Source organism: Streptomyces sp. P9-2B-2, from assembly GCF_030406865.1.
Lineage (GTDB): Bacteria > Actinomycetota > Actinomycetes > Streptomycetales > Streptomycetaceae > Streptomyces > Streptomyces platensis.
The window spans coordinates 7776374-7834044 of record NZ_CP129126.1 but is presented as its reverse complement, the minus strand read 5'-3'; the positions used below and the strand labels follow the sequence as shown (position 1 = coordinate 7834044).

Annotated in this window: 40 protein-coding genes (2 of these 40 running past the window's edge); 20 read left to right on the top strand and 20 right to left on the bottom strand. The window is 73.0% G+C overall.

Annotated features, from left to right (window positions below; all coding sequences use genetic code 11):
* Window positions 1-334, bottom strand: the 5' portion of a protein-coding gene (locus QT196_RS34395; RefSeq protein WP_168482572.1) for an oxygenase MpaB family protein. Its footprint begins 560 nt before the window's first position; 334 of the gene's 894 nt are visible here — the first part of the coding sequence; the start codon lies at window positions 332-334; its stop codon lies off the left edge, out of view.
* Window positions 335-435: 101 nt separating this feature from the next.
* Window positions 436-882, bottom strand: coding sequence for a hypothetical protein (locus tag QT196_RS34390; RefSeq protein ID WP_248001441.1), 447 nt, complete (start codon window positions 880-882; stop codon window positions 436-438).
* An 89-nt stretch (window positions 883-971) separates the two neighbouring features.
* Between QT196_RS34390 and QT196_RS34385 the strand changes: the two genes are divergently transcribed.
* Complete coding sequence (locus tag QT196_RS34385; RefSeq protein WP_290356335.1) at window positions 972-1754, top strand: hypothetical protein; 783 nt, start codon at window positions 972-974, stop codon at window positions 1752-1754.
* Between the two features lie 629 nt (window positions 1755-2383).
* Here QT196_RS34385 and QT196_RS34380 read toward each other — a convergent pair.
* Complete coding sequence (locus QT196_RS34380) at window positions 2384-2566, bottom strand: hypothetical protein (RefSeq protein ID WP_042161392.1); 183 nt, start codon at window positions 2564-2566, stop codon at window positions 2384-2386.
* Window positions 2567-2713: 147 nt separating this feature from the next.
* Between QT196_RS34380 and QT196_RS34375 the strand changes: the two genes are divergently transcribed.
* From QT196_RS34375 to QT196_RS34345, 7 genes are all read left to right on the top strand, one after another.
* On the top strand, window positions 2714-5680 hold the full coding sequence (locus QT196_RS34375) for a DEAD/DEAH box helicase (RefSeq protein ID WP_290356333.1): 2967 nt from the start codon (window positions 2714-2716) through the stop codon (window positions 5678-5680).
* Between the two features lie 2 nt (window positions 5681-5682).
* Window positions 5683-6990, top strand: a complete 1308-nt coding sequence (locus tag QT196_RS34370; RefSeq protein ID WP_290356331.1) for an SWF or SNF family helicase — start codon at window positions 5683-5685, stop codon at window positions 6988-6990.
* A gap of 220 nt (window positions 6991-7210) precedes the next feature.
* Entirely contained in the window at window positions 7211-10222 is a 3012-nt protein-coding gene (locus QT196_RS34365; protein WP_290356330.1) for a glycoside hydrolase family 2 TIM barrel-domain containing protein, read from the top strand.
* Window positions 10223-10402: 180 nt separating this feature from the next.
* Entirely contained in the window at window positions 10403-11323 is a 921-nt protein-coding gene (gene mmuM / locus QT196_RS34360) for a homocysteine S-methyltransferase (RefSeq protein WP_266732546.1), read from the top strand.
* A 168-nt stretch (window positions 11324-11491) separates the two neighbouring features.
* Window positions 11492-12289, top strand: a complete 798-nt coding sequence (locus QT196_RS34355; RefSeq protein WP_290356329.1) for a basic amino acid ABC transporter substrate-binding protein — start codon at window positions 11492-11494, stop codon at window positions 12287-12289.
* 11 nt (window positions 12290-12300) lie between these two features.
* Window positions 12301-13086: an amino acid ABC transporter permease gene (locus QT196_RS34350; protein WP_085924966.1), complete on the top strand. Its 786-nt coding sequence runs from the start codon at window positions 12301-12303 to the stop codon at window positions 13084-13086.
* On the top strand, window positions 13083-13922 hold the full coding sequence (locus QT196_RS34345; RefSeq protein WP_290356328.1) for an amino acid ABC transporter ATP-binding protein: 840 nt from the start codon (window positions 13083-13085) through the stop codon (window positions 13920-13922). The genes QT196_RS34350 and QT196_RS34345 overlap by 4 nt, the downstream gene beginning before the upstream one ends.
* Window positions 13923-14066: 144 nt before the next feature.
* Here the strand turns inward: QT196_RS34345 and QT196_RS34340 are convergent, their stop codons facing one another.
* Window positions 14067-14912, bottom strand: coding sequence for a hypothetical protein (locus QT196_RS34340; protein ID WP_168482565.1), 846 nt, complete (start codon window positions 14910-14912; stop codon window positions 14067-14069).
* A gap of 135 nt (window positions 14913-15047) precedes the next feature.
* Here QT196_RS34340 and QT196_RS34335 point away from each other — a divergent pair, with 135 nt between their 5' ends.
* Window positions 15048-16013, top strand: coding sequence for an acetylxylan esterase (locus QT196_RS34335; protein WP_266732542.1), 966 nt, complete (start codon window positions 15048-15050; stop codon window positions 16011-16013).
* Between the two features lie 61 nt (window positions 16014-16074).
* On the opposite strand, the gene xylA is transcribed toward QT196_RS34335, so the two are convergent.
* Window positions 16075-17238: a xylose isomerase gene (xylA, locus tag QT196_RS34330; RefSeq protein WP_290356327.1), complete on the bottom strand. Its 1164-nt coding sequence runs from the start codon at window positions 17236-17238 to the stop codon at window positions 16075-16077.
* Window positions 17239-17368: 130 nt separating this feature from the next.
* Between xylA and xylB the strand changes: the two genes are divergently transcribed.
* The 6 genes from xylB to QT196_RS34300 all read left to right on the top strand — a co-directional run bounded on the left by xylB (window position 17369) and on the right by QT196_RS34300 (window position 25479).
* Complete coding sequence (gene xylB / locus QT196_RS34325; protein ID WP_290356326.1) at window positions 17369-18796, top strand: xylulokinase; 1428 nt, start codon at window positions 17369-17371, stop codon at window positions 18794-18796.
* Window positions 18797-18848: 52 nt separating this feature from the next.
* Window positions 18849-20126 (top strand): ROK family transcriptional regulator, encoded by a 1278-nt coding sequence (locus QT196_RS34320; protein ID WP_290356325.1) that lies wholly within the window; start codon window positions 18849-18851, stop codon window positions 20124-20126.
* Window positions 20127-20293: 167 nt separating this feature from the next.
* Window positions 20294-21703, top strand: coding sequence for a family 2B encapsulin nanocompartment shell protein (locus tag QT196_RS34315; RefSeq protein ID WP_168482561.1), 1410 nt, complete (start codon window positions 20294-20296; stop codon window positions 21701-21703).
* Between the two features lie 125 nt (window positions 21704-21828).
* The gene (locus tag QT196_RS34310) at window positions 21829-23244 is read left to right on the top strand and encodes a family 2B encapsulin nanocompartment shell protein (protein ID WP_168482560.1); all 1416 of its coding nucleotides are present in this window, start codon (window positions 21829-21831) and stop codon (window positions 23242-23244) included.
* A gap of 243 nt (window positions 23245-23487) precedes the next feature.
* On the top strand, window positions 23488-24189 hold the full coding sequence (locus tag QT196_RS34305) for an N-acetylmuramoyl-L-alanine amidase (protein ID WP_168482559.1): 702 nt from the start codon (window positions 23488-23490) through the stop codon (window positions 24187-24189).
* 78 nt (window positions 24190-24267) lie between these two features.
* The gene (locus QT196_RS34300; protein WP_290356788.1) at window positions 24268-25479 is read left to right on the top strand and encodes a phosphodiester glycosidase family protein; all 1212 of its coding nucleotides are present in this window, start codon (window positions 24268-24270) and stop codon (window positions 25477-25479) included.
* 55 nt (window positions 25480-25534) lie between these two features.
* Here QT196_RS34300 and QT196_RS34295 read toward each other — a convergent pair whose 3' ends face one another.
* The gene (locus QT196_RS34295; RefSeq protein WP_018088533.1) at window positions 25535-25729 is read right to left on the bottom strand and encodes a hypothetical protein; all 195 of its coding nucleotides are present in this window, start codon (window positions 25727-25729) and stop codon (window positions 25535-25537) included.
* A 275-nt stretch (window positions 25730-26004) separates the two neighbouring features.
* Between QT196_RS34295 and QT196_RS34290 the strand changes: the two genes are divergently transcribed.
* Window positions 26005-26898, top strand: a complete 894-nt coding sequence (locus QT196_RS34290; RefSeq protein WP_168482558.1) for an Ig-like domain-containing protein — start codon at window positions 26005-26007, stop codon at window positions 26896-26898.
* A gap of 35 nt (window positions 26899-26933) precedes the next feature.
* Window positions 26934-30251, top strand: coding sequence for a bifunctional lysylphosphatidylglycerol synthetase/lysine--tRNA ligase LysX (gene lysX, locus QT196_RS34285; protein WP_266732528.1), 3318 nt, complete (start codon window positions 26934-26936; stop codon window positions 30249-30251).
* 147 nt (window positions 30252-30398) lie between these two features.
* Here the strand turns inward: lysX and QT196_RS34280 are convergent, their stop codons facing one another.
* The 10 genes from QT196_RS34280 to QT196_RS34235 all read right to left on the bottom strand — a co-directional run bounded on the left by QT196_RS34280 (window position 30399) and on the right by QT196_RS34235 (window position 51678).
* Complete coding sequence (locus QT196_RS34280) at window positions 30399-32015, bottom strand: phospholipase D-like domain-containing protein (protein WP_248001439.1); 1617 nt, start codon at window positions 32013-32015, stop codon at window positions 30399-30401.
* Window positions 32016-32226: 211 nt separating this feature from the next.
* A complete protein-coding gene (locus tag QT196_RS34275; protein WP_266732525.1) occupies window positions 32227-33378 on the bottom strand; it encodes an alkaline phosphatase family protein in 1152 nt (383 codons plus the stop codon).
* A gap of 48 nt (window positions 33379-33426) precedes the next feature.
* Window positions 33427-34350 (bottom strand): galactokinase, encoded by a 924-nt coding sequence (locus tag QT196_RS34270; RefSeq protein WP_266732523.1) that lies wholly within the window; start codon window positions 34348-34350, stop codon window positions 33427-33429.
* Entirely contained in the window at window positions 34347-36206 is a 1860-nt protein-coding gene (locus QT196_RS34265; RefSeq protein ID WP_290356324.1) for a class I SAM-dependent methyltransferase, read from the bottom strand. The genes QT196_RS34270 and QT196_RS34265 overlap by 4 nt, the downstream gene beginning before the upstream one ends.
* A gap of 5 nt (window positions 36207-36211) precedes the next feature.
* Window positions 36212-37486 carry a glycosyltransferase gene (locus QT196_RS34260; RefSeq protein WP_290356787.1) on the bottom strand — a complete coding sequence of 425 codons (1275 nt, stop codon included), beginning with the start codon at window positions 37484-37486 and terminating at the stop codon, window positions 36212-36214.
* A gap of 2 nt (window positions 37487-37488) precedes the next feature.
* Window positions 37489-38292, bottom strand: coding sequence for an alpha/beta fold hydrolase (locus QT196_RS34255; RefSeq protein ID WP_168482555.1), 804 nt, complete (start codon window positions 38290-38292; stop codon window positions 37489-37491).
* A 7-nt stretch (window positions 38293-38299) separates the two neighbouring features.
* Window positions 38300-38617, bottom strand: a complete 318-nt coding sequence (locus tag QT196_RS34250; protein WP_168482554.1) for an acyl carrier protein — start codon at window positions 38615-38617, stop codon at window positions 38300-38302.
* A complete protein-coding gene (locus QT196_RS34245; RefSeq protein WP_356948491.1) occupies window positions 38607-43583 on the bottom strand; it encodes a beta-ketoacyl synthase N-terminal-like domain-containing protein in 4977 nt (1658 codons plus the stop codon). The genes QT196_RS34250 and QT196_RS34245 overlap by 11 nt, the downstream gene beginning before the upstream one ends.
* A complete protein-coding gene (locus tag QT196_RS34240; protein ID WP_290356323.1) occupies window positions 43576-50949 on the bottom strand; it encodes a type I polyketide synthase in 7374 nt (2457 codons plus the stop codon). The genes QT196_RS34245 and QT196_RS34240 overlap by 8 nt, the downstream gene beginning before the upstream one ends.
* 291 nt (window positions 50950-51240) lie before the next feature.
* Window positions 51241-51678 carry an ATP-binding protein gene (locus QT196_RS34235; protein ID WP_266732515.1) on the bottom strand — a complete coding sequence of 146 codons (438 nt, stop codon included), beginning with the start codon at window positions 51676-51678 and terminating at the stop codon, window positions 51241-51243.
* A gap of 169 nt (window positions 51679-51847) precedes the next feature.
* Here QT196_RS34235 and QT196_RS34230 point away from each other — a divergent pair, with 169 nt between their 5' ends.
* Window positions 51848-52699: a helix-turn-helix transcriptional regulator gene (locus tag QT196_RS34230; protein WP_266732513.1), complete on the top strand. Its 852-nt coding sequence runs from the start codon at window positions 51848-51850 to the stop codon at window positions 52697-52699.
* Between the two features lie 3 nt (window positions 52700-52702).
* Entirely contained in the window at window positions 52703-52894 is a 192-nt protein-coding gene (locus tag QT196_RS34225) for a DUF397 domain-containing protein (protein ID WP_266732511.1), read from the top strand.
* Window positions 52895-53098: 204 nt separating this feature from the next.
* On the opposite strand, the gene QT196_RS34220 is transcribed toward QT196_RS34225, so the two are convergent.
* Window positions 53099-53947, bottom strand: a complete 849-nt coding sequence (locus QT196_RS34220; protein ID WP_248001436.1) for a helix-turn-helix transcriptional regulator — start codon at window positions 53945-53947, stop codon at window positions 53099-53101.
* 150 nt (window positions 53948-54097) lie between these two features.
* Here QT196_RS34220 and QT196_RS34215 point away from each other — a divergent pair, with 150 nt between their 5' ends.
* On the top strand, window positions 54098-54859 hold the full coding sequence (locus tag QT196_RS34215) for an SDR family oxidoreductase (protein ID WP_266732509.1): 762 nt from the start codon (window positions 54098-54100) through the stop codon (window positions 54857-54859).
* A 76-nt stretch (window positions 54860-54935) separates the two neighbouring features.
* Here QT196_RS34215 and QT196_RS34210 read toward each other — a convergent pair whose 3' ends face one another.
* The 3 genes in view from QT196_RS34210 to QT196_RS34200 are tightly spaced (at most 16 nt apart) and all read right to left on the bottom strand, a layout consistent with a single transcriptional unit that may run on beyond the window.
* Window positions 54936-55670, bottom strand: a complete 735-nt coding sequence (locus tag QT196_RS34210) for a hypothetical protein (protein WP_266732507.1) — start codon at window positions 55668-55670, stop codon at window positions 54936-54938.
* Window positions 55671-55686: 16 nt separating this feature from the next.
* Window positions 55687-56823 (bottom strand): FAD-dependent oxidoreductase, encoded by a 1137-nt coding sequence (locus QT196_RS34205; RefSeq protein WP_290356322.1) that lies wholly within the window; start codon window positions 56821-56823, stop codon window positions 55687-55689.
* Window positions 56820-57671: the end of a LodA/GoxA family CTQ-dependent oxidase gene (locus QT196_RS34200; protein ID WP_168482548.1), read on the bottom strand. It continues 1170 nt past the right edge of the window; 852 of the gene's 2022 nt are visible here — the last part of the coding sequence; its start codon lies beyond the right edge, outside the window; it ends in the stop codon at window positions 56820-56822. Before QT196_RS34200 ends, QT196_RS34205 begins: the two co-directional genes overlap by 4 nt.

The following is a 57671-nucleotide window of genomic DNA, read 5'->3' as shown; positions in this document are numbered from 1 at the left end:
GCATGTCCTCGTTGCTGATGTCATAGCTACGGTGCATCTGGTTGATGCGCCGGATCGCCGTCCGGCCGTCCTCACCGTCGAAGCCGTGCTCGACGACGGCGTCCAGGAGGAGGGCGGTGTCGTCATAGCGCTTCTGGGTACGGTCCGTCAGCTCCGCGGTCTCGGCGAGCAGTCGGCCGATGCTCGGCACGGCATAGGTGCGGTAGAGCGCCAGCTCCAGGGCCCGGGTGACGTCCCAGGGGAATTCATGGGTCGCGATGATGCGGTAGATCCGCAAAAAGTCGCGCTCCGGGTCGAGTCGCCGGATCTCCCTCAACCAGTCGTAGCGCCGCACCTGACAACCGTCCCTTCGTTCGCCGAAGCGCCAATTTTACGGGCCTGGGCGGCACTTGAACGGCGTGGCGGGTGCCAGATCGCGCCTCGCGGTGGCCGGAATCAGCCGCGCCAGGCGGTGTCCCGTGAGCGCTTCGGCACACCGGCCCGCCGCCGGGAGCTGCGGGTGCCGCGTCCCGGGGTACGGGCGTCGGCACCGTAGCGGTCGGTGAGTGTGGCATCCACTACGGCCAGCGCCGTCTTCACCGGCATACCGGTGCGGCCGGCGAGCGCCAGCCGCTCCTGGACCTCGCGTGGTGTGCCCGGGCGGTAGCCCGGTCCCGTACCGCAGCACCCGCCATGGAACGTCAGCCCCGCGCGCAGCACCGCCTCCAGCGCGCGCCACCCGGCCGTGTCGCGGCGCTTGGGCACCGCCAGGTCCGCGCCCGCGTTGATCAGCTCACCACGGCACTGTGGGCATCGGCCCGGCCCCCGCGCGTCCGGCGTCTTCTTCCACGCGGCCCGGCATACCAGGCACACGAAGTGCATCCGGCGGCTGTAAAAACACATCCGCGCAGCGTATGGCTGGTGACAAGCCCATACCAAGCGAATTAGGGTGCGCCGACGTACTCCGCAATGGACCCGATGGGGAGGCCCGCGTGCCCACGACCGAGAGCGCCGACAACGATCAGTTGTTCGTGCTGACGGCGGTGCTGCTGACGCCCGCGCAGTTCCCGAGCGTGCTCGGCGACGACTACCCCGAAGTGTGCGCGGGCCTCGGGCTCGAACCGTACGCGGAGGGCTACGGGCTGGTCCTCGGTCAGGACGGTGACGGCGGGCGCTGGACCGTGGTGACCGAGGATGTGTCACTCGTCGCCTGCGCCATCGCGGCCTGGGACTGCGGCATGGAGTACGACCTCTCGCCCGGCGAGAGCAGCATCGTCGGGGCGCTGCCCGGCTGGCCGCTCGCGCTCGCCGTGGCGGCACCCGGTGTGCCGCAGCCGCACGATCCCGAGCCGCAGGAGGGCGATCCGGCGCCGCTCACCCCTCCGGACGCGGAGGAGTGGGGGCCGGCGCAGCGGCGGCTCGGCGCCGACGAGATCGCCATGCAGTGGGCGGCGTGGCGCGAGCAGGTGGAGGGCGACGTCAGCTTTGCGGAGCCGGGGGATGAGGCGCACGAGGGGGTGCGGCGGGTGCTGAAGGAGGCTCGCGGCTATGTGAACGAGCCGCCGCCGCCCGGGCGGGTGCGGTCGTCGTTCGCGGCGGGGGAGGCGCGGACGCTGCGGGTGGATGGGCCTGGGTGGAGCATGGTTGCCCGTACCGATGACATTGCGTTCGTGCTGCTGGATGACGAACCGGGGGAGGTGCATCCGGTGGGTCGGGGGCCTGAGCTGCCGGGGTTGTTGGCGGCGCTTGAGGAGTTGGCGGAGCGGCCCGTCTGAAAAGTCGGTGCCCTCCGCTTGGGGCGATGTTTGGGTGCGGGTGTGGGTGCGGGTTTCGTTGTGGCTGGGCGCGCAGTTCCTCGCGCCCCTGTGGGGGTGGCCGTGGCGTTTTTGCTGCGGCTGCGTATGGGCTGGCGCCGTTGCGGGATACGTGGTTGCCGCGGGGGCCGGAGGGGACGCACCGGGGCCCTCCCCCAGCCTCCGGCCGGGAGGTGCCCCCACGGCGCGGGCGACGCGGCTACGTGCGATTGAGCACCCCGGTGTTTGCTCCGGTCCTGCGGGCGGGCCCCGGTACATCCCCTCCGACCGTCCCCCGTTGCCGACTGCCGGACGGTGACACCGCGCCTTACGGCCCAGCTCGGCCCGCGCCCAAGCTGCGGGGGCGGACCAGATGCCTGCCAAGAGGTCCCGCTGCCTTGCCGTAGCGGTCATCCGTACGGCGGGACAGCCGCGTACGCACGGTGGTCGGAGGGGATGCCCGGTGCCCCGCCCGCAGGACTGGAGCAAACGCCGGGGTGCCTTACCTCTGGGACCCGCGTCGCCCGCGCCGAGGACGGGGTACCGGGCGTCCCCTCCGACCCGCCACCCACCAGCCGAAGGCGAACCGGCGGCCAGCCACCGGCAACCCGTCAGCGGCCGAGTTGTTTGCGGCTTACGCGGCGTAGGCGGCGGCGTTGGGAGGAGTCGAGGGTCAGATACGCGACGGCCGGGATTCCGACCATGACCAAGAGGGCCGCCCAGAAGGGCAGCAGCCATAGCAGGATCACTCCTACCGCTACGCCGCCGACCGCGACCTTCGCTTGAGTGGACATCTTCACGCCCCTTCCGCGGCGCATGCCGCGCTCTGTGTACTCCATTGAACGCCGATTTCGCGTCGCAGGTTCCTTCCGGGGGCACGTCGTCCTGTACTCTCGGGCGCTCCAGATGTGACTAGTCAAACTTGAGGAGCCCGGAAGCCCGTGACATCCCTCCCCGCGGTCACTCCCGCTCAGCTCTCCGCACTCGCGCAGTGCGCAGCGGTTTTTCTGCCGTCGGATCCGCCGCGGGCCGGGCGGATCGCGTTCTGGCGGCCTGATGGTGAAGCCATGGGGGACGCGTCGCTGGGCGTTGCGCTGCCGGATGACGACGGCGGGGTTTCCTTGTGCGAGGTCCCGGCGCTGGTGCTGACGGTGGCCGAGGCGGTGCCGGTGCTCACCCGTGCGCGGGCCGGCGGGGACGCCCATCCGGCTGCCGCCTTCTGGGGAGCCGCGACCGTATTGGCGCTCCAGCTCGCGGCCCGTGGGCGGATACTGCCGGGGGTCAGTCCGGCCGGGTACGACGCCTGGCGGCTGGGGCCGCTCGATCCGGCGGATCTGGCGCGGCTGCGTGATCTCGCCGCCGCGATGCCGCCGTACGCGCACGCGAGCCCGCTCCCGGACACCGACCCGTTGGAGCTGCCGGATCCCGAACGGCATGTACGGGCCTTCCTCGACGCGGTGGCGGACGGACTGCCGCGCTCCCCCGGCGCCGCGCTGGCCACCGGGGCGCCGGACTTCGCGGTGACCGCGCCGCAGCACATCCCCGAACAGCGCGCCTGGGCCGCGGAGGTCGCTGCGGGGCATGACGCGGGCGTACGGATCTCACTGCGGGTGGAGGTGCGGGGCGGGGAGCAGGGCGGCAAGGTGGGTGCGCGCCCGGACAGGCTGCGTGGCGGTTTGGCTGGGGAGGGCGAGGGGGCTCCAGACGGGGCGCCCTTCACGTTTGCCGCCGTGGTTCAGTTGCACAGTCTCAGTGATCCGGCGCTGGTCGCGGATGCCTCGGAGGTGTGGGCGGGGGCCTCGGCGGCCGGGCAGGCGTTCGGGGCGGGGGCGCGGATGGACACGCTGCTGACGTTGCGGCGGGCGGCGGCCGCCTGGGCGCCGCTCACGCCGTTGCTGTCCGCGGCGGTGCCCGAGGCGCTGGAGCTCGCCGATGAGGAGATCGCGGAGCTGCTCGGGCCGCCCGCCGGTGCGCTGGCCGCCGCGGGGGTGGCGGTGCACTGGCCGAAGGAGCTGGCGCGCACGCTGACCGCCCGTGCCGTGGTGGGGCCGCCCGGTGGGGGCGACGGTGACGGGGACGAGGGACGGGGCTCGGGGCTGCCTTCGTTGTTGTCGGCGGATGCGCTGTTGTCGTTCAGCTGGCGGTTCGCGGTGGGGGACCAGGAGGTCGACAAGGCGGAGCTGGACCGGCTTGCCGAGGCGGGGCGGCCGCTGGTGCGGCTGCACGGTCAGTGGGTGCTGATCGATCCGGCGGCAGTGCGGGCCGCCCGGGACCGGCAGGAACGGAAGGTCACCCCGCTCGACGCGCTCGGCGCCGCGCTCACCGGCAGTGCCGAGGACGGGGACGGGGGACGGGTGGCGGTGGCGGCCTCCGGCTGGCTGGCCCGGCTGCGTGACCGGATCGCCGAACCGGAGGGCGACGCCGCGCCCGTCCGGCAGCCGGCGGAGCTCACCGCGACGCTGCGCGACTACCAGTTGCGCGGGCTCGGCTGGCTGCACCGGATGACCTCGCTGGGGCTGGGCGCCTGTCTCGCCGACGACATGGGGCTGGGAAAAACGGTCACGCTCATCTCCCTGCATCTGCACCGGCAGACCGCTCCCGAGTCGGCCGGCCCCACTCTTGTCGTCTGTCCCACCTCCCTCATGGGCAACTGGCAGCGGGAGATCGAGAAGTTCGCGCCGGGCACACCGGTACGCCGTTTCCATGCCGGGCGGCGCAGTCTTGCGGACCTGGCGGACGGTGAGTTCGTGCTGACCACGTACGGGACGATGCGGCTCGATGCCGGGAAGCTGGCGGAGGTGGGCTGGGGGCTGGTCGTCGCCGATGAGGCCCAGCACATCAAGAACCCGTTCTCCGCGACCGCCAAGGCGCTGCGGACCGTGCCCGCCAAGGCCCGGGTGGCGCTGACCGGTACCCCGGTGGAGAACAATCTGTCGGAGCTGTGGGCGATCCTGGACTGGACGACGCCGGGACTGCTGGGGCCGCTGGGGCGGTTCCGTACGCACTATGCGCGGGCCATCGAGGGCGGTGCGGCGGCGTCCCCGGAGGCGGTGGCGGCGGCCGAGCGGCTGGCCCGGCTGGTGCGGCCGTTCCTGCTGCGCCGCCGTAAGTCCGACCCGGGGATCGCGCCGGAGCTGCCGCCCAAGACGGAGACCGACCGTGCGGTGGCGCTGACCAAGGAGCAGGCCGGGCTGTACGAGGCCGTGGTGCGCGAGGGGCTCGACGAGATCGCCGGGACCGACGGGTTCGCCCGCCGCGGGCTGGTGGTCAAGCTGCTCACCTCGCTCAAGCAGATCTGCAACCACCCCGCGCAGTACTTGAAGGAGAGCGGCCCGGCCGCGGACGGCCGTACGGCGGAAGCGGTGCGGATCGCGGGGCGTTCGGGAAAGGTCGAGCTGCTGGACGAGTTGCTGGACAGCATCCTCGCCGAGGGCGCGAGCGTGCTGGTGTTCACCCAGTACGTGCGGATGGCGCGGCTGCTGGAGGGGCATCTGGCGGCGCGGGGGGTGCCCACGCAGTTGTTGCACGGCGGGACGCCGGTGGCCCGCCGGGAGGAGATGGTGCGGCGCTTCCAGGAGGGGGCGGCGCCGGTGTTCCTGCTGTCGTTGAAGGCGGCGGGTACCGGTCTCAACCTCACCAGGGCGGCGCATGTCGTGCACTTCGACCGCTGGTGGAATCCGGCCGTCGAGGCGCAGGCCACCGACCGCGCGTACCGCATCGGGCAGACCCAGCCGGTGCAGGTCCACCGGATCATCACGGAGGGCACGATCGAGGACCGGATCGCCGACATGCTCGCCCGTAAGCAGCAGTTGGCCGATGCGGTGCTGGGGTCCGGCGAGGCCGCGCTGACCGAACTCACCGACGCCGAGCTGGCGGATCTGGTCGCCCTGCGGGGGAACGAGGGATGAATATGCCGGGAGTTGAGGGACGGATGTATCTGGACGAGGGGGCTTCCGCCGCCGTGGAGCGGACGTTCGAGGCGTTGCCCGCGGCGCCCGGGCGGGCCTTTGCCCGGAGCTGGTGGGGGCAGGCGTGGCTCAAGGCGCTGGAGGACACCGCGCTGGACAGCGCGCAGGTGAAGCTGGGGCGGCGGCATGCGCGGGCCGGTGCGGTCGGTGCGGTGTCGGTGCGTCCCGGCCGGATCACCGCGGTGGTGCAGGACCGGGACCATACGTGGCACCGGTCCGATGTCCTGCTCCAGCAGTTGAGCGCGGCGGACTGGGACCGCTTCCTGGACCTGGTCGCGGACCGGGCCGGGCACATCGCGGCGCTGCTGGACCGGGACATGCCGCCGGTGCTCGTCGAGGACGCCGCCGCGGCCGGTATCGAACTCCTGCCGGGCATCGGCGACCTGGAGTCGGAGTGCAGCTGTGGGGCATGGGACCACTGCGCGCATTCGACCGCGCTGTGCTACCAGTTGGCGCGGCTGCTGGACCAGGACCCGTTCGTACTGCTGCTGTTGCGCGGCCGGGGTGAGCGGGAGCTGCTGGACGAGTTGCAGGCGCGCAGCGTGTCGCGGGCGGAGGGCCCGGCGGGCGCGGGCGCGGCGGAGCCTTCCGGTGCGGGGGTGCCGGCGGTCGAGGCGTACGCGGCGCGCGACATCCTGCCGCCGCTGCCCGCGCCCCCGCCGCCGGTCGCCGCACCGGGCGCCCCGCCGGTGCTCGGTGGCGGCACCCCGCCCGCGCCCGGAATGGACGTGGCCGCGCTGGAGTTCCTGATCGGGGCCGCGGCGGCCCGCGCCCAGCGGCTGCTGGCGGATGCGCTGTCCCTGCGGCATCCGGACGGTCCGCCGCCGCCCGTCCTGACGCCTGCCCAGGATGCGGTGCGGCTGGCGGCCGCGCTACCCGGGGCGGCCATATCGGCGCGGCTGGCGGCCGGTTCGGGGCGTGATGCGCGGGGTCTGGCGTCGGCCGTACGGGCCTGGGAGCTGGGCGGCGCGGCGGGGCTGGCGGTCCTGGAGGAGGACTGGACGCCGGAGCCCGAGGCGCTGGCGCGGGCCACCAGCCGGCTGGCGGCCGCGTGGGAGGACGAGGAAACCCGGCCGCGGCTGCGGGTCACCCGTAACCGCTGGACGGTGGTAGGCGGGGCGGCCCAGTTGCGCTACGGGCGGGACGGCCGTTGGTGGCCGTACCGCCGGGAGGGCGGCCAGTGGGTGCCCGCGGGCCCGGCCACGGACGATCCGGCGGGCGCGTTGGCGGGGTTGTCGGCGGAGGGGTGAGAGGGGATGAGGAGGGGTGAGGGGGAACGGGGTGCGGTGAGTCGGCCGTCGGCCCTGGGCGGCCTCGCGGGCGGGTTATGGCGGGTCGACCGCTGAGCCTGAGCCGGGCGACCCGGCGGCCCCCACCCCAATCCCCCCAACCGCCTGCGCCCGGCCCCCGCTCGTGCTTCGCTGAACCGATCCCCCACCGCCAGGCACGCCGCCCGCAGCAGGAGGACCAGTGACCGGCACTTCGCCGCACGCGCCGCATTCCACGTCATCCGCACCGCCCCGCCCCGGCCGCCCGCCGTACTACGAGGACCGCTCGCCGGGAAGTGGGGTCCTGCCGCCCCGTGCCTGGTACGCGGGCTCGGATGCCGCCCGGTTCTCGCTGCACGGCGCCTGGCGGTTCCGGCTGTCGGCGCGTGCCGGTGCGGAGGACGACTCGTTCGCCCGGCCGGACTTCGATGACGCGCAGTGGCAGGAGCTGCGGGTGCCCGGCCACTGGCCGCTTCAGGGGCGCTTCGCCGACGAGGGCTCGTACGGGGGCGGCGAGCGGCCGCAGCTCGGCGGGGCGCCCGTGTACACCAACACCGCCTATCCCTTCCCGGTCGATCCGCCGCGGGTGCCGGACGAGAACCCGACGGGCGATCACCGGCGCCGCTTCGATCTGCCCGAGGGGTGGGGCGACGGGCCGGCGGTGCTGCACTTCGGCGGGGTGGAATCCTGTGCCCGGGTCTGGCTCAACGGGGCGGAGCTGGGGCACTTCAAGGGCAGCCGGCTGCCCCACGAGTTCGAGGTCGGGCAGCTGCTGCGGCCACGCGGCAATGTGCTGGCGGTGCGGGTCCACCAGTGGTCGTCGGGCAGTTATCTGGAGGACCAGGACCAGTGGTGGCTCCCCGGCATCTTCCGGGACGTCTCGCTCCATCGCCGTCCGGAGGGCTCGGTCGTCGACCACTTCGTGCACGCCGGATTCGATCACGTCACGGGGTGCGGCACGTTGCGGGTGGAGTGCGAACCGGCCGGCCGGGTGTCCGTTCCCGCGCTCGGTCTCGATCTGACGACCGGGGAGAGCGTCACGGTGCCGGTGCGTCCCTGGACGGCCGAGGAACCGCACCTCTACGACGGGGAGCTGGTCACCCCGGGCGAGCGGATCCCGCTGCGGATCGGCTTCCGTACGGTCCGCGTCGAGGGCGGGCTGCTGACGGTCAACGGCCGGCGGATCCTGCTGCGCGGCGTCAACCGGCATGAGTTCCACCCGCGTTCGGGACGGACGCTCGGCCCGGAGACGATGCGCCGTGATCTGCTGCTGATGAAGCAGCACAACATCAACGCGGTGCGCACCAGCCACTATCCGCCGCACCCCGCCTTCCTGGATCTGTGCGACGAGTTGGGCCTGTGGGTGGTCGACGAGTGCGATCTGGAGACGCACGGTTTTGCCCAGCAGGGCCGGCGGGACAATCCGGTCGATGACGCGCGCTGGGAGCCGGCGCTGCTCGACCGGGCCCGGCGGATGGTCGAGCGGGACAAGAACCACCCCAGCATCGTGCTGTGGTCGCTGGGGAACGAGTGCGGTACGGGGCGGGGGCTGTCCGCGATGGCCGCCTGGATGCGCGAGCGCGATCCGTCCCGCCCGCTGCACTACGAGGGCGACCCCAGCTGCGCCGACACCGATGTCTACTCCCGGATGTACGCCGACCATGCCGAGGTGGAGCGCATCGGGCGGCGCGCGGAGGCACCGCTGCCCGACCCGGAGCTGGATGCCCGGCGGCGGGCGCTCCCGTTCCTGTTGTGTGAGTACGCGCATGCGATGGGCAACGGGCCCGGCGGACTGAGCGAGTACCAGCGGCTGTTCGAGCGCCATGAGCGCTGCCAGGGCGGTTTCGTCTGGGAGTGGATCGATCACGGGCTGCGGCAGCAGACGGCCGACGGTGAGGTCTTTTACGCCTATGGCGGTGACTTCGGCGAGGAACTGCACGACGGGAACTTCGTCTGCGACGGGCTGGTCCTGCCGAATCGGGTGCCCTCCCCCGGCCTGCTGGAGTTCAAGAAGGTCATCGAGCCGGTGCGGATCGAGGCCGTGCACGACGACGGCGCGGCGGGCGCGGTCCGGATCACCAATCGGTATGACTTCGCCAGCCTCGACCCTCTCGTATTCCGCTATGTCCACGAGGTGGGCGGCGAGCGGCGCGGGCACGGCCGGCTGACGGTGCCGCCGTTGGCGCCCGGTGCGTCGGCCGTGGTGGAGCTGCCGCCGGCGCCGTGCGTACCGGGCGACGAGGGAGAGGCGATCTGGACGGTCCAGGCCGTATTGGAGCAGGACACCGCATGGGCGCCCGCGGGGCACGAGGTCGCCTGGGCCCAGCTCCCGGCCGCGCCGCGCCCCGCCGCCACTCCCCCGGCGGCCACCGCGACCCCGCGCCGCGGCGAGGGCAATGTGATCGTCCTCGGTCCGGGGACCTTCGACGCCACCACGGGGACCTTGGATTATCTGGGCGGCGTACGGCTCGGCGGGCCCCGGCTGGACGTGTGGCGGGCGCCGACCGACAACGACGAGGCCGCGCCCTGGCAGCCGGAACCACGGCCGGCCACCGAGTGGCGGCGGCTCGGTCTGCACCGGATGCGGCACCGCGTCGATGCCGTCGAGACCGGCCCGGACTCCTTGACGGTGCGCACCCGGGTCGCCCCGGCCGGGACGCCAATGGCTCTGCGCACCGTCTACCGCTGGACGGCACAACCCGACCTGCTGCGGCTGGAGTTGAGCGTCGACCCGGAGGGCGACTGGCCGGTGCCGCTGCCGCGGCTGGGGGTGCGGATGCGGGTGTGCGGCAGTCTGGGGCTCGCCACGTGGTTCGGCGGCGGGCCCGGCGAGGGCTATCCGGACACCCGGGCCGCCGCCCGGGTCGGCCGCTGGTCGATGCCGGTGGACGCGCTCCAGACGCCGTATGTCCGGCCGCAGGAGAACGGGGCGCGGCCCGGGGTGCGCTGGGCGGAGCTGACGCGTACGGACGGCTCGGGGCTGCGGATCGCGGGTGACCCGGACTTCTTCTTCGCCGCCCGCCGGTGGCCGGCCGAGGAGCTGACCGCGGCCCGCCACACCACGGATCTGCGGCCGGGCGAGGATCTGTGGGTCCATCTCGACCATGCGCAGCACGGCATCGGCAGCCAGTCCTGCGGGCCGGGGGTGCTGCCGCAGCACCGGCTGGAGGTGGCTCCGGCGCGCTTCTCGTTCGTGTTCTCGTTGCTGGGCTGAGTCGCGGGCCGCGCTGTGAGCCAGCCGCGCTGTCCCGGTCGGCGCACACCCAGCGCGAAGGCGTCGGCCGGGGGCGCGTGCGCGAAGGCGCCTCCCAGGGCCGTGCGCACCGCCCGGCACTACGATCTTGAGTGAGGCGTGGGGACCCGCGCCTCCCGCAGCACCGAGAGGCTCCGCACCATGGTCAGCACGTTCCCGCCGCTCGCCGACGCCCTCGCCGCGGGGCCGGTCGTCCTCGACGGCGGGCTGTCGAATCAGCTGGAGGCCGCCGGGCACGACCTGAGCGACGCCCTGTGGTCGGCGCGGCTGCTGGCCGAGGAGCCGGAGGCGGTCATGCGGGCGCATCTGGCGTACTACGAGGCCGGGGCGCAGGTCGCGATCACCGCCAGCTACCAGGCGACGTTCGAGGGGTTCGCGCGGCGCGGCATCGGTGCGGAGCAGGCGGCGGAGCTGCTGGCCCGGAGTGTGGAGCTGGCCCGTGAGGCGGCCGGGCAGGCCGTGGCCTCAGGGGTCACCGGACCGCTGTATGTGGCCGCCTCGGCGGGCCCGTACGGCGCGATGCTGGCCGACGGCTCCGAATACCGCGGCCGCTACGGGCTGTCGGTGGCGGAGCTGGAGCGGTTCCACCGGCCGCGGCTGGAGGTGCTGGCGGCGGCCCGGCCCGATGTGCTGGCGCTGGAGACGGTGCCGGACGCCGAGGAGGCCCGGGCGCTGCTGCGGGCGGTGCGCGGGCTGGGGGTCCCGGCCTATCTGTCGTACAGCGTCGCCGGGGACCGTACCCGGGCCGGGCAGCCGCTGGCGGAGGCGTTCGCGGTGGCGGCGGAGGCCGATGAGGTGATCGCGGTGGGGGTGAACTGCTGCGCGCCGGACGATGCGGACCGGGCGGTGCGGCTGGCGGCGCAGGTCACCGGCAAGCCGGTGGTGGTCTATCCCAACAGCGGGGAGCGGTGGGACGCGGCGGCGCGGGCGTGGTGCGGCAGCCCGGAGTTCAGCGCGGACCGGGTCGCGGCCTGGGCCGCGGACGGTGCCCGGCTCATCGGGGGCTGCTGCCGGGTGGGGCCGGGGGCGATCGCGGAGCTGGCGGCCGGGCTCGGCCGCTGACGGGCGCCCCGGGAGCGGGACCGGCGGCGCGCGCGGCACCGGACGCGGGCCGAAGGCGTTACACAGACGCAACCGACGGGGCAGGGACAGAGCCCCGGGCCGGTGGCAGGATGCAGCCACATCGCAGCATGCACCGCTTGGATGATCTGTATCCGCTCTGGAGGACCAGTGTCCGCTCGCTCCGCGTTGCCTGTCATAGCCGTTGCCACGGCCGTCATCGTCCTGGCGGGGTGCAGCAGCACCAAGTCCGACGGGAAGAAGGGGTCCGGCGGCCTGGAACTGGTCTCCTCCGGGACCCTGAAGACCTGCACCCACCTGCCGTACGCACCGTTCCAGGTGAAGAAGGACGGCAAGGTCGTCGGGTTCGATGTGGACCTGGTGGATCTGGTCGCCAAGGATCTCGGCGTCAAGCAGGAGATCGTCAACACGCCCTTCGAAGGCATTGAGACCGGCCAGGACTTCACCATCCGCAAATGCGATCTGGCCGCCGCCGGCATGACGATCACGGCCGCGCGCGACAAGGTCATGGATTTCTCCGACCCCTATTTCAATGCCACCCAGGCCCTGCTGACGAAGAAGGGCAAGCCCGCCAAGAAGGTCGAGGACCTCAAGGGCAAGAAGCTCGGCTATCAGAAGGCCACCACCGGCGGGATCTACGCCAAGGACCACGGCAAGGGCGTCGAACTGGTGGAGTTCGAGGATCTCGGGCTGCTGCTGACTGCGGTGAAGTCCGGCCAGGTCGATGCCGGCATCAATGACAACGGCGTGCTCTTCGACTATGTGAAGCAGAACCCGGACACCAAGGTCACCGCGGAATTCAACACGGGTGAGCACTACGGCATCGGCGTCCGCACCGGCAATGACGCGCTGCGCAAGAAGATCAACGCGGTGCTGAAAAAGGCGAAATCCGACGGGAGTTACGACCGGATCTACAAGAAGTGGTTCGGCACCACCCCGCAGAGCTGAGGCCGCCTGTCATGCCTGTTTCCAAAAGACAGCGCGCGCGGATCACCCGCGGCGTGCAATACGGCGTGCTGGTCGCCGCCGTGGTGGTCTTCGCGCTGATCGCCGACTGGCACCAGCTGCGGATGGCGTTCTTCGATGTCGAGGTCGCGAAGGCGCTCTTCCCGGAGATCATCACCACGGCGCTGGTGAACACCGTCCTCTACACCCTGCTCGGATTCGGTTTCGGTCTGGCGCTGGGGCTGGTGCTGGCGCTGATGCGACTCTCGTCGGTGCCGCCCTACCGCTGGATCGCGGTCACCTATATCGAGTTCTTCCGCGGCATTCCCTGTCTGCTGGTGTTCATCGCGCTCGGCTTCGGTGTGCCGCTGGCCTTCGAGGTCGCGCTCGATATGAACGTGACCGTGATGCTGTCGCTCGGGCTGGTGGGTGCGGCCTATATGGCGGAGACCATCCGGGCCGGTATTCAGGCCGTCCCCAAGGGGCAGACGGAGGCGGCGCGTTCCCTGGGAATGTCGCAGGGTCGGGCGATGGCCTCGATCGTCATTCCGCAGGCGTTCCGTATCGTGCTGCCGCCGCTGACCAATGAGCTGATCCTGCTGACGAAGGACTCGTCGCTGGTGTATCTGCTGGGTCTTTCCCTCACCCAGTTCGAGCTGGCCAACTTCGGCCGGGACGCGCTCAATGAGCACAAGAGCCTGACCCCGATCCTGATCGCCGGGCTGCTCTATCTCGTGATCACCCTCCCCCTCGGCCAGCTGGTCCGTCGGCTGGAGGCCCGTACGGCGAAGGCCAGGTGAACGGCGTGACGACCGAGCAGGCGGCACCGGAGACGGTGGACGCGCAGGCCATCGACGTACAGGGGCTGCGCAAGGCCTTCGGGGAACTGGAGGTGCTGCGCGGGATCGACTTCTCGGTGGCGCGCGGTGAGGTGGTGTGTGTCATCGGGCCCTCGGGGTCCGGGAAATCGACCCTGCTGCGCTGTGTGAATCTGCTGGAGGAGCCGAGCGCGGGCCGGGTGGTGGTGGCCGGCACCGAGGTCACCGACCCGGATGTGGACATCGACCGGGTCCGCCGGCGGATCGGGATGGTCTTCCAGTCCTTCAACCTCTTTCCGCATCTGACCGTGCTGGAGAATCTCACGATCTCCCAGCGGCGGGTGCTGCGCCGCGACCGCACGGAGGCGGAGCGGGTCGCCCGCGCCAACCTCGAACGGGTCGGACTGAGCGACAAGGCGGCCGCCTATCCGGCGCAGCTGTCGGGCGGGCAGCAGCAGCGGGTGGCCATCGCCCGTGCGCTGTCGATGGACCCGGAGCTGATGCTCTTCGACGAGCCGACCTCGGCGCTGGACCCGGAGCTGGTCGGCGATGTGCTGGCGGTGATGCGGGGGCTGGCGCAGGAGGGGATGACGATGCTCGTGGTCACCCATGAGATGAGCTTCGCCCGGGAGGTCGCCGACCGGGTGGTGTTCATGGACGGCGGCGTGATCGTCGAGCAGGGCACCCCGGAGCAGGTGGTGGGAGCCCCGCAGCACGAGCGGACCAGGACGTTTCTGGCGCGGGTGCTGGATCCGGCGGCCGCCGAGGTCGGCGAGGTCGCGGATACGGGAGCGGCGGGCAAGCGGGTGGACCGCTGAGTACGGGCTGAGCCACCAGGCACCGGGCTGCCGCGGTGCGCGCGCCGACGGGGCGGGGGCGGAACTCCGGATTGTCCGGGTTCCGCCCCCGCCCCGTGGTGGTCTGCCCGCGCCCCGTAGTGGTCCACTGTCCTCCGCGAGGGGTCAGGACAGCGGCTTGGTGAGCTTCTTGGTGAGGGAGCGGTTGCCCGTCAGGCTGCAGCTGATGGTCTTGATGCCGAGGCGGTAGCCGCTGAGGCTGGGGTACTGGACGTAGGTGCCCTCGGCGGTGCCGGCGGGCTGCTGGGCCGCCTTGCGCTCCAGCTCGTTGCGGCACAGCGAGGCCGCCTTGTTCTGGATGCCCGATTCGGTGGTGAGCCCGGACGCCAGACGGTGGGTGGCGACGACCTCGGCGTCGTGCGGGCCGTTGCAGGAGGCTTCGTCGTTGTTGCCGCCGCCGTCCGCGGGGCGGTCGTAGCAGTCGCCGACCTTCAGCAGATAGAAGGGGATCTTGCCGTTGGAGGGCGTCGGCAGGGACTTCTCGAAGTCGCTGCCGGTGGCCGTCGCGGTGGGCGTGGGGGGCTCGTAGGGCGTCGGGGACGCACTCTCGGACGGGGTGGCGCTGGTGCTCGAACTGGACGGCTGGGCGCGGTGGTTGCCGTTGTCGTCGCTGTTGTTCACCACGATGACGGTGATGACGGCGGCCAGCACGATCACGCCACCGCCGATGATCGCCGCGATGGTCTTCCCGTTGCCGCCACCGCCGGGCGGGCCGGGCGGCTGCTGCCAGCCGCCGGGGCCGCCCGGTCCGGGCGGGCCGTAGCCGCCCGCGGGCGGGCCGTAGCCGCCGGGGGCCTGGTTGCCGCCCGGGGGCGTGCCATAGCCACCCGGGCCGTATCCGCCCTGACCCTGACCGCCCGGCCCGTAGGGCCCGGCCGGCGGACCGAAGCCGCCCGGAGGGGCGTTGGGCGGCTGGTTCGGCTGATTCGGCGGGGGCGGAGGAAAGCTCATGGCAGAAATGATCGCTTCTTTACTCGGTTTTACGGAACCCGGTGACCAACCTGGAACAATTCACGTCTGAAATGTCCGGACCCTGGGCACCGTTGGCGACAGACAGCAAGCCAGCCTACGGCTCGGAGGTTTTCCGTGTTCACCGACCTTCCCCTGGACGCGCTGCACACCTACTGTCCGCCGCGTCCGGAGCCGGCCGGATTCGACGCCTTCTGGCGGCGCACCCTCGTCGAGGCCCGCACGCATGCCCTCGACGCGCGCTTCACCGAGGTCGATGCGGGGCTCGCTCTGCTGCGCACCCATGACGTGACGTTCGCGGGCTTCGGCGGGCACCCCATCCGCGGCTGGTTCCTGCTCCCGCGCGCGGCCGCCGGTCCGCTGCCGTGTGTCGTGCAGTACCTCGGATACGGGGGCGGGCGGCTGCTGCCGCACGACTGGCTGCTGTGGCCGTCCGCGGGCTACGCCACGCTGGTCATGGACACCCGCGGACAGAGCGGCCCCAACCGGCCCGGTGACACCCCCGATCCGGTCGGCTCCGACAATCCGGGGGTACCCGGCAAGCTGACTCAGGGGCTGCTCGATCCGCACGGCTACTACTACCGGCGGCTGTTCACCGACGCGGTACGGGCCGTGGAGGCGGCGCGCGGCCATGCCGCGGTGGACGCCGACCGGGTGGTGGTCGCCGGTCACAGCCAGGGCGGCGCCGCGGCGCTGGCGGTGACGGGCCTGGTCCCCGGTCTGGCGGGGGCCTTGATCGATGCGCCGTTCCTGGCGCACATCCGCCGCGCGGTGGAGGTCACGGACATGGGCCCGTACGGCGAACTCACCCGCTACTTCGCGGGCGCGCGCGACCGGATCGACACCGCGCTGCACACCCTGGACCACTTCGACGGCCTGAACTTCGCCGCCCGCGCCACCGCCCCGGCACTCTTCGGCACCGCACTGCGCGACGAGGTGACCCCGCCGTCCACCGGTTTCGCCGCCTTCCATCACTACGCGGGCGAGAAGGAACTGAAGGTGTGGCGGTTCAACGCCCATGAGAGCGGCGGCGGTGAGCAGCGGGCCGCCGAAATAGCCTTTGTGCGCTGCCTGCTCGGGTGAGCGGGCCGGGCCCGGACGCGACGCCGGGACCGGACGCGACGCTTGGCCCGGACGCGGCCCCTCAGACCGCCCCGAGCAGATGCTCCAGCGCCAGCTGGTCCAGATGCTCGAAGGCCATCCCGCGGGCGGCCGCCGCCTCGATGTCGAAGGTCTCGTAGGCGGTGGCGTCGGCGAGCAGTCCGGCCAGGCCGTCCTCGGCGGTGGGGCGGCCCAGCTGGTCCAGGCGCGCGGCCCGCAGCGCGTCCTGGACGGCCGGGTCGGACCTGAAGGCCGCCGCGCGCTCCTTGAGGAGCAGGTAGTTGCGCATACAGCCGGCCGCCGAGGTCCAGACGCCGTCCAGGTCCTCGGTGCGCGGCGGTTTGAAGTCGAAGTGCCGCGGCCCGTCGTAGCCGGCGGTTTCCAGCAGGTCGACGAGCCAGAAGGCGGCGCGCAGATCGCCCGCGCCGAAGCGGAGGTCCTGGTCGTACTTGATCCCGCTCTGGCCGTTGAGGTCGATATGGAAGAGCTTGTCCGCCCACAGCGCCTGGGCGATGCCGTGCGGGAAGTTCAGCCCGGCCATCTGCTCGTGGCCGACCTCGGGGTTGACGCCGAAGCGCTCGGGGTGCTCCAGCCGCTCGATGAAGGCGAGGGCATGGCCGACGGTGGGGAGGAGGATGTCGCCGCGCGGCTCGTTGGGCTTGGGTTCGAGGGCGAACTTCAGGTCGTAGCCCTGCTCGATGACGTACTGGCCCAGGAGGTCGAAGGCTTCCTTCAGCCGGTCCAGGGCGGTCCGTACGTCCTTGGCCGCGCCGGATTCCGCGCCTTCCCGTCCGCCCCACGCGACATAGGTGCGGGCACCCAGCTCGGCGGCGAGGTCGATGTTACGGAGGGTCTTGCGCAGGGCGTAGCGGCGGATGTCGCGGTCGTTGGCGGTGAAGGCGCCGTCCTTGAAGACGGGGTGGGTGAAGAGGTTGGTGGTGGCCATCGGGACGATCAGGCCGGTGGCGTCCAGTGCCTGCCGGAAGCGTGTGACGGCCGCCTCGCGCTCGACGCCGGCGGCGCCGAACGGGATCAGATCGTCGTCGTGGAAGGTGACGCCGTACGCGCCGAGGTCGGCGAGGCGGTGCACCGATTCCACCGGGTCCAGGGCGCGCCGGGTGGCGTCCCCGAAGGGGTCCCGGCCCTGCCAGCCGACGGTCCACAGGCCGAAGCTGAACTTGTCCGCGGGCGTGGGCTGGCGGCTCATCGCGACTCCCTCGATCATTTCGTCAAGGCACTTTACAAATTCTGCCGCGGCCAAACTAATATGCGACAGCACACCGGGGAACCCCCTGGACCGAGAGCATGGATGACGGGCCGCCGAGGGAGCGTGCACGATGGCCGCACAGGCAGCGGGACCACTGGTCGTCGGGGTGGACAGCTCCACCCAGTCCACCAAGGCGCTGGTCGTGGACGCGGTGACCGGTGCGGTCCTCGCCCGCGGCCAGGCGCCCCACACGGTCGGCGGAGCGGGCAAGGAGAGCGACCCACGGCAGTGGTGGCAGGCGCTGGGTGAGGCGCTGGACCAGTGCGGCGACGCGGTGCGGCAGGCCTCCGCGGTGTCCGTGGGCGGGCAGCAGCACGGGCTCGTCACGCTGGACGCGGCCGGCGAGCCGGTGCGTCCGGCCCTGCTGTGGAACGACGTCCGGCCGGCCCCGCAGAGCGAGCGGCTGATCGCGGAGCGGGGCGGCGCGAAGGCCTGGGCGGACCGGGTCGGGAGCGTGCCCGGCCCGGCGTTCACGGTGGCCAAGTGGGCCTGGCTGCGTGAGCACGAGCCGGAGGCGGCCGCCGCCACCGCCGCGGTACGGCTGCCGCACGACTACCTCACCGAGCGGCTGACGGGCGAGGCCGTCACCGATCGCGGCGACGCCTCCGGGACCGGCTGGTGGGCGTCGTCCACCGGGGCCTACGACGCGGAGATCCTGGCGCACGTCGGGCTGGACCCCGCGCTGCTCCCGCGGGTGGCGCTGCCGGGCGAGGCCGCCGGAACCGTACACGCCGGTCATCTGCCGCTGCCCAAGGGCGCGTTGGTGGCCGCCGGTACGGGCGACAACATGGCCGCCGCGCTCGGCCTGGGTCTGCGCCCCGGCCTTCCGGTGCTGAGCCTGGGCACCTCGGGGACGGTCTACGCGGTCTCCACCCACCGGCCCGCCGATCCGTCCGGCACCGTGGCGGGCTACGCCGACGCCCGCGGTGACTGGCTGCCGCTGGCCTGCACCCTGAACTGCACACTCGCCGTGGACCGGGTGGCGGCGCTGCTGGGCCGCGACCGGGAGGCCGTGGAGGCGGGCGGCGGGGTGGTGATGCTGCCGTACCTCGACGGTGAGCGCACCCCGAATCTGCCCGGCGCCTCGGGCCTGGTGCACGGGCTGCGGCACGACACCACGGCCGGCCAGCTGCTCCAGGCCGCCTACGACGGCGCGGTGTTCACCCTGCTGAAGGCGCTGGACCGGGTGCTGGACGCGGACGCCGCGCCCGATGCGCCACTGCTGCTGATCGGCGGCGGCGCCCGGGGCCGTGCCTGGCGGGAGACCGTACGCCGGCTGTCGGGGCGCCCGGTGGTGGTGCCCGAGGCGCAGGAGCTGGTGGCGCTCGGGGCGGCGGCACAGGCGGCCGGGCTGCTGCTGGAGGAGGATCCGGCGGCGGTGGCGCGCCGGTGGGGGACGGCGCGCGGCGCGGAGTACGAGGCGCGGCCGCGGGACGACGCGGCCTGGGAGCGGCTGACGGCGACGCTCGCCGACGGCGCGCCGCTGCTGCGGCCGTGACCGCTCCCCCGAAGCCGTCGACCGGCTCCCGTCCGCACCCTTTGGAGACCCCGTGACCGCGCCCGGCGGCGACACCCAGCACGGCATCCGGCGGCGCAATCTGGCCCGGGTGCTGCGAACCGTGGCCGCGCAGGGCCCGGTCTCCCGGCCGGCGGTCGCGGCACGGATCGGGCTGACCCGGGCGGGGGTGGCGCCGCTCGTCGACGAGCTGCTGCGGGCCGGGCTGCTGGTCGAGACGGGACGGGCGGCGACCGGCGGCCGGGGCAGGCCGGGCACTGAACTGGCGGTCAGCGACCGTGGCCCGGCCGGGATAGGGGCCGAGATAGGCGTCGACCACCTGGCGGTGTGCGCGGTCGATCTGCGCGGGCGGGTCCGGGCCCGGGTGGCGGCCGACGCGGCGAACCGGCACCGCGCTCCCGGGCCGGTGCTGCGCCAGCTGTCCGGTCTGCTCGCCGAAGTGACCGCGGAGATAGCCGCCGAGGGACTGCGGCCGGCCGGGCTGACGGTCGCGGTGCCCGGTCTGGTGGCCCGTGATGCGACGACCGTGGTGCACGCCCCCAACCTCGGCTGGCGGGCGGCCGATCTCGCACCGGGGCTGGCCGGGGTGACGGCCCCGGAGGGCGGCTCGTCCGCCGTCCCGCTCACCGTCGAGAACGAGGCCAACCTCGGTGCGCTGGCCGAACTCCGGCTGGGCGGGGGCGCCGGTCGGCCCGCCCCGCCGCCGGACTTCGTGCATGTGTCGGCGGAGGCCGGGATCGGTGCCGCGGTCGTCGTGGACGGTCAACTCCTGCGGGGCGCCCGGGGGTTCGCGGGCGAGCTGGGGCATGTGCCGGTGTATCCGGACGGCCCGCCGTGCGACTGCGGCGGCCGTGGCTGTCTGGAGCAGTACGCGGGGGAACCGGCCGTGCTGCGGGCGGGCGGGCTCACCCCCGAGCGGGCGGCGGCGGCACATCCGGGGCCGGGCGCCCGTATCGCTCTGCTGGCCCGCCGGGCCACCGACGGGGACGCCGCCGTCGTCCGCGCCCTGCACGAGGCGGGGACGGCGCTGGGCATCGCGCTCGCCGGGGCGGTGAATCTGCTCGATCCGCAGGCGGTGGTCCTCGGGGGTGCGCTGGCCGGGCTGGCGCCCTGGGTACTGCCGTCCCTGGAGCGGGAGTTGACGCTGCGGACGGCCGTCACGGCGGAGACCGGGCGGGTCGGCGGGCCCGCGGTGACGGTGTCCCGGCTGGGCGCCGACGGACCGCTGCTCGGAGCGGCGCACGCGGCGCTCCAAGGCGTCCTGGACGACCCCCTCCACTGCTGCGTCCCGGCACACTCTCCCCGGAATTGAGCCCGCTAAACCTTTCCAGGGAGCGGGAATTCCATGCCACCCCATCGAGCGATTGTGCCGATAAAAACAGCACCACTACCTTCGGTTCGGCGGGCTGCCGCGGAACCGCCTGGAAACGGGGTTTCGGGGCGGGCCGCATCGCACCGTTCGAGGAGACAGGTGGCACTGTGACCATTGCCGATGAATCGCTGCACGGCACCGCGGAAGAGGCCCGGAATTCCAGCCTGAGTACCGCCGCGGCGCGGAATTTGGCGACCACCACCAAAACCGCACCACAGATGCAGGGCATCACTTCCCGGTGGCTGCTGCGGCTGCTGCCCTGGGTGCAGGTCTCCGGTGGCACCTATCGCGTGAACCGCCGGCTGACCTACACCCTCGGCGACGGGCGTATCGATTTCGACACCAGTGGCAGCGATGTGGCCATCATCCCCGAGGAGCTGCGCGAGCTGCCGGCCCTGCGGGAGTTCACCGATCCCGAGGTGCTGGCGGCGCTCGGCGACCGCTTCACCCAGCAGGAATACGCACCCGGTGAACTCATCGGTGAGGCCGGCGGGCCGGGCGACCGGCTGGTGTTGCTGGTGCACGGCCGGGTGGACCGGATCGGCACCGGCAAATACGGCGAGGACACGGTGCTCGAAGCGCTGGCCGGCGGGGATCACCTCGGCGACGCGCCGCTCACCGACCCCGAGGGGACCTGGCAGTTCAGCTATCGCGCGGTGACCCGGGTGACCGTCATGACGCTGTCCCGGCAGGCCGCCCAGGAGATCATCGACCGCTCCCCCGGGCTGCGCGAGCATCTGGCCGCCGCCGGTCAGGGCACCGCGCAGCCGACGAACACGAGCGGGGAATCGGCGGTCTCCGTCGCCTCGGGGCATCAGGGCGAGCCGTCCCTCCCCGGCACCTTCGTCGACTACGACGTCACGCCCCGGGAGTACGAACTCAGCGTCGCGCAGACCGTGCTGCGCACCCACAGCCGGGTCGGCGACCTCTACAGCGATCCGATGAACCAGGTGGAGGAGCAGCTCAAGCTGACCATCCAGGCGCTGCGGGAGCGCCAGGAGCACGAGATGATCAACAACCCCGAGTTCGGGCTGCTGCACAACGCCGACCTCAAGCAGCGCATCCACACCCGCACCGGCCCGCCCACCCCCGACGACCTCGACGATCTGCTCGCGACGGTCTGGAAGGACCCGGGCTTCCTGCTCGCCCATCCCCTGACGATCGCCGCCATCGGGCGGGAGTGCAGCGCCCGCGGGCTCTATCCCACCGCGGTCGATTTCATGGGGCATTCGCTGCCCTCCTGGCGCGGGGTGCCGATTTTCCCGTGCAACAAGATTCCGGTGACGAAGGAGCGGACGAGTTCGGTGCTGCTGCTGCGCACCGGCGAGGAGCAGCAGGGCGTCGTCGGCCTGCATCAGACCGGAATTCCCGATGAATACGAGCCGGGCCTCTCAGTGCGTTATATGGGCCTGGACGACCGGGCGGTCATCAAATATCTGGTCAGCGCCTATTATTCGGCGGCCATTCTGGTACCCGATGCGCTGGGTGTTCTCGACGACGTACAGATCGGCCACTGAACGACCTCCGGCGGAAAAGCAGCCGCGCCCCGGCAGCGGCAGTTCCCGCCGTCCTGGCGCGCGGGCCTTTCCGCGCACCGCACCGGTCTACGCACCGCACAGACAAGAACAGGTGAGCCTTCCTCATGACCACATCGGTGGACCCGACGTCCGGCCCGCAGGGGTCCGCGCCCGAGCAGACCCGCTCCAGCCTGGACACCGCGGCAGCGCGCAAGCTGGCGACCACGACCAAGACCGTGCCGCAGATGCAGGGGATCTCCTCCCGCTGGCTGCTGCGCATTCTTCCCTGGACGCAGGTCTCCGGCGGTGCGTACCGCGTCAACCGCCGTCTTACCCACACCCTCGGTGACGGGCGGGTGGAGTTCGTCTCGACCGGGTCCGAAGTCCGGGTGATTCCGGCGGAGTTGCGCGAGCTGGCGCCGCTGCGCGGCTTCGCCGACGCCGCGTCGCTGGAGGCGCTGGCGGACCGCTTCGTCCAGCGGGAGTTCGCGCCCGGCGATGTGCTGGCCCGGGCGGGCGGGCCGACCGACCGGATCGTGCTGATCGCCCACGGCAAGCTCGACCGTCTCGGCACCGGCAAGTACGGCGACGAGACCGTGCTGGGGGTGCTGGCCGACGGTGACGCGATCGGTGCGGCGGCACTGCTGACCGCGGACGCGGAGTGGGAGCACTCCGTACGCGCGGTGACCCGGGTGACCGCGCTGACCCTGTACCGCAGTGACCTGGAGGAGGTGCTGGGCCGGTCGGAGCCGCTGCGCACGCATCTCGCGGACGTCGGTGCGGCGCTGGTCCCGGCGCAGAACAAGCACGGTGAGGCGGCCATCGATCTGGCCGCGGGCCATGTCGGCGAGCCGCTGCTGCCGGGCACCTTCGCGGACTACGAGCTGGCGCCGCGGGAGTACGAACTCAGCGTCGCCCAGACGGTGTTGAAGGTGCATTCACGGGTCGCCGATCTCTACAACGACCCGATGAACCAGCTGGACCAGCAGCTGCGGCTGACCGTGGAGGCGCTGCGGGAGCGCCAGGAGCACGAGATGGTCAACAGCCCCGAGTTCGGGCTGCTGCACAACGCCGACCTCAAGCAGCGCATTCACACCCGCAGCGGCCCGCCCACCCCCGACGATCTGGACGAGCTGATCTCCCGGCGCCGTAAGACGCAGTTCCTGCTGGCGCATCCGCGGACGATCGCGGCCATCGGGCGGGAGTGGAACGCCCGGGGTATCTACCCCACCACCGCGGAGGTCGAGGGCACCACGGTCCGCGCCTGGCGGGGCATTCCGCTGCTGCCCTGCAACAAGATCCCGGTCACCCCGGACCAGACCAGCTCGATCCTGGCGCTGCGGGTCGGCGAGGAGAACCAGGGCGTGGTCGGACTGCACCAGACCGGCATCCCGGACGAGTACCGGCCCGGCCTGTCGGTGCGCTTCATGGGCATCAATGACCAGGCCGTCATCAATTACCTGGTGAGTGCCTACTACTCGGCGGCGGTGCTGGTGCCGGACGCCCTGGGCATCCTGGAGGACGTCGAGATCGGTCACTGACCGGCGGGGTCCACGCACCCGGGTACCGCGTCCGCGAACGGCCCTCAGCGCCGTCGGCGTGGCACCCGGGTGACGTCCGATCAGGTATCCCGTGCCCCTCCTGACCTGCGCCGTTCTGCCTTTGGTCGAGCCATTGGCAGAACGGCCATTCCCTTGGCAGGGCGTGCCCTGTTGCGCATCATGAACGCACCGCATGTGCGTGACATGTACGCGACCACCCCTCGGTCCTTGTCAGGAGTTCACATGGAGCCCGCCCCCCGCCGCCCGGCCCGCCGGCGCCTGCTGACCGGTGCGGCCGCGCTCGCCGCGTCCGCCGCACTCACCCCCCTCACGGCGGGCACCACCGCCGCCGCCACGCACCGGCGGACGCCGTCCGGCGGCGCCTACCCGCCGGTCCACTGGGTTCCGGCCAGCCCTGGCAACTTCACCGCCGCCGACCGCCCGGCGCAGTATCCGGTCGAGCGGGTCGTGGTGCATGTGACCCAGGAGACCTACCGGGACACCCTCAAGCTGTTCCAGGACCCGAAGCACAAGGCGGCCGCGCACTATGTCGTACGGTCCGCCGACGGCTATCTCGCCCAGTGCGTACGCGAGCGGGACGTCGCCTGGCACGCCGGGAACTGGGGCTACAACACCCGCAGCATCGGCATCGAGCACGAGGGCTGGATCGACGACCCGACATGGTTCACCGACCCGCTCTACGAACAGTCCGCCCTGCTCACCGCCGCCATCTGTGACCGCTACCGGATCCCCAAGGACCGGGAGCACATCATCGGCCATGTCGAGGTCCCCGGCACCGACCACACCGACCCCGGTGAGTTCTGGGACTGGGCGCGCTATCTCCAGCTGGTCAACGAGGTCTCCTGGCACACACCGGGTGACCCGGTCCGGCGACACGACGGCCGTTCCGCGGGTCTACGGATTCCTGACATCTCCGGGTCATAGTGAGCGTCTCCGGCGCCTGGGACAGTTGACGTGAGGTCAGGGGGGATCGTGACGCAGCGATTCGGTCGGGTTCGCGCGATGCTGACGGTGCTGGTGGCGTGGGGTGTGCTGGCCGGCGGAGGAGTGGCGGGCGGGGCGCCGGCCGCGGCCGCGGCCGCGGGGACGGATCTCCGCCGCTCCGGTGCCGCGCACGTGGCACCCGGTGTGGCCTACGGCGAGTTCCGGATGACGCTGCCCCGCGGCACCGTGCACGGGCATCTGCTGACCGTCGATCTGGCCGATCCACGGGTCACCGTGGATCTGCTGTACCCGGGGGCGGTCGGCGCACGGTCGCCGGTCTCCCAACTGGCCGCGGACCGCCGGGCGGTGGGAGCCGTCAACGGTGACTTCTTCAACATCACCGAGACCCAGCACCCCGGCGTGCAGCCGACCGGTGCGTCGGTCGGCCCGGCGGTGGCCTCGGGGCGGCAGCTGAAGAGCGCGGTGCCGGACGGACAGCGGTTCGGACCGGCGATGCCGCCCGGTGCGACCACCGAGGACGTGATCGGCGTCGGCTATGACCGCCGGGCCCGGCTGGACCGGCTCGCGCTGCGCGGTGCGGCGCTGACCGGCCAGGGGGCGCTGCCGCTGCGCGGACTGAACCAGTACGCGCTTCCGGTCGGCGGGATCGGCGCGTACACCGCGCAGTGGGGTCCGGCGTCCCGGGTGCGCGCCACCTGCGGGACGGACACCGACCGGGCCGCGCCGTGCAGTACGGAGACCGCGGAGGTGACGGTCCGGCACGGCCGGGTGACCGCCATCGGGGAGGTGCCGGGCGCGGGCGGGGTGGCCGAGGGCAGTGTGGTGCTGGTGGGCCGGGAGGACGGGGCACGGCAGCTGCGCGGGCTGCGCCTCGGTGAGCCGGTGCACGTCAGCTCGTACCTCGTCGGCCAGGGGCACGGCCGGCTGCGCTGTGCGGTGGGCGGCTTCCCGATTGTGCGGGACGGCGCGCCGCTGGCCGGTCTGGACACCGCCGCCGTGGCGGTGCGGACGTCCGCGGGGATCGGGGCCGGCGGACGGGTGCTGTACCTCATGGCGCTGGACGGGGCACCGGGCCAGACCGGCCTGACGGTGCGCGAACTGGCGGAGCTGATGGCGCAGTTGGGCGCAGGGGACGCGATGGACCTGGACGGCGGCGGGTCCTCGACCCTGGTCACCGGCGACGCGTACGGGGCCACGGTCCGCAACCATCCGTCGGGGGGCGCGGAGCGGCCGGTGCCCAACGCGCTCGGGGTGTTCTCCGCCGGGTGAGCGGACGGGGGCGGCGTCGCGCCCCCGGCGCCGCGCCCCCGGCGGGCCGGCCTCGTCACGGACGCAGGCTGCTCACCACGTCGGCGGCGCCGGACAGCCCCTGGTGGATGTCCGGGGCGAGGCTGCTGCTCGCCAGATAGAAGCCGAGCAGCGCGCACACCAGGGCGTGCGAGAACTTGAGCTTGCCGCTGCGCAGGAAGATCACCGTCAGGACCACCAGCAGCAGGACGACCGAGATGGAAATCGCCACGGGACGCACACCTCCTCAACCGCCGCCCGAACGGACGGCAAGGGGTGGCCAGTTTGGCGTATTTCAGGGTATGTCCGGTTCTTGTCCGGGTGCTCCGATCGGGTGATCACTACGGGTCACAGAGTGCCGGGATGCCGGGAGACGACGGCGGCACAGCCGGACGGCACCCGGTCATCGTGGCGTGGATCACCTCACTCCCTGCAACGAAGTGTGGCGATCAGTCGTCTTAGCGGCCGACAGCGCCGCCCTCCCCCCTGCCGACGGAAAGCCCCGAGATGAGCCAGCCCCCTTCCTTCCGCCACCGGACGTTCCGGCGGCGGTGCCCCGCACTCGCCCTGGTCACGGCCGTCGGCGCGGGCACGCTCAGCGCGTGCGCGGGCGTCGCGGCGCCGGCGCCGGTGGCCGACCCGGTGAAGGTGGCACTCGGAGCGGCCGGCGGCACCAGGACCGTGCAGGCCGGCGACAAGCTGAAGGTGAGCGCCGAGGGCGGCGTGCTGACCGCGGTGACGGTGACCGACCCCAGGGGCCGGCGGCTGCCCGGCGGGTTCGGGGCCGATGGCACCTTCTGGACCTCCAGCGCCGAGATCGCCCCGGCCACGAAGTACTCCGTCGTCGCCAGGACCAGGAGCGACCGGGGCGGCGTCGGTGCGGCCAAGGAGTCGCTCACGACCGCGCAGCCGGCCCGGCTCAACACGCTGGTACTCGATCCCGGCACCCAGGACGCCGTGGTCGCCGTCGACCGGCTGCTCACCCTCACCTTCGACCACCCGGTGACCGACCGGGCCGAGGTGGAGCGGCAGCTGCGCGTCACCACCGTCGACCGGACGACCGGTTCGTGGGACTGGACGAAGGACCGCAACGGCAAGGACCAGGTGACCTGGCGGCCCGCACAGCGCTGGAAACCGGGCACCGAGGTCCGGCTGCGGGCGGAGCTCGACGGGGTGGATTCCGGCGGCGGCCGCTACTTTTCCGGCGACTATGACCTGAACTTCACCATCAGCCGGAGTTGCACCGACTCGGACCTGGGGCGGGTTTGTGGCAAGGTCCACGTGGGTGACCCCACCGGGATCACCCAGTCCTCCGTACGAGGGAAAGACGAACACACCACCGGGATCGGAGACTGGCATGACCGGCGATCCCCGTGGCGGCGAAACAGCGCCTCCGCGTAGAGCAGCTGACCCCTTTCAGAGCCTAGTGTGACGGAATGAGCACCGTGCAGGACCAGGATCAACTCACGGGGTGGCGGCGCTTCCGGCGCCGGGTCCCCAATGGCTTCGCCATCATCTTCAGCGTATTGGGGCTCTTTTGTGCCCTGACGGCGCTGATCGGGCCGCTCCGGCGCGGACTCCAGCCGGTGATCTACTGGCTGGACACCCTCACCATCCCGGTGGCACCGAACTTCGCCTATGCGGCCTTCCTCTTCCTTCTGGGCGCGGCGATGACCGCCCGGAAACGGGTGGCGCTGTGGTTCGTGGTGGCCTACATGGTGCTGGTCATCCTGGCCGACGCACTGTTCCTGGTGTACCGGCTCTGGGAGTTCTCGTTCTCCCTGGTGCTGTGTACCGGGGCGCTGGTACTGCTGCTCGTCTCGCACCGCGAGTTCTATGCGATCACCCGGCGCGGTGCGTTCCTGCGCGCCATCCTGGTGCTCGTCGGCGGGCTCGTGGCGGCGGTGCTGATCGGCTGGGGACTGGTGTCGCTGGCCCCGGGCACCCTGGAGGCCGGCGGCGCCAACCGGCTGCTGTGGACGGCCAACCGGGTCTGCGGCGGGCTGGTCGGCGGCCATCTCGTCGAGGGCCATCCGCCGCACTGGATCAGTGCCGTCCTCGGTCTGCTCGGTGCGCTGGCGCTGCTGAACGCGGCGGCCACGCTGTTCCGTTCGCAGCGGATGGAGGCCGCGCTGCACGGTGACGAGGAGGACCGCATCCGGGCGCTGCTGGACCGCTACGGCAGCCAGGACTCGCTCGGCTACTTCGCCTCCCGCCGCGACAAGGCCGTGGTCTTCTCCCCCAGCGGCAAGGCCGCCGTCACCTACCGCGTCGAGGCCGGGGTCTGCCTGGCCAGCGGTGACCCGGTCGGTGACCGTGAGGCCTGGACCCAGGCCATCGAGGCGTGGCTGGAGGTCGCCGTGCGGTACGGCTGGCAGCCGGCCGTCATGGGCGCGAGCGAGGACGGCGCCAAGGCGTTCGCCCGCAGCGGTCTGAACGCGCTCCAGCTCGGGGACGAGGCGATCCTGCACGTCAAGGACTTCGACCTGGCCGGCCGGGAGATGCGGGTGACCCGCCAGGCCGTCAACCGCGTCGAGCGGACCGGTGCGACCTTCCGCGTACGGCGGCACTCCGCACTGACCGACGAGGAGATGCAGGAGGTCATCCACCGGGCGGACGCCTGGCGGGACACCGAGACCGAGCGCGGCTTCTCGATGGCGCTGGACCGGCTGGGCGACCCCGCGGACGGGGAGTGCCTGCTGGCCGAGGCGTTCGACGGCCAGGGCAACATGATCGCGCTGCTGTCGTTCGTCCCCTGGGGCACGGACGGCATCTCGCTGGACGTGATGCGCCGCGACCGCTCCGCGCCCAACGGCGTCATGGAGTTCATGGTGGCCCAGCTGTGCGCCCAGGCCGGGGCGATGGGCGTGCGCCGGATCTCGCTGAACTTCGCGGTGTTCCGGTCCGCCTTCGAGGAGGGCGCCCGGATCGGGGCCGGCCCGGTGCTGAAGGTCTGGCGCCGGCTGCTGCTGTTCTTCTCCAAGTGGTGGCAGCTGGAGGCGCTCTACCGCTCCAACGCGAAGTACAACCCGGAGTGGTATCCGCGGTTCCTGTGTTACGCGGACGCCGGTGCGCTGGCCCGGATCGCGCTGGGCTCGGGGATCGCCGAGGGCTTCGTCGACGTACCGAGCCTGGGCGCGCTGTGGGGCAAGGGCCACAAGAAGCGGGTGCTGGCCCCGGCGAGCACCGCCGGTCTGCCCTCGCTGGACGAACTCGGGCTGGTCAAGGCGGCGCCGTCCACCGAGGAGGAGCAGCACGCGCAGGAGCTGGCCGCGCTGCCCGAGCAGGTGCGGGTGCGCCACCTCAAGCTGGAGCGGCTGCGGGAGGCCGGCACCGACCCGTATCCGGTGGGCGTGCAGCGTACGCACACCCTGGGCGAGGTCCGCGACGCGTACCCGGACCTCACGCCCGCTACGCGCAGCGGCAAGTCCGTCAGCGTCGCCGGGCGGGTGCTGCTCACCCGTGACCACGGCGGGGTGCTCTTCGCGGTGCTGCGCGACTGGTCCGGCGATCTCCAGATCGCGCTGACCCGGGACGGCAGCGGCAAGGAACTGCTGGACCGCTTCGGCTCGGACATCGACCTCGGTGACCATGTCGAGGCGGAGGGCGAGGTCGGCACCAGTGACCGCGGTGAGCTGACCGTGTTCGTCACCGGGTGGCGGCTGACGGCCAAGTGTCTGCGGCCGCTGCCCGACAAGCGGCGCGGGCTGTCCGACCCGGAGGCCAAGGTCCGCCAGCGGTATGTGGACCTGGTGGTCTCGACGGACGCGCGGGACAACCTGCGGGCGCGCAGCACGGCCGTGCAGGCGCTGCGCCAGGGGCTGATCGAGCGCGGCTATCTCGAGGTCGAGACGCCGATGCTCCAGCAGATCCACGGCGGCGCCAACGCCCGCCCGTTCCACACCCATATCAACGCCTACGACCTCGATCTGTATCTGCGGATCGCGCCGGAGCTGTATCTCAAGCGGCTGTGTGTGGGCGGTATGGAGAAGGTCTTCGAGATGGGGCGGACGTTCCGTAACGAGGGCATCTCCTACAAGCACAACCCCGAGTTCACGATGCTGGAGGCGTACCAGGCGTTCGCCGACTACGACGTGATGCTGGACCTGACCCGGGAGCTGATCCAGAGTGCGGCGATCGCCGCGTTCGGCAGCGCCACCGCCCGCAAGGCGGACGAGAGGGGCAAGCTCGTCGAGCACGACATCTCGGGGATCTGGCCGGTCAAGACCGTCTACGGCGCGATCTCGGAGGCGCTCGGTGAGGCGGTCGACGCGGACACCGCGCCGGACCGGCTGCGCCGCCTGTGCCATACCGCGGCGGTGCCGGTGAAGCCGGACATGGGCCGGGGCGACATCGTGCTGGAGATGTATGAGCGTCTGGTGGAGGAGAAGACCCAGCTCCCCACGTTCTACAAGGACTTCCCGACCGATGTGTCGCCGCTGACCCGGCAGCACCGCAAGGACCCGCGGCTGGCCGAGCGCTGGGACCTGGTCGCGTTCGGCACCGAGCTGGGTACCGCCTATTCGGAGCTGACCGACCCGGTCGAGCAGCGCCGGCGGCTCACCGCCCAGTCGCTGCTGGCGGCGGGCGGTGACCCGGAGGCGATGGAGCTGGACGAGGACTTCCTCCAGGCTCTGGAGTACGCGATGCCGCCGACCGGTGGTCTGGGGATCGGCGTGGACCGGCTGATCATGTTCCTGACCGGTCTGTCGATCCGCGAGACGCTGCCGTTCCCGCTGGTGCGGCGCCGCTGACGGCATCCGGGCCCGGCCACGGCGGGCACCGGACGACTGAGGCCACCCCCATGTGACGGGGGTGGCCTCAGTCGTTCACGGGCGCCGGTCAGGGGCGGTGCCCGGGGTCATCCGGGCGGGTCCTGCCGGTCCCTCCCGCCCTGCAGGTCAGCCCGTCCCGGCGCCGGAGCAGCCGGCCGGGGTCGATGCCGCCGCCTGCGAGTACTTCCACTCCGGGTCGAGCAGTTCGGTCTTGAGCTGCTTGGCCGCGGCCGGGCTCTCGACGATGTAGCCGAAGTCCTGGAGCCAGGCCGGGTAGAGGTTCTTGGAGCCGATGTAGAACGCCGAGTCGTCCACCGACACCAGCTTGTGGTGCAGCGCGTAGGGCTTGCCGTCGGCCCAGGTGGCCTGGTCCGAGCTGCGGAACGAGGCGAGCTGGAGGTTTCCGCACATCGCCCGGGACGCCTTCTCGTTGTCGCCGGTGAGGGCGACGAGCCGCTTGCGCAGGGTGTCGCTGATCTCGTCCAGGGACTTGATCTGCGAGTAGCCCCCGCTGCCGACGGCTCCGCGGTTGGCGGGGTCGCTGACGACGATGCGGACCTTCACCCCGGCGGCCAGCTTGCCCGCGAGGGTGTCGTAGGTCCGGATGTCGTAGCGCGGCAGCGGCGGGCAGGTGCCGTTGAGGTCCTGCTGGGAGATCTCGATGTGCTTCCGGGCGCTGCCGATGAGCGAACGCAGCGCGTTCTCCTCGGGGTTGACCGTGTCGTAGTCGCGGTCGTGGTTGGTGTGGTCGGGCAGTCCGACGGTGCACTTGGTGTCGGGGGCCGTGGGCAGGTCGGGGTGGTAGCCCGAGGAGGGGTCGGACTCCTTGATGCCCACGCCGAGACCGCCGACGGCGATGACGGGGACGTCACCGGCCGGTTCGGCGGGGACGGCGGCGCGGTCCTTCTCCAGGGACGGCATGCAGGAGGCACCGTTCGAGGTGGCGAGCCAGACCTTGGCGGGGTCGGTGGCGTTGCGGCAGGTCCAGTCCCACAGCGTGTCGAGGTACTTCCCGGCCGAGCGGGCGGCGGGCCCGCTGAGCGCCATGTCGACGTCCGACACCGGGTGGTCGGTGTCGAGGTAGTCGTCCTTCCAGCCGTTGATCCCGCCCGTGATGGCCGTCTTCCCGTCGACCACAAGGAGCTTGGAGTGATTCCAGGACAGCGACGTCTTGGACGTGGTCATCGAGGCGACGTTGAGTGTGACCTTGCCGGCCGCCGGCCCGAGCTTGCCGATCAGGTCGTCGCGGTAGCGGGACGGCACCACATTGAGGTGGTAGATCGGGGCGGCGCCGACCAGGATGCGCACCCGCGGGGAGTGCCCCGCCGCGACGGACTTCTTGAGGCCGGCGACGACGGCGTCCTCGAAGCCTCCGTTGGGGAACGGGGCCAGTGAGGAGATGTCCACGGTGTCCCGCGCGGCGGCGATGTTGCGGGTCATCTTGTCGAGCAGCTGCCGGGTGCCCGCACGGTCCTTGCAGTGGGCGTCGCCCCAGCAGCCGGGCGTCTGGAGCAGCCAGCCGGCCGGGTCGCCGTCCGGGGCGTCGAGCCGGTTGCCGTCGGTGCGCTCCCACACGGAGCCTTCGAGGCCGGGGGAGGTGTCGCGGAGCGATCTTTCGATGGCGTCCAGATGCGGGGTGGGCGGGGTGTCCGCGGCGTATGCCGTCGTGGCCGGCAGGGCCGCGCACACGGTCGTCAGAGCGAGGGACGCCGGTATGAGGCGGTGGAGGCGGTGAGGAGCCAAGAACTTGCCTTCTTGTGGTGACGATGACGAGCCGGGCGGCGATCGCACAGCGGCGATCGTCCGCCCGGCTCCGGTTGCCACCAGAACGTACCGGCTCCTTCCGCTTCTCTCCGCGCAGGAGTCGATCTTCGCTGCACCCCCTGCTCCCGGCGCGGCGTCCGCGGCGCCAGGCCGGTGGTTTCGTGGCGGTTCGGCGCCAATCGGTATGCCGTCAGAACCAGTTGACGGTGAGCGGGAAGCCGGCGGTGGCGGTGGTGCCCCTGGCGTCGGTGGCGGTGACGGTGGCCGGGAGGGTGCCGGTCTGCCAGGGTCTGCCGGTGATACGGCCGTTGGCGGCGTCGAGGGTCAGGCCCAGGGGCAGGCCGGTGGCGCGGTAGGTGAGCGGGGGTGTGCCGCCGGTGGCGGTCAGCTGGACGGTGCAGGACTGGGCGAAGCGGCAGGTCTGCGGGCCGGGGGTGGTGAGCGTGAGGTCGTCGCCGGGCGGTTCGGTGCCGCCGGTGTCGAACACCCCGGTGACGGGAGTGGCGGTGGCGGCGTTGCCCGCGTGGCCGGTGCCGTACATGTCCTCGAAGGTCCGCAGCAGGCTGAAGTGGTTGTAGTCGCCGCTCACCGCACCGCGCTTGACATGGGCGCCGTGGAAGACGGTCGCGATCCGGTTGGAGCCGAGGTAGTTGTCCTCGTCCCAGGTCACCATCAGCAGGCTGTTGTGGTCCTTGGCCCACCGGGCGTAGGAGTCGAGGTTGTTCCTGAGCCAGGTGTCGCCGCTGCCGACCGCGCAGTCGTGCATGTCGTTGCACATGTCCGGGATGACGAAGGACAGCGTCGGCAGCTTTGTGAAGTCGTCCTTGGGGAACCGGTCGAAGGTCTTGCCGGTGGTCACCGGGACGTTCTTGAAGGCGAACCAGGGGTTGTGCTTCTGCGCGTAGCGGCCGCTGGAGCAGGTGGTGGAGCCCTCGTCCGGCAGTCCCTCGTTGTAGCTGGCGAAGGTCTTGCCGGCCGCGATCAGTTCCTGGCCGAGGTTGGGGGCGGACATCGACTGCGCGGTGTAGCAGCCGTCGCCGGTGACGCCCTGGGTGGCGCCGGAGAAGAGGTTGAAGTAGTTCGGCTGGCTGGGGTGGGTGAGGGCCTTCATGCCGGTCAGCTCGGCGCCGTCCTGGGCGAGTTGGTTGAGGTAGGGCGCCTGGGCGTTGCCGATGATCTCGCCGTACTGCTTGTTCTCGAAGACCACGATCACGACATGGTCGTAGGACGGCAGCGCGGACCGGACGGTCCGGGCGTCCGCCGCGGAGGCGACGGCGAGCAGGCCGAGCGTGCCGAGTGTCGCCACGACCGCCCTGCGCAGGCGGATCGCTCTGCGTCTCATCAGGTTCTCAGCTCCTTGTCCGGGGGGTGAGGGACGGGTGGGGGGTGTTCAGTCCTCGCGCCGGGCCGCGTCCGCGACGGCGATCCGCAGAAAGCGCGGTACGGGCACCTCGCCGCGGCGGCAGGCCTCGGCCACCGCGGCCCGGACCGCCGCACGCCGGTCGGGCGGCATCAGCAGCAGCACGCTGCGGCCCGGCCGCTGTCCGGGCCACGAGGCGGACCAGGCGCCGGCGCGCAGGGCGTCGTGGACCGCGGTGGCGAGCGCGGTGGCGGTGGCCGTGGCGCCGCCGGTGGCACGGCGGGCCGTCACCAGCAGCAGGCTCGGCTGCGGGCCCCCGTCCGGGGCGCGCAGCGGCCGGCAGCTGCCGTCGGGCGCGAGCAGCCGGCCGGGCCGGGCGAAGAACACGGCCCGGCGCAGCGCGTCGTCGCCGGGGACTCCGGCGGCCAGCAGCCGCGCCAGCTGTGCGCGGGCCGGCGGGCAGCCGCCCCGGTCGGCGTGCGCGGAAGCGACCGCCAGCGCGGCCGCGCACTCCAGCGGCTCGGCGCCGGACAGCCCCACGGCGTCCGGCAGGGTGGCGTTCAGGTAGAGGTCGGCGCCGCCCGGGCCGATGCCCGCGGCGGCGAGTGTGCGCAGCGCGGCGTACGGGCGGGCCGCCCAGCCGGGGGCGTGGCCGGCCGGTCCGGTGAGCGGGAGTTCGGCGGTCTCGGCCGGGTGGTGGAGTGAGCCGCAGCGCAGCATGCCGTCGTCGCGCGGGGCGACGGCCGCGGCGACATGCCAGTTGGCCGCCGCGACCCAGCCGGTACGGGGCGCCGTACCGGTGCCGGGCGGCGCGGCGGGCGGGGTGAGCCGGAAGGCGTACGGCGCCCGCCACACCGCTTCGGGCGGGCGGTGGTACTCCGTCGCGAATCCGTGGGCGAGCAGCCGCACCAGGGGGTCAGCGGTCACGCGGCGGGCCAGGTCCACCGTGTTCATCCCAGCTCTTTGCGGGCGAGCAGCCGGTAGGCGTTGCCGCCGTCGGTGGCCCGTGCGACCGCGGTGCGCAGGTTGTCGACTGCGAGGGCGGCGGCATAGCAGGGAACGGCCATGGCCTGTATGGCACTTCGGGCGGCGCGGCGGGCGCGGGTGGGGCGGACGGTGGCCCAGGGGGCGAGCGGGTCGGGGACGACCCCGTTCGCGGCGAGGGCGACGGCGCCGAGGAAGTCGGCGTTGTTCTGGTGGGCGGGGCCGTGCTGCTCGGCGAGGACGGTGAAGCCCCGGGTCTCCAGGGCCTGTTTGAGGTTGCCGGCCGGCATCAGGTGCTGGTGCTGGGGCTGGAACCAGGGCAGCCAGTAGCGGCCGAGCAGCCGGGCGATCCGGGACTCGGGGTCGGGGAGTTCGATCAGCAGATGGCCGCCGGGGGCCAGGACCTTGACGGCCGCGTCGAGTTCGGCGAACGGGTCCCGGGTGTGTTCGAGGTAGTGGTGCATGCTGACGGTGTCGTAGCGGCCGGCGAGCCGGTCGGCGAGCTCGGGGAACTGGCCCTGGTAGCCGGTGTCGATCCAGCCCCGCCGTTCGGCCTCGCGGACCCCTTCGCCCATGTCCAGCCCGTCGAAGCGGGTGTCGGGCCAGACGCCGCGGGCGACATTGCAGAAGTGCCCGCCTGCGGTGCCGACGTCGAGCCAGGCCGTGGGGGTGGTGAAGGGCCGGAGCAGCTCGGCGCGGTCGCGGTAGGTGGCGGTCATCCGGCCGAGGACCAGGGAGGCGCCCTCGCCGCCGAGCCCTTCGTAGAAGTCGCGGTAGTAGAAGTCGAGTCCGTCCGGGGTGAGCCGGGGGTTCTGGAAGACATGGCCGCAGTGGCGGCACTCCTCCAGGGTGAAGCGGCCGGGCTTGCCCTGGAGCAGATCGGGCATCCGGACCCGTACGACGGGGTCGGGAGCCGAGCACCAGGGGCAGTCGGTGCGGCGCGGTTCGAAGAACCGGTCAATGCCGGCGGCGAGCTCGGCGGTGTACGCGGCGTGGCGCGCCGGGGCGGCGGACCGGGGCTGCTCGGCGGGCGGGGTGGCCAGGGTGCGCAGCGCGGCGGACAGGGAGCGCAGCGGACGGGACGCGGTGGCGCGGGCCAGGCCGGCCGGGCGCAGGCCGCGGGCCGGGCTCAGCACGGCGGCGGGCTGAAGCCAGTACAGGGCGGCCGCCGCCGCGCCCCAACGCGGCTCCGAGAGCGCACACTTGACCAGCAGCGCCAGACCTGCCAGCTGGGCGGCGGACAGCAGGCCCGGCGGCAGGCCCCGGGCGCGCAGCTCCTCGGCGCGCCGGGCCGGGTCGGGGTGCGGCGACCGCAGGCCGGGGGCGATGGCCCAGCCGGTGGCGTCCGGGGCGTACTCCTTGAGGGTGCGCAGGAGGCGGATCAGGCCGGCCACCGACTGCGGCGGCGGCTCGGTGTCGAGCCCGGCCCGTTGGTGGAGGTCGTCGGCCACCAGCAGGGCGTGGCCCGCGCCGTGGCCCGGCGCGCACCGGTCCGTGCGGTGGGCGGCCGGGTCGAGCAGCCGGAGCAGACCGAGGACGCTCTCGGCGTCGAGGTGGGCCGGGATCAGGTCCACGACGCGCAGCCCTTCGCGGGTGGCGTGCGCGACCGCGGCGCGCAGGGTCGCCTCGTCGGCCACGACACCGGGCGCGGTGATCAGCTGCCAGCCGGTCAGCGGGGGCCGCGCGGTGTCGTGCGGTCCGGCGGGATCGAGCACGGGCAGCGCGGCGAGCCTGCGGCGGGCGCGTACGGTACCCGCCCCCAGGGCCGTCACGGCGACGGCCGCCGCCCATCGCGTGCGGTGTCCCGAACGGTGCGCTCGCGTCATGTGGCTCACGGTCCCTTCTCGTTGTCGGTCGGGGCGGTGCCGGGTGCGGCCGGGCCGGGGCGCGGTCCGGGCCGCAGTTTCTCCAGGCGGTCGGCCGCGGTGGCGGCGCCGCCCGCCGCGGCGAAGGACGCCTGGACACGGCGGGCCGCACGGCGGTGTGCCGGGTCGTCCAGTACGGCGGACAGGGCCTGGTGCAGCTCGTCCGCCCGCGCGCGGCCGAAGCGCACCCGCACCCCCGCCCCGGCCTCGGCCACCTGGCGGGCGACGATCGGCTGGTCGTCGCGTACGGGTGCCACCACCAGCGGCAGCCCGTACGCGAGCGCCTCGCACACGGTGTTGTGGCCGCCGTGGCACAGCACCGCGTCGAGGTGCGGCAGCAGCTGGAGCTGGGGGACGTACTCCTGGTGCAGCATGTGCGGCGGAATGTCGCCGGCGAGGTCGGCCGGGGCGGCCAGGATCAGCTGGGCCCGGTCCGCGAGGGCGTCCGCGGCGCGCAGCACCGCGGGGTAGAAGCGGGCGCCCGCCGCGCGGTTGAGGGTGCCCAGCGAGACGAGTACCCGGGCGCGGCCGGGGTCGAGCCGGCGCCACGGGAAGTCGCCACCGGCCGGGCGGGCGCCGAAGGCCGGGCCGACGAACGCGTGATGCGGCGGGTATCGCCCGGCGACGCCGCCGGGTCCGCCGTTCAAGGTGTGCGCCGCGGACCGCTCCGGGCCGTCGTCACCGATGAGTGCGGGGGTGGAGAAGACCAGGACGAGGTGCGGGGAGAAGCGCGGGTCCCAGCCGCCGGGGGCGCCGCACTCGGCGAGCAGTGCCGCGATGCGCTGGCTCACCCACTCCCCCACCTTCGGGAAGTCGTCGAACGGCCGGACGATCTCGGCCGAGGTGGTCGCCGAGGTCGCCCAGGGCAGGCCGTGCCGACGGGCCACCACGGGCCCGGCGAGAGCCTGTTGGTCGGTCACCAGGACGTCGGGCCGGAAGGCTTCGACGGCGGCGTGCACACCGGGCAGCATCGCGCGGGCGAGCGGGATGAGGGCCTCCGCCCAGAGGAAGCGCAGGGCGGCGATGCCCCGCAGATCGCGCCATCGCGCACCGCCCAGCTCCTGACCGCCGGCCGCGTCCCGGTCCCCCGCCGGGTACAGCATGGAGCCCGTGGGGAGCAGCGGGGTCAGGGCCGCGGCCGGGCCGGTCCAGGCGACCTGGTGGCCTCGGGCGGTGAGTTCGGCGGCGACGGCGACGGTGGGGTTGACATGCCCGGCCAGCGGCGGGACGACGAACAGCACTCTCATCGGGCCACCGCCCCGGCCGGTGCGCCGAGGCGGCCCAGCAGCGCGTCGCACAGCCCCTCGGTGGCCTCGTTGAGTACGGTGTGCCCCACCCCGGGCAGCACACAGAGTTCGCAGTCCGGCGCGCTCAGCGCCAACTCCCGTGCGCCAGGCAAGAGTTCGGAATGCTGCCCATAGACGGCGAGGACCGGGCACCGCAGCCGGGCGAAGTCGCGGGAGGTGAAGGGCGCATCGGCCGCGATGTCCTCGATGACGGTGGTGTGGTTGAGCAGCGCGTCGGCGGCGGCGGTCAGCCGGGCCTCCTTGCGCCGCCCAAGGGCGGCCAACTGCCCTGCCAGGGCCCGGTGTTCAAGTCCGAGGGCCGCGACGGAGAGGGTGTCGGTCATGTCCTCGATCCAGTCCCCGGTCAGATGGGCGTCGATCAGGACGACGGAGGCGACGAGATCGGGCCGGACGAGGGCGGTGTGCAGCGCCAGCGCGCCGCCGTAGCTGTTGCCGACGAGATGGACCGGGCTGCGGTCGAGGCCCAGGGAGCCGAGCAGGGCGATGAGATCGGCCACCGAGGTGGCCCGGTCGTAGCCGGTGGGCGGGCGGTCACTGCGGCCGTGCCCCCGCTGGTCGTACAGGAGCACGTCGTGTCCGGCGCGGGAAACGGGGCCCGCGAGAGTGCAGTAAAAGCTCGACAGGTTGTCCATCACCAGCCCGTGGAGAAAGACGACGGTGGGGCCGCCGGGCCGGGGGCCGCCGTGGCCCGGCAGCCGCTGGGTGTGCAGGCGCAGCCCGCCCGCGGGTGTGAGGGCCATGGCGCGGTCAGCTCGCGCAGGCCTGGTCGGCGACGGTGACCCGGTCGATATGGGCGGCGAGTTCACCGACCGTCATGGCCAGGATCTGGTCGATGTCCTTCTCCGCGAGCAGTCCGAGGAAGTCCACCGAGGGGCCGTAGCGCTGCTGCAGCAGTTCGGCCAGCGCGACGAACTCGATGCTCTCCAGGGCCAGATCGTCATTGAAGGTGGTGGCGCAGGTGATCTCACCCACGACGAGGAGTTCGTCGCCGACGACGCTCACCAGCATGTCGGTGATCTCGGCCAGGATCGTCCGGGTGCGCTCGGGGAGCGGGTCAGCTGCCATGGGTGGCCTCCGTGGGAGTGAGGGTGTCGGTGCCCGTACGGTCCTCGGGCCGCGGCCCGGTCCAGGCGACGACATGGCGCCCGGACAGGTCGTCGACGGAGTCGAGGTGGACGAGGTGGGGCCGGCCGTCCGGGGAGACCACCCGGACCGCGCCGCCCGGTGCGGGCGTCACGACCCACTCCAGCGGACGGCGGCCCGGGCCGTTGCCGGCTGCCTTCGCGGCGGCCTGCTTGGCGCACCACAGTGCGGTGAGCCAGTAGGCGCGGCCGGTGTGCCCGGGCGCATGTCGTGCGTGGAGGTCGTCCGCCAGGCGGCGTTCGGCCGGCGAGAGGGCGATCCGTTCGAGGGCCTGCGGGTCGTCGGTGACCCGCTCGATATCGATCCCGACCGGGCCCGCCCGGTGGGCGAGGGCGACGGCGAGCCGGTCCTTGTGGGCGAGCGTGAGATGGAGGCCGTGGGCGAGCGGCCCCTCGGCGCGGGGGCGGCCGTGCCCGTCGCTCCCGATCTGGATCTCGGCCGGGAAGACCGGCCCGGCTCCCGACTCCCACAGCAGTTCCCGCACCGCGTCCTTGGCCGCGATCCGGCCCAGCAGCCAGGGCGCGCGGGCGCGGGGCGCGCACCCGTCGTAGCGGGCCCGCTCGGCCGCGCCCAGATAGCGGCGCATGACCAGCTCCTGCGACGCCGGGTCCGACCAGCGCCGCCGGGCCAGACACCAGCCACCCGGCCGGGGTTCCCCGATACCGCACACCTCCGGAGTGAACTTCATCGGCCACACCCGCTCATCGGCACCGAAGCGTCTATACGTCCAGCCCTCCAGCCGCGCCCACACCCGGCCGTCGGCACCGCACAGCTCCACCTCGCCGCGCACCGAACCGGCCCTGACCTCGCAGATCCGGGCGGTGGCCGCCAGCAGCGCGCCCGCACGGGGCGGCGGACCGAAGAGCCGTACGCGGTCCAGCGACGCGGGAAAGACCAGCCGGTCACCGTTCAGCTTCAACTGCATCCAGTGGCCGAGGAGCTGCCCCGCGGCATCCAGCAGGGCACCCGGCGCGGGCAGGGCACGCAGCGTGCCGCGGATACCGTCGGCGGCGAGCGTGCGGACCTCATGGACCCCGGCGAACGCGGGCCCGTGAAACATCCACCGGTCCCGGTAGAGCGCCTCCGCACTCACCGGCGCCGGGTGCCCCGCCGCCAGGCCCGCGGGGTCGGGGGGCGGCGGAGCCGGGTACCGCGCCCCCAGGTGGACGGTGACGGCGGCGTAGTCCCCCAGACTCACCCGCACCCGGCCATCCCCGTCGGAGGTGGCGCTGACGGCCAGGTCCACGGGCGGCGCAACAGCCAGCCAGCGCAGGGCCCGTACGGCGGAGTAGCCGGTGACGAGCCCGCCGGGGCACACCTCCCGGGCCGCCTCGGCAGCAAGCTCCAGCAGCGTGGTCATGGGAACAACGGGGAAGCGGTCAGCGGGCTCGGGCCAGCCGTCGGGCTGGAGGTAGACGCAGTGGTCGCGGACGTAGGGGAGGGTTTTCAGGGAGAGGTGGCGGAGGGATTGGCGGGGGGTGGGGGGTGTTGTGGCTGTTGGGGGTGGTGTTGGGGGTGGGGTGATGTGGGTGGCGGGAGCGGCGGCGCTGGGGACGGCAGCGAGGGTGCGGGGTGCGGAGACCTCGCGGGGTGTGGGAGGGGCGGTACTGCGGGCGTCTGCGGCGGCGAGCGCGGTGGCGACGGTGCGGGTGGCGGCCCGGGTTTCGGCGAGGATCGTGTCGAGGGCCTGCTGGACGGGCTCCACAACGGACGGCCGGGGGTAGGGCAGCGCTCCCCCGCCCCCTCCCCCTCCTCCCCCTTCGGGGGAGGGGGCGGGGGTGGGGGTGGGGGGTGGGGGTGGATCGGCAGGCGCGAAAAACGGCACACCGGGCGTCCCCCCACCGAGGCGGACCAGCGGCGAGTCGAGGTCGAGCCGGAGCGTCGCACCGGCTCCCTCCGGGACCGCGACGCGACCCGGCGCACGGTCCACAGCGATGCCCTTGGCCCGGGCCACCGTGCGGCCCGTAGCGCGATCCGGGGTCCGGTCCGGAGCCCGGTCCGCAGCACCGGCCGTCACCACGTCCGAGCCGCGCGGTGGGACCGTCAGCCGGTCCCACCGTGGTTTCAGTCCCTCGGTCCACAACGCTGCTGCCAGTCTGCGGAGTTGGGCGGGGCCGTCGCGGCGGGGGTCGGCTGCCGTGACGGCGAGATGGTCCTGGCCGTGGAGGGTGTCGGAGACGAAGCCGGTGAGGCTGCCGGCGCCTACCTGGACGAAGGCGCGGACGCCCGTCTCGTAGAGCCGTCTGGTCAGCTCCTGGAAACGGACCGGTTCCAGGAGGTGCCGCAGTACGAGCCGGCGGATCGCGGAGGGGCCGTCCGGGAAGGGGGCGGCGGCGGTCGCCGACCATACGGGGAGCCGGTGGTCCCGTAGCGGCAGGGCGTCGAAGGCGGTGCCGGTCTGATGGAGGTAGGGCGCCCACATCGGGGTGTGGAAACCGGAGCGGAAGGGCATCTCCTGGGCCCGTACGCCCTGGCCGGCGAGTCTGCGTACGGCCTCGGCCAGTGGCTCCGGCGCTCCGCAGATCACCGACTGGTGCGGGCAGTTGTCATGGCTGACCGCGATCCCTTCCAGGCCCGCGAGCGCGGCGGCCGCCTGCGGGGCGCCGCAGCCCAGGGCCGCGTAGACCAGGTCGGGTACGGCGAGCGAGCCGGGCCGCAGTGAGTCGAGGAAGGCGTCCACGGCCTGGGGCGGATACATGCCGCCGACCACCATGGCGGTCCATTCGCCGAGGCTGTGACCGGTCAACAGGTCGGGGGCGAGGCCCAGTTCGTCCAGGGCGCGGGCGAGCAGGCGGCCGACGGCGAGGGTGTCCACGGCGCGTTCGACCAGACCGGTGCCGCCGGAGACCACGGGCCGGGGCAGGGCCAGCAGGTCGGCGGTGTCGTCCACACGGGGCGGCGGCTCCGCCTCCAGCCCCGGGAAGAGGAAGGCCAGCCGCGCCCCCTCCTGCCGGGCGCACGGGCCGAAGAACGGGGTCGGCGTGAACCACACCTCGCCCCGGCCCCGCCAGGGCAGGCCACGGGCGAGGATCTTGGCGGCGAGGGCGCGGCGCTGCGGGGTGGGGTCGAGGAGGGCGAGCCGACAGGGGCCGTCGTCGTACCCGGGGGCGTCGAGCTCCGGCGGGGCACCGCCGCCTGCCTCCATGTCCCGTAAGGCGTCGGCCAGTTGGGCGGGCGTGTCCGCGGCGAGCAGGACGGCGCGCTCCGGCTCGGCCGCGCGGAGCCTGGCCGACCGGGGGGCCGCCTGCTGTGCCGCCCCCTCGGCCGCGCGGAGCCGGGCCGCCTGCTGGACCATCTGCGGGGCCGTCCCCTCGGCCGCCCCCTCGCCCGTGCGGAGCTGCGCCGACCGCAGCGCAGTCCGCTGCACCGTCCGCTCGGCCGTCCGCAGCGGGGGCGGCCGGTGCGGGGGCGGCGCTGCCGGGGTCCGTCGGCCCGGCGCCTCCTCCAGGACGGCGTGGGCGTTGATGCCGCCGAAGCCGAAGGCGTTGACGCCCGCGCGCAGCGGTGTCCGTCCGGCGTCCCAGGGCTCGGCCTCGGTGACCGGACGCATCCGGGTCCGTGCCAGGCCCTCGTGCGGCTCGTCCAGATGCAGAGTCGGCGGCAGCGTGCGGTGGTGGATGGCGAGTGCCGCCTTGATCAGTCCGGCGATCCCGGCGGCCTGCATGGTGTGGCCGAGCATCGACTTCACCGAGCCCAGGCCGACCGGCGGAATACCGGCGCCGGGCGGGCCGAACACCCGTGCCAGGGTGTCGAGTTCGACACCGTCGCCGACCGGGGTCCCGGTGCCGTGGGCCTCCAGCAGGCCGAGCGCGGCGGGGTCTGCGGGGTCCAGCCCGGCACCGGACCAGGCCTGTTCCAGCGCACTGATCTGGCCTTCCGGCCGCGGGCTCATCAGACCGGCGGCGCGGCCGTCCCCGGCCACTCCCGTCCCGCGGATGACGGCGTACACCCGGTCGCCGTCGCGCTCGGCGTCGGCCAGGCGTTTGAGGAGGACGACACCGGTGCCCTCGGACAGCAGGGTGCCGTCGGCCCGGCGGTCGAAGGGGCGGATGTGCTGGGTGGGGCTGAGCGCCCGCAGTTGGGTGAAGACGCTCCAGAGCGTGGCGATATGGCAGTGGTGCACGGCTCCGGCGACCATGAGGTCGCAGCGGCCGGCGGCCAGCAGGTCGGCGGCCTGTGCCACGGCCAGCAGGGAGGAGGCGCAGGCCGCGTCGAGGGTGTAGGCGGGGCCGCGGAAGTCCAGCCGGTTGGCGGTGCGGGCGGCGGTGAAGCTGGGGACCAGGCCGATGGAGGCCTCGGGCTGTTCGGGGCCGAGGCTCGCCTGGAAGGCCTCCCGTACGGCGGCGATTCTCGACTCGCCTAATTCCGGGGCGAGTTCGCGCAGGGTGACGGCGAGCTGATGGGCCGTACGGACCCGCTGGTCGAGCCGGGCGGTGGCGACGCCCATGAAACCGCCGCGGCCGAGGATGACACCGATACGGGAGCGGTCGGCGGGCAGCCGCTCTTCACCGCCCGCGTCGGCGATGGCGTCGGTGATGGTGCGCAGGGCGAGCAGTTGATCGGGTTCGGCGCCCCGGACGGCGGCGGGCATGATGCCGAAGCGGGTGGGGTCGAAGGCGGCCGGTTCGGTCAGGAAGCCGCCCCGGCGGCAGTAGAAGCGGTCGCTGCGGGCGGGACCCTGGGCAGCGTGCGGGTCGTAGTAGATCTCCGGGTCCCAGCGGCCGGGTGGCACGTCGGTGATGCAGTCCGTACCGGCCACCAGATTGCGCCAGTACGCGGCGAGATCCCCGGCGCCGGGGAACAGCGCCCCCATGCCGACGATCGCGGCGTCCGTGGGCCGGGGGCCGGTCTGCCGGGGAGCGGTCTGCCGGGCGGGTCTCTCATTCATCGCCCGCCCCCTCCCCGTCGGCCTCCGCCGCCAGCACGACCTGGGCCGCCGTACCGTGGGCCAGTTCGTCCAGGAGGGCGGCGGCCGCGGCATCGGGGTCCAGGAGCGGGATGCCCCGGCGGGCGTAGGTGCGCGCCAGTTCGGGGGTGACCATGCCGCCGCCCTCGGCCGCCCACGGGCCCCAGTCGACAGCCAGGACGCGCCGGGACGTGCGCGCCGACCAGGCCGTGGCCAGGGTGTCCAGGGCGTCGTTGGCGGCGGCGTAGTCGGCCTGGCCTCGGTTGCCGAAGACCCCGGAGACGCTGCCGAAGAGGACAAGGAATCCGGTGTCGTCATCGGCGGCGGACAGCAGATGGCGGGCACCGTCGACCTTGGTGGCGAAGACCCGGGCGAACGAGGCCGGGTCCTTGTCGCGCAGCAGCTTGTCCGCGAGGGTACCGGCGCCGTGCACGATCCCGTCGAGGCGGCCGTGCCGGGCCCGGATGTCCCGCACCACGGCGTGTACGGCGGCCTCGTCGGTGACATCGGCCGCGTGGTAGCGCACCGAGGCGGCGAACGGGGCCAGGACGGCGAGGGTGGCGGCGATCTCGCGGCGGGCCAGGACCGCACCGGCGGCCGCCTCGATCTCGGCGGGCCGGCGCAGCCCTTGGGCGAGCAGCGCGGCGCGCAGCGCGATGCGGTCATGGGCGTCGGCGAGGGCCGGGTCGTCTGGGGTCTCCATCAGGGGCGTCCGGCCGAGGAGTTCGATATGGCACCCGTGCGCGCGGGCCAGGGCGCGGGCCGTACGGGCGGTGATACCGCGTGCCCCGCCGGTCAGCAGCACCACGGAACCGGCGTCGAGCGACGGCCTGCCGAGATCGGTCCGGTCGTCCGGCAGGGGTACGGGGACGGTGCTCAGGGTGGTGCGGGTGCCGTTGGTGCGGCCGACGACGACCGGTTCGCCGGGGGCGCAGAGTTCGGCCAGGAGGTGGGCGGCGATGCGTTCGGGGCGGTCCTTGGGGTTGAGGTCCACGGCGCGGATCAGGACGTCGGGGTATTCGAGGGCGGCCGTACGGGCGAAGCCGCGCAGTCCGGCACCGGGCAGTGGGTCGGGAGCGTCCGCGGTGGCGTCCTGGCCGAAGGTGCCACCGGCCGCGGTGGCCAGCAGCAGACGGCGGACCCCGCCGGTCAGGGCGGCGCGCCATGCCTCGAACTGTCCCGGCAGTACGGCACCGCGCCCCGCCCGCAGGGCGCTGAGGTCCACCACGCCGCCGGTCCCGTCGGCGGCGCACCGGACCAACCGCTCGGCGGGGACGGTGCGGACCCGTGCGCAATGGCTCTCCAGCAGGGCGGTGAGAGCCAGCGCCACACCCTGGCCGTCCTCCACCACGACGAAGTCACTGCCCGCCACCACCTCGGCGGGCGGCCGGGCCGCGGGCGGACCGAGCGGGGTTACCCGGACCAGGGAGCGGGTGGGACGCAGCGGCACCGGGCCGCGGTCGGATTCCTCCTCCGGGGCGAGCGGGTCGCGGGTCGCGGGGGCAGGAGTGGGTATTGCGGGCGGCACCGGTGCGGCCGGAGCGACCGTGGCGGCCGATGGGGCCGGTGGGGCCGGAGCGACCGGCGCAGGCGCGGATTCGGCGGGCGTTGGTGGGGGCTCCGGGCGGGCGGCGGAGATCCAGTCGACGATGCCGCTGATGGTCTTGACCCGGGCGAGCTGTTCCACGGCCGACTCCATGGCCCCGTCCGGATCCTGCGGCAGTCCGATCCGGTCGGCCAGCGCGCCGACGATCTCCACGCGCTTGATGGAGTCCACCGAAAGGTCCGCCTCCAGGTCGAGCCCGGCGTCGAGCATCTCGTGGGGGTATCCGGTCCGCTGGTGGATGATCTCCCTTACGGCTTCCAGGAGTTCGGCGGGACTCAGGGGACGCGGGCCGGTGGCGGGCGGCGGCGTGACAGTGGCGTCGGCAGGGACAGCGGCCACGGTTCCGTCCCCGACCGCAGCCGCTTCGTCATACGGCGGTACGGCCCACTCCTGGACCGAAGCGCCTTCGGCCACCTGGACGGACGGTGCGGCCGTTTCCCCCAAGTACCGCAACACCACATCCCGTTGGGACGCCACCAACTCCCGTGTGGTGCGCAGATACTCCAGCACGACATCGTGCCGGGCGGCACCACCGGGAGCCGCGCCACCGGGAACCGCGCCACCGGGAACCGCGCCACCGGGAACCGCGCCACCGCGAGCCGCGACACCGCCAGGAGCCACGCGGCCCCCGTCGAGCGCCGCACGCTCCCCGCCCTCCCTCCGCACCACGTCCTCCCCGCTCCCCCGGCTGTCCACCCGCCGGGCCGGGCGCAGTCCGCCGGGCAGGCAGGCGCCGTCGGCGGTGCGCACCGTGTGGCCGTTCACCAGCCACCCCGGGCGGCGCGGCGGCGCCTCGGGCAGTGGTTGCGCACGGCCGCGGAACAACGCCTCCGGGTCGACCGGGACCCCGGCCGCGGCCAGCCGGGCCAGGACGTGCGGCAGCCGGGCCAGTCCGGACTCACCCGGTACGTCCAACGCCAGCGAGGTGTGCGGACGTTCGCCGAGGATCTGCCCGACGAGACCGGTGAGCACCCGGCCGGGTCCGGCTTCCACGAAGGTGCGGACCCCGGCGGCGTACATGTCCTCGATCTGGTCCACGAAGCGCACCGGCGCGGCGACCTGGTCCGCCAGGGTGTCCCGCACCGCGGACGCCTCGCGGGCGTAGGGGCGCGCGGTGGCGCCGGACCAGACCGGGAGGGCGGGCGCGGTCACCTCGGTCGCGGCCAGTTCCGCGGCGAGTGTGTCGCGGGCGGCGGCGAGTTGCGGGCTGTGGAACGCACAGGCGACCGGCAGGCGGCGGGCCTCGGCGCCGGCCGTGCGCAGCGCCGCCACGGCCGCTTCCACGGCGTCCGTGGGGCCGGAAATCACGCTCTGTTCGGGTGCGTTGTGATTGGCAACGACGACACCGGTGTCACGGGTCAGCTCCCGTACCCGGTCGGGCGCGGCCACGACGGCGGCCATCGCGCCGGGGTCGTCGCCGGCGGCCGAGAGGATCGCCTCGCCGCGTCGCGCACTGAGCCGGAGCAGCGCTTCGGTGTCGTAGGCGCCCGCCGCCCACAGGGCGGTCAGCTCGCCGTACGAGTGCCCCGCCGTGCAGTCGGGGCGTACTCCGAGGGTGGTGAGCAGCCGGTGTGCGGCGGCGGAGGCGAGGCCGAGCGCCGGCTGGGCGACCCGGGTGTCGGTGAGGGCGGCCTGCTGGGCGGCCCGGTGTTCGGGGGTGAAGGCGGCGGGCGGGAACATGGCCGCGACGCAGTCCGGATCGGCGTCGTCCAGGAGGCCGCGCAGCGCCGGGAAGGCGAGGAACAACTCACCGAGCATGCCGGTGCGCTGGCTGCCCTGGCCGGGGAAGAGGAAGGCGAGCCGGCCGGGGTCGGCGTCGTGGGTGCGCGGGTACACGCCGTCGGCGGCGGTGAGCTGGCGGGCGGGGACCAGCTTGGCGGCGAGATCGTCGAGATCCTCGGCGACCACGCAGATCTGGACCGGCCCGTCCGCCGCCGCGGCCTCGGCGGCCAGGTCGCGCAGCGGCCACGGGCGTCCGGCCTGGTCGTTCTCCGCCAGCCGGGCGGTGAGACGGTCCATGGCGCGTACGGCGGCGGACCGGTCGGCGCCGCGGAAGCAGAAGAGTTCGGCGGGCCAGTCCGTGAGGGCGTGGGCGGGTTCGGGGGCGCCGTCGTAACCGGCGAGCACGGCGTGGTAGTTGGTGCCGCCGAAGCCGAAGGCGCTCACTCCCGCGATACGGCGTGCCACGGGGACCGGCCAGGGCCGGGCGTGGCCGGTGTCGAAGCGGAACGGGCCGGTGTCCGCCTCGGCCGGCCGGGTCAGATGCAGGGTCGGCGGCCGCACTCCCGCGTGCACGGCACGGGCGGCCTTGATCAGTCCGGCCAGGCCGGCGGCGCATTTGGTGTGCCCGATCTGCGATTTGACCGAGCCGAGCGTACAGCTGCCCGGGTCCGCGCCCGCGGCCTCGAACAGCTCGGTGAGGACGGCGAGTTCGGTGGTGTCGCCGACGACGGTTCCGGTGCCGTGGGCTTCGAGGAGGCCGACCTGGGCGGGGCTGATCCCGGCGCGGTGGTAGGCGCGTTCCAGGGCCCGCCGCTGGCCCTCGGGCCGTGGTGCGGTCAGCCCCAGGGACCTCCCGTCGCTGGAGGTACCGACCGCCTTGACGACGGCGTAGATCCGGTCGCCGTCCCGTTCGGCGTCCGCGAGGCGTTTGAGGACCAGACAGCCGACGCCCTCGCCGAGCGCGATCCCGTCGGCCGCCGCGTCGAACGGGCGGCAGCGGCCGGTGGGGGACAGCGCCTGCACGGAGGCGAACATCAGGTAGTCGTTGATGCCGTTGTGCACATCGGCGCCGCCGCACAGCGCCATATCGGCGTCGTGGTCGCGCAGTTGGCGGCAGGCCAGGTCGAGTGCGGCGAGCGAGGAGGCGCAGGCGGCGTCCACGGTGCAGTTGGCGCCGCCCAGGTCGAGGCGGCTCGCGATGCGTCCGGCGATGACATTGGCGAGCACGCCGGGGAAGGAGTCCTCGGTCAGCCGGGGCAGTTCGGCGTCGAGGGCGGGCGGCAGGTCGCCGAGGTAGGCCGGGTGCAGGGCGCGCAGCCCGTAGGCACCGGCCAGTTCGGTGCCCGCCTCGGCGCCGAACACGACGCTGGTACGGGCGCGGTCGAAGTCGCGGCCGGCGTATCCGGCGTCCGCGAGGGCTTTGGCGGCGGCGTCGAGGGCGAGCAGCTGCACCGGTTCGATGCCGGTGAGGGAGGCCGGGGGGATGCCGTGGGCGAGGGCGTCGAAGGGGAGCGCGGGCAGGAAGCCGCCCCAGCGCGACGGGGTGCGCTCGCCCGCGCGCGCGGGGTCCGGGTCGTGGTAGGTGGCGGCGTCCCAGCGGTCGGCGGGCACCTCGGTGACGGAGTCGACGCCGGTGACGACATTGGACCAGTAGCGGGCCGCGTCGGGAGCGCCGGGATAGCAGCAGGCCATGCCGACGATGGCGATGTCCAGTGGCGCCGTGTCCCGGTCCGGCTGCGCGGCCGGGGACCGGAACTCCGCTGCCCGCAGGTCGAGTCGGGCGGTAGCTCCGTCGGTCACGGCCGTGTGCAGCGCGGCGACGGTGGTGGTGGCGTGGCGGGCGGTGGCGGCCTGGCCCAGCATGTACAGGCCCTCCCGGCGCTGGTCGCGCTCCCCCACGGGCGCGGGCGGCCCGCCATCTGTGTGCCGCAGGCCCTTGCTCGCGATCCGCAGCCGTCCGAGGTTGCGCCGCTCCAGCTCCTCCCAGCGGTCCCGGGGGTCGGTGCCGTGGGCGGCCAGGCGCCGGTCGGCCGCGGCGAAGTCCTCGGTGTAGGCGGTGTCGGCGCAGCGCGTGGCATGGCCCGGGGCGGTCCGCAGCAGTACGGTCCGGTCGCAGGCCAGGGCGGTGTCCTGGAAGCCGGGGAGCACGGCGCCGGTGGCGACGGCCTCCTCCGTGAAGAGGTAGGCGGTGCCCATCAGGACGCCGATACGGGCGCCGAGTTCGGCGAGCGGCGCGGCGGCGGCCGCGGCCATGGCGGCCGAACGGGCGTCGTGGATACCGCCCGCGAAAAGTACGTCCAGCTCCTCGGCCGTCCCGCCGTGTGTACGGGCATGCACGGTCAGCCGCTCGATCTGCTCCTCCCACAGCGGGAAGCTGGCCCGGGGGCCGATGTGGCCCCCGCACTCCTGCCCTTCGAAGACGAACCGCCGGGCGCCTTCGGAGAGGTAGCGCTCCAGCAGGCCGGGCGCCGGGACATGGAGATAGGTCCGGGTCCCGGCGGCTTCGAGGGGCGCGGCCTGGGCAGGCCGGCCGCCGGCGATCAGGGCGTACTCGGGGGCGAACTCGGCCACCGCGGCGAGCTGTTCCCGGCGGAGTTCGGGCGGGGCGAAGCCGAGCAGGCCGACGCCCCAGGGCCGTTCGCCCAGCCGCTCGGCGGTCTCGGCCAGCAGTCGGCGTACCTGTGCGCCGTCCATGACGGCGAGCGCGAGAAAGGGCAGCCCGCCGTCGGCGGCCACGGCCGCGGCGAACGCGGCCTCGTCGCTGACCCGGGTCATCGGCCCCTGGGCCACCGGGAGATGGCGGGCGCCGGGGCGGGCAGCGAGCGGGCGGAGGCGCGCCGCGGCGTCGAGATGGCCGGTGAGGGCGGCCCGTACGGCCTGCACGATGCCGCCGGTGGTGCGGTGGCGCGCGGCGAGCCGGGCGGCGAACGCACCGTCCTGGCCGATGGGGAGCAGCTGGGTCCGCAGATCCCGGGCGCCTAGTCGGGCGGCGATCCGGACGGGGTCGGGGCCAGGGTCGTGGCCGGTGGTCCCGTGCTCCGCTCCCCCGTCCTGCGCTTCCCCGTCCTGCGCTTCCCCGTCCTGCGCTTCCCCGTCCTGCGCTCCCCCGTCCTGCGCTTCCCCGGCTTCGTCGCCGGCCGCGGGCGGGCGGAGGTCCGGGCGGGTGAGGACCCGGTGGCCCGCGACGAGGGTGGTCTCGCTGCCGTCCATGGCGCGGATCGCGGCGGCGACCGCCCGGGGCAGCCGCTCCTCGCCCTCGGTGGTGAGCGCGAGCTGGGAGTCGAGCAGCACTCCGGCCGCCCCGCCGGCCACGGCAGCGGCGGCGGTGTGCGGGCCGATGCCCCCGGCGGCGAGGACGGGCACGGTCACGGACGGGTCGGCCAGCAGGCGCTGGAGCAGAACACAGGTGGTGAGTTCACCCACCCGGCCGCCCGACTCATGGCCACGGGCGACGAGCGCGGTGACCCCGGCGGCACACGCCGCGGCGGCCTCCTCGGGGCTGGTGACCTCGGCCCAGACCCGGCGCCGCCCGCCGTCGGCCCAGTCCGCCGGCCGCCCGGTCGCGGTGCCGACAGCGAGCGGCACGGGGGCTGCGCACGCCCGCACGTCGGCGAGCAGCACGGTGTCGACCTCGTCGGGCAGCTCGGCGGGCGCCAGCGGACACCCCACCGGTATCCGCACACCGTACGAAACCCCTTCGAGCCGGGCCAGCGCCTCACGTGCCGCTCCGGCATCCCGGCCGAGATCCAGCAGGCCGAGGGCGCCCGCGCGGGCCGCCGCCAGAACGATCCGCTCGCCCGGTTCTTCGAAGGGCGAGAGCGCGACGACACGATCGCGGCCGGTGAACTCCGGGCAGGCGGGCGCGCCACGTACAGGGGCAGAGCGCGCGGGCCCGGGGGCCGGTCCGGAAGCAGCGGACCCGGGGCGCGAAGGACCGCTGTGGCGCGGACCGTCGGGCACGGAGCCGGGGCCGGTGGACCGGGAGAGGGGGGTGCCGGGGAACGGGGGCCGGGGAACCACGGGCGCTCCTTCTGCCGGGGGGGGGCGAACACGCTGACCACTGCCACCTGCGGTAACCAGCGGTAGCCCGCTGATGCCGCGTTGCATCGTGCGGCCACCCCCGTGCACTGTCAACGCACGTGCAACAGGCGGTAGTTGATTGCGCCAAGGTCACGAAGACGGCACCCGGACCGGTCCTTCAGTCCGTCATCCCCGCTCCGACCTGCGCTCCTCTCCCCCGGGCCGCCCACCTCCCGGCGCTTCCGGGCCGATCTGTCGCTGCTCCGGCGACCGAAAACCGGCCCTGGCGCCTCAACCGACCTGGAAATTTTGCTTGAGCTCCAGCTCGCACCAGACCGTCTTGCCGACGCGGAGTACGTGGATGCCCCAGCGGGCCGAGAGTGTACGGACGATCAGTAAGCCGCGGCCGTGCGACGCGTGCGGCGGGGGCTCTCTGACGCAAGGGAGGCATTCGCCGCGGGTGTCGGTGACGGCGATGCGGAGTACGGAGTCGGTGTGGGTGAGGCGTACGCGAAAGAGTCGGCCGCGTACATGGGCGTGGCGCAGAGCGTTGGTAGCCACTTCGGAGACCAGCACCTTTGCATCGTCGGCCAGTTGGTCGTGGCCCCATTCGGCGATGAGGCGGGCGGCGCGGTTACGTGCCAGGGCGATGCTTTTGGGGCGTGGGGTGTAGTCGAGTACGTCCTCATGGAGGACCACTTCTGCCGGGCTGGGATGCGAGTCGATCACCTTCGGCCACCTCCGGTTCAGGGCAGGAGGCAGCCGTCACCGGCTGGTCTCGCTGCGCGAGCGGTTCACTACGCAAGGTAGGTATTCGAGCGAGATCGTTTCAATTCACCTTGGGGTAATTAACCCGCACGAGTTGCGAGCTCCGTACGGCCGGCACCAGACTGCTCGCGTGACAGCGAGTCAGCCAATGCAGGGAAACAGCACGTCAACTGTCCTGGGCCGCAGGCTGGGTGGGGAGCTCACTCGCCTGAGGACAGCAGCAGGTCTGACGCAGACGCAGGCCGCCAAGACGCTCAACGCTTCTACCAACAAGGTCGCAAAGATGGAGGGCGGTTGGGTCCCCATGCGCGACCCGGACATCCGCGCCTTGTGTGCGCTGTACGGCGTGGACGAACCAGCTGCCGTGGGCGGGCTTCTTGAGGTGGCGCGTGTCGATCGCGAGCGACGGAAGAGCAAGGGCTGGTGGAACGACGCCCCCTTCTCCCCCTCGATGAAGGAGTACGCAGTCTTGGAGAGCGCGGCGACGGCCATCAGGACGTGGCAGCTCGCCTTCGTCCCGGGGCTGCTACAAACCTCCGATTACGTAAGCGCGCTGAACTCGGACGATCACTTCGTATCCGCACGATTGGCACGACAGCGCCGCCTCGTTGACACCCCTCCACTCCGCCTTCAGGCGGTCCTCCACGAGGGCGCGCTCCGGAATCTCGTCGGCGGCACGAACGTGATGCGCGGGCAGCTGGAACACCTGAATGCCATGTCCCAACGCCCGAATGTCAGTGTCCGCGTACTCCCATTCAGCGCAGGAGCCCAACTCGGCATGGGTTGCGGCTTCAGTGTCATCTCATTTGCCGAACCCGGGGCAATGGACGTCCTCTACAAGGACGTCCCGCTTCATCCGCTGTGGCTCGAAGGCGGAGAAGGGGCTGCTCAACATGATGAACTGTTCGAGCGAATCGCACAGCATGCCCTCGGGGAGGGTGATTCGCGAGCGTTCATCAGCAGCCTCAGCAGAGAACTGTGAGCCATGACCGATTACAGCTACCGCAAGTCCAGCTACAGCGATCACAAGGAGGAGTGCGTGGAGGTGGCCACCAACATCCCGGGCACGGTCGCCATACGCGACTCCAAGAACCCCGCAGGCCCCATACTCCAGCTGGGCCCCGACACCTGGACCACCTTCCGCGGCGCCGTCGCAGCAGGCCGGTTCGAGCGGTAGGGGCCACGCCGCTACCTAGAGCCAGGGCTTGTCCTTCGGCCGGCCCGGCCCGGCCCGCGACGAGGTCGCGGACCGGGCCGGGTCAGGAGGACGGGGCCGGTGACCCGGTCAGCGCGGCGCTACGGGGTGCGTATGCCGTGTGATCGGTCTGCGGCGCCCGTCCCGTCAGGCCGAGGGCGCCGGCACCCTCGGCCCGCCGCCCCCTCAGACCGCCGGGCTCGCCGCCCAGCTGGCCAGGAGGGCCAGGCGCTCCGCCGTACGGGAACCGGGTTCCGGCGTGTAGACCACCAGCATCTGATCCGGCTCCCCGGTCACCGTCAACGTCTCGTACGGCATGGTGAGTTCACCCACCACGGGGTGCCGCATCCGCTTCGCCCCGTAGGTCTTCTCCTTGACCTGGTGGTCCGCCCACAGCCGGCGGAAGTCCTCGCTGCCCAGCGAGAGTTCGCCCACCAGCGTCGCCAGTTGTTTGTCCCGTGGATGGTTGCCCGCGTCCAGGCGCAGATAGGCGACCGTCTCGGCGGCCACCGCGGGCCAGTCCGGATAGAGCTCATGTGCCTGCGGGTTGAGGAACACCTGGCGCGGCATATTGCGCTCCTCGGCCGGCATCTGTGAGAAGCCGGCGACGGCGTCGCCCAGGGCGTTCCACGCGAGCACATCCATCCGGCGGCCGAGTACGAACGCGGGTGCCTTCTCCATGGTGTCCAGGAGGAGGCGCAGTCCGGGGCGGACTCTCTGGGGCGCGGGCCCGGCGGCGGCCGTGCGGCGGGCGGCGGGCCTGGCCACCGTGCGCAGATACTGCTGCTCGGTGTCGTCGAGGCGCAGGACGCGCCCGATGGCGTCGAGTACGGCGTCCGAGACGGAGGGGCCGCGGCCCTGTTCGAGGCGGATGTAGTAGTCGACGCTGACGCCCGCGAGCTGGGCGACCTCCTCGCGGCGCAGACCCGGAACCCGCCTTCGGCCGTGCCCCGGCAGCCCGACTTCTTCGGGCCGGATGCGGGCGCGCCGGGAACGCAGGAAGTCGCCGAGTTCCCCCGTCAGGGATATATCCATGCGCTGATCCTAGGCGCCGGCGACGCTCCCATCCTGGTACTGCCGGACCCAGGAAAACGGCAGCCCTGGGTAAGTGCGGTGGCCGGGCGCAGTGTGGTGCTCGCCCCGGGAGACACCCGGCGGCTCTCACCACCAGCCCAGGAGTTCCCCATGTCGTACGACACCCTCGCCGGCCGCACCGCTGTCGTCACCGGAGCCGCCAGCGGTATGGGCGAGGCCACCGCCCGGCTGCTCGCCTCGCACGGTGTGCGGGTGGCGCTGCTCGCCCGCCGGGCCGGGCGGCTGGCGGAGCTGGCCGCCACGATGGAGAAGGCCGGCGGGCAAGCCCTGGTTGTCGCCGCCGATGTCACCGACGCCGCCTCCGTGGACGCGGCGGCCGAGCGGGTGCACACCGCGTACGGGCAGGTCGATCTGGTGGTCAACGCGGCGGGCGTGATGCTGCCGAACCCGGTCACCGACGGCCGCGCCGACGAGTGGCAGCGCATGCTGGACACCAATGTGGCCGGCGCGCTGCGGGTCATCCGGGCGTTCACTCCGGACCTGATCGCGGTGGCGGAGTCGGGCCGGACGGCGGATCTGGTGAACATCTCCTCGATCGGCGCGCATATCGCCTTCCCCCACTACGCGGTGTACGGCGCGACGAAGGCCGCGCTGACCTACCTCTCGCAGTCGCTGCGCACGGAGCTGGGCCCGCGTGATGTCCGCGTCACCAATATCGAGCCGGGTCTCACGGACACCGAACTGGCCGACCACATCGACAACGCGGAACTGGCCGGTCAGCTGGGCGGCATGTTCGACGCGCTGACCGGTCTGGCGGCGGATGACATCGCGGACCTGATCGCCTACACGACGAGCCGTGCCCGCCATGTGAACCTGCGCCAGGCGATCGTGCTGCCGACGCGGCAGGCGTGAGGCACGCCCTGGCCGGACCGGTCCGCGGCGGTGTCGCGGACCGGTCCGGGTCAGGGCGCCAACGAAATGCCGTGGATCAGTTGTTGAGGCTGGTGTGGTTGAACCAGGCCTGACGGCCGACGGTGAAGTCGACCGCCGGGCCGGACCCGTCGATCTTGCCCTGGTACTGCTGCCCCTTCTTCAGCGGGCTCTCGATCAGCTTGTCGTGAGCGTCCCTGATCGAGTCGATGACGAAGGTCGGGACCTTCTTCAGCAGCGCCGGGTCGATGGGCTGCGCGGGGGCGATGGTGAGGGCCTCGTCCCAGTTGGGGCGCTCCGCGAGCTGGTGGGCGAGGTGGATCTCGTCGCCCTCGCCGAACACCAGGTAGGTGAGGTATTCGGGGTAGGGCAGATTGCCGAGCTTGCGGAAGGAGAGCACGTCCTCCCGCTTGCAGTCCACCATGGTCTCGGCCGTGGTCATCTGCTGGAAGTCGCGGCTGCCGTCCGGCTTCACGACGACCCGCTCCAGGTGGACGCCGAACTCCTTGCCCTGCTGGAGCTCGGGGAGTTCGAAGTGGTGCGGGCAGCGCAGCGAGTAGAAGACCCGCTCGTTCTCGTGCTGCGCCAGGTCCTTCAGGTACATGTTCCGCAGTTCGCCGTTGTCCTTGATGGAGAAGCTGAAGACCGCCTGGTAGTTGTGGCCGGACTGGGGGTTGTACAGCGCCAGGTGGTAGAAGAACAGCTTCTTCTTGCCCAGCAGCAGGAAGCGGTGGATGTGCTCGTGTGCGTCCGTGGAGCCGGATGCGGGGCCGGATGCGGGGGTGGGGGTCATGGTGTGGTCTCGCCTTTCATAGGTGGGGGTTGTGGTGGAAGCTCCGCTGCCGCCGGGTCCAGAAGGGCCGGTCGGGCCAGCGGGTTTCCTGCGCGTGCACGGCGCGGTGGCCGTGCTGGTAGGCGGTCCGGGCCGTGGTGACCCTGGCCGCATAGTCGGTGAGGGCCGCCCGGTCGCCGTGCAGCCGGGCGTCGACGGCCTGGCCCGCGCTCAGCCCGGTGTAGAGGGCGGTGAGGATGCCCTGGGAGCTGAGCGGGTCGAAGGCGGCCGCCGCGTCTCCGGCGGCCGTCCAGCCGTCGCCGTGCACCCGGTCCAGATGGGCGCTGTGGGCGGCGGCCCGGCGGGGCGGGCGCAGGGTGGTCAGCCCGTGCGGGCGGGCCCGGCGGGAGATGTGCCGGGTGGCCAGCAGCCGCCGGCGGAAGCGCTCGGCTCCGCGCGCGGCGGCGACGGGCAGATCGGGGTCGGTGAAGTAGGCGACCAGACGCTGCCGGGAGGGCAGCAGCGCGGTGTACCACCAGCCGTCCTGGTCGGACTCGACCAGCGAACGGCCGTCGAGGGGGGTCTGCGGGGCCGGGTCGAGGGTGAGGTGGAGGGCGGTCAGCTGGTCTCCGGTGCGCCGCCGGGCGCCGGAGCGGACCGCGATCGCGGCGCCGCGCCCGGTGGCGTCCACCACCCAGCGGCAGCGCACCGTACGGTCCCCGGCCCCGCCGGCCCGGTCGCGCAGGGCGAGCCGCCAGGTGCCGTCCGACTGCCGGGAGGGGCTCCGTACGGCGGTGTGCTCGGCGATCTCGGCGCCCGCCGCGCGGGCGGCGGCGCGCAGCCGGCGGTCGAAGAGCGGGCGGTCCAGGTGCCAGCCGTGCCCGTAGGGGTCGTGGAGGAAGTCCACGGCGTGCAGTTCCGGCGAGCCCCAGGCGGACAGGTTGCCGTGGCAGGGCAGATGGCCGCTGCCCAGGACCGGTTCGGCGACGCCGAGGTCGGCGAGCAGCAGCCGGCCCATGGACACCAGCGCCTCACCGGCCTTGGGCGGACCGGTACCGGCGTCGGCCAGCAGGACCGTCCGGCCGGCGTGGACGAGGGTGAGCGCGGCGGCACAACCCGCCGGGCCACCGCCCGCGACCACGACGTCGTAGGCGGGGGCGGGGGCGGGGCTCACTGGGCGCCGTGGAAGGGGTCGAGCTTCTCCAGGTATCCGGCGGCGATCTCCGTCTCGTCCCGGCCGGTCGCCTCCATGACTTCCTGGATGGCCTGTTGGACGAGCATGGCCTCGACGGTCTCGGCCGGGACCTCGCCGGTCCAGACGTCGGCCACACCCGCCAGTTGGGGCGCCCCGGCCTCGGGCACCTGGATGTTGACGAGGTTGGCGTGGTCGAGGGCCGGCGGATAACTCGGCTCGGACTCCACCTGGATGTGCTGGGGGAACTTGCCGTCGCCCACGGTGTATTCGTGTGTCTCGACGATGCCGAACTTGTACCAGTCGTCGATCATCTGCCGCCGCTGCTTGTTGAAGTCGGTGCCCTTCAGACCGCGCAGCCAGACCGCCCGGTTCTCGAAGGCCTTCTCCCTGACGCTGTCGTCGGAGCCGCTCGGCGGGGTGTTGACGGTCGTGAAGTCGGACTGCTTGAGCACATGGTTGGGCACCTGGGCGGGCCAGAAGGTCGGCAGGTAGGGGCTGTAGCGGGGGCCGAGCCCGGAGCGTACCTGGTAGCCGGAGCGGCAGCTCGCGGCGTCGCACTGCCAGGGGGCGGCCATCCAGCGGGTGAGGTCGCCCGGCCCCTGTGCGTGCAGCGGACCGGTCTTGCTCAGTGCTTCCTGGACGGTGAGCGCGTCTCCGTAGTCGGGTTCCGGGTTCTCCGGTGTGCGGTGCAGGATGCGGAAGGGCTCGGAGTACAGGGTCTTGTGCCGCATCGGCCAGGTGACCTCGCAGCCCGGGTGGAAGGCGTCGGCAGCGCAGTTCTCCAGCGCGCCCCGGTCCAGCAGACCCGGCTGCGCGGCGACCGGCGC

Bases quoted from the DNA above. Each gene is read 5' to 3' on its own strand.
- QT196_RS34390 (WP_248001441.1), bottom strand. From the start codon at position 882: ATGTGTTTTTACAGCCGCCGGATGCACTTCGTGTGCCTGGTATGCCGG.
- QT196_RS34380 (WP_042161392.1), bottom strand. From the start codon at position 2,566: ATGTCCACTCAAGCGAAGGTCGCGGTCGGCGGCGTAGCGGTAGGAGTG.
- QT196_RS34370 (WP_290356331.1), top strand. From the start codon at position 5,683: ATGCCGGGAGTTGAGGGACGGATGTATCTGGACGAGGGGGCTTCCGCC.
- mmuM (WP_266732546.1), top strand. From the start codon at position 10,403: ATGGTCAGCACGTTCCCGCCGCTCGCCGACGCCCTCGCCGCGGGGCCG.
- QT196_RS34350 (WP_085924966.1), top strand. From the start codon at position 12,301: ATGCCTGTTTCCAAAAGACAGCGCGCGCGGATCACCCGCGGCGTGCAA.
- QT196_RS34340 (WP_168482565.1), bottom strand. From the start codon at position 14,912: ATGAGCTTTCCTCCGCCCCCGCCGAATCAGCCGAACCAGCCGCCCAAC.
- xylA (WP_290356327.1), bottom strand. From the start codon at position 17,238: ATGAGCCGCCAGCCCACGCCCGCGGACAAGTTCAGCTTCGGCCTGTGG.
- xylB (WP_290356326.1), top strand. From the start codon at position 17,369: ATGGCCGCACAGGCAGCGGGACCACTGGTCGTCGGGGTGGACAGCTCC.
- QT196_RS34310 (WP_168482560.1), top strand. From the start codon at position 21,829: ATGACCACATCGGTGGACCCGACGTCCGGCCCGCAGGGGTCCGCGCCC.
- QT196_RS34305 (WP_168482559.1), top strand. From the start codon at position 23,488: ATGGAGCCCGCCCCCCGCCGCCCGGCCCGCCGGCGCCTGCTGACCGGT.
- QT196_RS34300 (WP_290356788.1), top strand. From the start codon at position 24,268: ATGCTGACGGTGCTGGTGGCGTGGGGTGTGCTGGCCGGCGGAGGAGTG.
- QT196_RS34290 (WP_168482558.1), top strand. From the start codon at position 26,005: ATGAGCCAGCCCCCTTCCTTCCGCCACCGGACGTTCCGGCGGCGGTGC.
- lysX (WP_266732528.1), top strand. From the start codon at position 26,934: ATGAGCACCGTGCAGGACCAGGATCAACTCACGGGGTGGCGGCGCTTC.
- QT196_RS34275 (WP_266732525.1), bottom strand. From the start codon at position 33,378: ATGAGACGCAGAGCGATCCGCCTGCGCAGGGCGGTCGTGGCGACACTC.
- QT196_RS34270 (WP_266732523.1), bottom strand. From the start codon at position 34,350: ATGAACACGGTGGACCTGGCCCGCCGCGTGACCGCTGACCCCCTGGTG.
- QT196_RS34265 (WP_290356324.1), bottom strand. From the start codon at position 36,206: ATGACGCGAGCGCACCGTTCGGGACACCGCACGCGATGGGCGGCGGCC.
- QT196_RS34255 (WP_168482555.1), bottom strand. From the start codon at position 38,292: ATGGCCCTCACACCCGCGGGCGGGCTGCGCCTGCACACCCAGCGGCTG.
- QT196_RS34250 (WP_168482554.1), bottom strand. From the start codon at position 38,617: ATGGCAGCTGACCCGCTCCCCGAGCGCACCCGGACGATCCTGGCCGAG.
- QT196_RS34245 (WP_356948491.1), bottom strand. From the start codon at position 43,583: ATGAATGAGAGACCCGCCCGGCAGACCGCTCCCCGGCAGACCGGCCCC.
- QT196_RS34225 (WP_266732511.1), top strand. From the start codon at position 52,703: ATGACCGATTACAGCTACCGCAAGTCCAGCTACAGCGATCACAAGGAG.
- QT196_RS34220 (WP_248001436.1), bottom strand. From the start codon at position 53,947: ATGGATATATCCCTGACGGGGGAACTCGGCGACTTCCTGCGTTCCCGG.
- QT196_RS34215 (WP_266732509.1), top strand. From the start codon at position 54,098: ATGTCGTACGACACCCTCGCCGGCCGCACCGCTGTCGTCACCGGAGCC.
- QT196_RS34210 (WP_266732507.1), bottom strand. From the start codon at position 55,670: ATGACCCCCACCCCCGCATCCGGCCCCGCATCCGGCTCCACGGACGCA.